General features: G+C 70.2%; 51 protein-coding genes (2 of these 51 running past the window's edge). 11 read left to right on the forward strand and 40 right to left on the reverse strand.

Going from position 1 to position 57671, the window contains the following annotated elements:
• Positions 1 to 106: the 3' portion of a fumarylacetoacetate hydrolase family protein gene (locus AC1DCT_RS04290; RefSeq protein ID WP_440732159.1), read on the forward strand. The gene continues 764 nt to the left of window position 1, outside the view; the window shows 106 of its 870 coding nt (coding positions 765-870); its start codon lies beyond the left edge, outside the window; its stop codon occupies positions 104 to 106.
• 93 nt (positions 107 to 199) lie between these two features.
• On the opposite strand, the gene AC1DCT_RS04295 is transcribed toward AC1DCT_RS04290, so the two are convergent.
• From AC1DCT_RS04295 to AC1DCT_RS04310, 4 genes are all read right to left on the reverse strand, one after another.
• Complete coding sequence (locus AC1DCT_RS04295) at positions 200 to 1660, reverse strand: aspartate ammonia-lyase (protein WP_441976015.1); 1461 nt, start codon at positions 1658 to 1660, stop codon at positions 200 to 202.
• 64 nt (positions 1661 to 1724) lie between these two features.
• On the reverse strand, positions 1725 to 2627 hold the full coding sequence (locus AC1DCT_RS04300) for a metallophosphoesterase family protein (protein WP_477427668.1): 903 nt from the start codon (positions 2625 to 2627) through the stop codon (positions 1725 to 1727).
• A 56-nt stretch (positions 2628 to 2683) separates the two neighbouring features.
• A complete protein-coding gene (locus tag AC1DCT_RS04305; RefSeq protein WP_440732162.1) occupies positions 2684 to 3016 on the reverse strand; it encodes a peptidase in 333 nt (110 codons plus the stop codon).
• On the reverse strand, positions 3013 to 4251 hold the full coding sequence (locus AC1DCT_RS04310; protein ID WP_440732163.1) for an inorganic phosphate transporter: 1239 nt from the start codon (positions 4249 to 4251) through the stop codon (positions 3013 to 3015). Before AC1DCT_RS04310 ends, AC1DCT_RS04305 begins: the two co-directional genes overlap by 4 nt.
• Before the next feature lie 167 nt (positions 4252 to 4418).
• Here AC1DCT_RS04310 and AC1DCT_RS04315 point away from each other — a divergent pair, with 167 nt between their 5' ends.
• Together AC1DCT_RS04315 and AC1DCT_RS04320 are read left to right on the forward strand one after the other, a co-directional pair.
• On the forward strand, positions 4419 to 6551 hold the full coding sequence (locus AC1DCT_RS04315) for a S9 family peptidase (RefSeq protein ID WP_477427670.1): 2133 nt from the start codon (positions 4419 to 4421) through the stop codon (positions 6549 to 6551).
• A gap of 47 nt (positions 6552 to 6598) precedes the next feature.
• Positions 6599 to 7072: a DUF559 domain-containing protein gene (locus AC1DCT_RS04320; RefSeq protein WP_477427672.1), complete on the forward strand. Its 474-nt coding sequence runs from the start codon at positions 6599 to 6601 to the stop codon at positions 7070 to 7072.
• A gap of 182 nt (positions 7073 to 7254) precedes the next feature.
• Here AC1DCT_RS04320 and AC1DCT_RS04325 read toward each other — a convergent pair whose 3' ends face one another.
• The 6 genes from AC1DCT_RS04325 to truB all read right to left on the reverse strand — a co-directional run bounded on the left by AC1DCT_RS04325 (position 7255) and on the right by truB (position 13669).
• Positions 7255 to 8283, reverse strand: a complete 1029-nt coding sequence (locus tag AC1DCT_RS04325; RefSeq protein WP_440732166.1) for a 6-phosphofructokinase — start codon at positions 8281 to 8283, stop codon at positions 7255 to 7257.
• A 216-nt stretch (positions 8284 to 8499) separates the two neighbouring features.
• On the reverse strand, positions 8500 to 10644 hold the full coding sequence (locus AC1DCT_RS04330) for a DEAD/DEAH box helicase (RefSeq protein ID WP_477427674.1): 2145 nt from the start codon (positions 10642 to 10644) through the stop codon (positions 8500 to 8502).
• 215 nt (positions 10645 to 10859) lie between these two features.
• On the reverse strand, positions 10860 to 11837 hold the full coding sequence (locus AC1DCT_RS04335) for a bifunctional riboflavin kinase/FAD synthetase (protein ID WP_477427675.1): 978 nt from the start codon (positions 11835 to 11837) through the stop codon (positions 10860 to 10862).
• Complete coding sequence (locus AC1DCT_RS04340; protein ID WP_441976149.1) at positions 11834 to 12265, reverse strand: hypothetical protein; 432 nt, start codon at positions 12263 to 12265, stop codon at positions 11834 to 11836. Before AC1DCT_RS04340 ends, AC1DCT_RS04335 begins: the two co-directional genes overlap by 4 nt.
• A gap of 139 nt (positions 12266 to 12404) precedes the next feature.
• Complete coding sequence (locus AC1DCT_RS04345) at positions 12405 to 12776, reverse strand: hypothetical protein (RefSeq protein WP_441976008.1); 372 nt, start codon at positions 12774 to 12776, stop codon at positions 12405 to 12407.
• Positions 12773 to 13669 (reverse strand): tRNA pseudouridine(55) synthase TruB, encoded by an 897-nt coding sequence (gene truB / locus AC1DCT_RS04350; RefSeq protein ID WP_441976007.1) that lies wholly within the window; start codon positions 13667 to 13669, stop codon positions 12773 to 12775. The genes AC1DCT_RS04345 and truB overlap by 4 nt, the downstream gene beginning before the upstream one ends.
• Before the next feature lie 89 nt (positions 13670 to 13758).
• Here truB and AC1DCT_RS04355 point away from each other — a divergent pair, with 89 nt between their 5' ends.
• Positions 13759 to 14655 carry an HhH-GPD family protein gene (locus AC1DCT_RS04355; RefSeq protein WP_441976006.1) on the forward strand — a complete coding sequence of 299 codons (897 nt, stop codon included), beginning with the start codon at positions 13759 to 13761 and terminating at the stop codon, positions 14653 to 14655.
• A gap of 32 nt (positions 14656 to 14687) precedes the next feature.
• Here AC1DCT_RS04355 and AC1DCT_RS04360 read toward each other — a convergent pair whose 3' ends face one another.
• The 5 genes from AC1DCT_RS04360 to nusA all read right to left on the reverse strand — a co-directional run bounded on the left by AC1DCT_RS04360 (position 14688) and on the right by nusA (position 21791).
• Positions 14688 to 16739 (reverse strand): LuxR C-terminal-related transcriptional regulator, encoded by a 2052-nt coding sequence (locus AC1DCT_RS04360; RefSeq protein WP_477427677.1) that lies wholly within the window; start codon positions 16737 to 16739, stop codon positions 14688 to 14690.
• Positions 16740 to 17070: 331 nt separating this feature from the next.
• Positions 17071 to 17502, reverse strand: a complete 432-nt coding sequence (gene rbfA, locus AC1DCT_RS04365; RefSeq protein ID WP_440732173.1) for a 30S ribosome-binding factor RbfA — start codon at positions 17500 to 17502, stop codon at positions 17071 to 17073.
• Positions 17503 to 17644: 142 nt separating this feature from the next.
• Positions 17645 to 20416 (reverse strand): translation initiation factor IF-2, encoded by a 2772-nt coding sequence (infB, locus tag AC1DCT_RS04370; protein ID WP_477427679.1) that lies wholly within the window; start codon positions 20414 to 20416, stop codon positions 17645 to 17647.
• Between the two features lie 59 nt (positions 20417 to 20475).
• Positions 20476 to 20766, reverse strand: coding sequence for a YlxR family protein (locus tag AC1DCT_RS04375; RefSeq protein ID WP_440732175.1), 291 nt, complete (start codon positions 20764 to 20766; stop codon positions 20476 to 20478).
• Between the two features lie 35 nt (positions 20767 to 20801).
• Positions 20802 to 21791 carry a transcription termination factor NusA gene (gene nusA, locus AC1DCT_RS04380; protein WP_440732176.1) on the reverse strand — a complete coding sequence of 330 codons (990 nt, stop codon included), beginning with the start codon at positions 21789 to 21791 and terminating at the stop codon, positions 20802 to 20804.
• 143 nt (positions 21792 to 21934) lie between these two features.
• Between nusA and AC1DCT_RS04385 the strand changes: the two genes are divergently transcribed.
• Positions 21935 to 23293: a flavin monoamine oxidase family protein gene (locus AC1DCT_RS04385; protein ID WP_477427681.1), complete on the forward strand. Its 1359-nt coding sequence runs from the start codon at positions 21935 to 21937 to the stop codon at positions 23291 to 23293.
• A gap of 13 nt (positions 23294 to 23306) precedes the next feature.
• Here the strand turns inward: AC1DCT_RS04385 and AC1DCT_RS04390 are convergent, their stop codons facing one another.
• The 5 genes from AC1DCT_RS04390 to AC1DCT_RS04410 form a co-directional block, all read right to left on the reverse strand.
• The gene (locus tag AC1DCT_RS04390) at positions 23307 to 24347 is read right to left on the reverse strand and encodes an LOG family protein (protein ID WP_440732178.1); all 1041 of its coding nucleotides are present in this window, start codon (positions 24345 to 24347) and stop codon (positions 23307 to 23309) included.
• Between the two features lie 72 nt (positions 24348 to 24419).
• Complete coding sequence (locus AC1DCT_RS04395; RefSeq protein WP_477427683.1) at positions 24420 to 24860, reverse strand: cupin domain-containing protein; 441 nt, start codon at positions 24858 to 24860, stop codon at positions 24420 to 24422.
• Positions 24857 to 25453, reverse strand: a complete 597-nt coding sequence (locus tag AC1DCT_RS04400) for a pyridoxamine 5'-phosphate oxidase family protein (RefSeq protein ID WP_477427684.1) — start codon at positions 25451 to 25453, stop codon at positions 24857 to 24859. Before AC1DCT_RS04400 ends, AC1DCT_RS04395 begins: the two co-directional genes overlap by 4 nt.
• A 130-nt stretch (positions 25454 to 25583) precedes the next feature.
• A complete protein-coding gene (locus tag AC1DCT_RS04405; protein WP_477427686.1) occupies positions 25584 to 27341 on the reverse strand; it encodes a proline--tRNA ligase in 1758 nt (585 codons plus the stop codon).
• A 91-nt stretch (positions 27342 to 27432) separates the two neighbouring features.
• Entirely contained in the window at positions 27433 to 28206 is a 774-nt protein-coding gene (locus AC1DCT_RS04410) for an isocitrate lyase/PEP mutase family protein (protein ID WP_477427688.1), read from the reverse strand.
• Positions 28207 to 28258: 52 nt separating this feature from the next.
• Between AC1DCT_RS04410 and AC1DCT_RS04415 the strand changes: the two genes are divergently transcribed.
• Positions 28259 to 29677: an RNB domain-containing ribonuclease gene (locus tag AC1DCT_RS04415; protein ID WP_477427690.1), complete on the forward strand. Its 1419-nt coding sequence runs from the start codon at positions 28259 to 28261 to the stop codon at positions 29675 to 29677.
• On the forward strand, positions 29664 to 31016 hold the full coding sequence (locus AC1DCT_RS04420; protein WP_477427692.1) for an erythromycin esterase family protein: 1353 nt from the start codon (positions 29664 to 29666) through the stop codon (positions 31014 to 31016). Before AC1DCT_RS04415 ends, AC1DCT_RS04420 begins: the two co-directional genes overlap by 14 nt.
• Here AC1DCT_RS04420 and AC1DCT_RS04425 read toward each other — a convergent pair.
• Complete coding sequence (locus AC1DCT_RS04425; protein WP_477427694.1) at positions 31013 to 31879, reverse strand: alanyl-tRNA editing protein; 867 nt, start codon at positions 31877 to 31879, stop codon at positions 31013 to 31015. The genes AC1DCT_RS04420 and AC1DCT_RS04425 overlap by 4 nt on opposite strands.
• Entirely contained in the window at positions 31876 to 33027 is a 1152-nt protein-coding gene (gene ispG / locus AC1DCT_RS04430; RefSeq protein ID WP_441975994.1) for a flavodoxin-dependent (E)-4-hydroxy-3-methylbut-2-enyl-diphosphate synthase, read from the reverse strand. The genes AC1DCT_RS04425 and ispG overlap by 4 nt, the downstream gene beginning before the upstream one ends.
• Before the next feature lie 236 nt (positions 33028 to 33263).
• Here ispG and AC1DCT_RS04435 point away from each other — a divergent pair, with 236 nt between their 5' ends.
• Entirely contained in the window at positions 33264 to 35168 is a 1905-nt protein-coding gene (locus AC1DCT_RS04435) for an anthranilate synthase family protein (protein WP_477427696.1), read from the forward strand.
• A gap of 68 nt (positions 35169 to 35236) precedes the next feature.
• Here the strand turns inward: AC1DCT_RS04435 and AC1DCT_RS04440 are convergent, their stop codons facing one another.
• The 4 genes from AC1DCT_RS04440 to AC1DCT_RS04455 all read right to left on the reverse strand — a co-directional run bounded on the left by AC1DCT_RS04440 (position 35237) and on the right by AC1DCT_RS04455 (position 40968).
• On the reverse strand, positions 35237 to 37300 hold the full coding sequence (locus AC1DCT_RS04440) for a PKD domain-containing protein (protein WP_477427698.1): 2064 nt from the start codon (positions 37298 to 37300) through the stop codon (positions 35237 to 35239).
• 115 nt (positions 37301 to 37415) lie between these two features.
• Complete coding sequence (locus AC1DCT_RS04445; RefSeq protein ID WP_440732189.1) at positions 37416 to 38747, reverse strand: M50 family metallopeptidase; 1332 nt, start codon at positions 38745 to 38747, stop codon at positions 37416 to 37418.
• Positions 38748 to 38827: 80 nt separating this feature from the next.
• Positions 38828 to 39913 carry a 1-deoxy-D-xylulose-5-phosphate reductoisomerase gene (gene dxr, locus AC1DCT_RS04450; protein WP_441975991.1) on the reverse strand — a complete coding sequence of 362 codons (1086 nt, stop codon included), beginning with the start codon at positions 39911 to 39913 and terminating at the stop codon, positions 38828 to 38830.
• 86 nt (positions 39914 to 39999) lie between these two features.
• The gene (locus AC1DCT_RS04455) at positions 40000 to 40968 is read right to left on the reverse strand and encodes an FKBP-type peptidyl-prolyl cis-trans isomerase (protein ID WP_477230690.1); all 969 of its coding nucleotides are present in this window, start codon (positions 40966 to 40968) and stop codon (positions 40000 to 40002) included.
• Positions 40969 to 41225: 257 nt separating this feature from the next.
• Between AC1DCT_RS04455 and AC1DCT_RS04460 the strand changes: the two genes are divergently transcribed.
• The gene (locus AC1DCT_RS04460; protein WP_440732444.1) at positions 41226 to 41915 is read left to right on the forward strand and encodes a lysophospholipid acyltransferase family protein; all 690 of its coding nucleotides are present in this window, start codon (positions 41226 to 41228) and stop codon (positions 41913 to 41915) included.
• Positions 41916 to 41924: 9 nt separating this feature from the next.
• Here the strand turns inward: AC1DCT_RS04460 and AC1DCT_RS04465 are convergent, their stop codons facing one another.
• The gene (locus tag AC1DCT_RS04465; RefSeq protein ID WP_477427700.1) at positions 41925 to 42431 is read right to left on the reverse strand and encodes an OsmC family protein; all 507 of its coding nucleotides are present in this window, start codon (positions 42429 to 42431) and stop codon (positions 41925 to 41927) included.
• Positions 42432 to 42512: 81 nt separating this feature from the next.
• On the opposite strand from AC1DCT_RS04465, the gene AC1DCT_RS04470 reads away from it, so the two are divergent.
• Positions 42513 to 43508 carry an asparaginase gene (locus AC1DCT_RS04470; RefSeq protein ID WP_477427702.1) on the forward strand — a complete coding sequence of 332 codons (996 nt, stop codon included), beginning with the start codon at positions 42513 to 42515 and terminating at the stop codon, positions 43506 to 43508.
• 67 nt (positions 43509 to 43575) lie between these two features.
• Positions 43576 to 44691 (forward strand): alanine dehydrogenase, encoded by a 1116-nt coding sequence (ald, locus tag AC1DCT_RS04475; RefSeq protein ID WP_477427704.1) that lies wholly within the window; start codon positions 43576 to 43578, stop codon positions 44689 to 44691.
• On the opposite strand, the gene AC1DCT_RS04480 is transcribed toward ald, so the two are convergent.
• The 13 genes from AC1DCT_RS04480 to atpB all read right to left on the reverse strand — a co-directional run.
• Positions 44663 to 47605 carry an FtsK/SpoIIIE domain-containing protein gene (locus tag AC1DCT_RS04480; protein ID WP_477427705.1) on the reverse strand — a complete coding sequence of 981 codons (2943 nt, stop codon included), beginning with the start codon at positions 47603 to 47605 and terminating at the stop codon, positions 44663 to 44665. The two genes, ald and AC1DCT_RS04480, sit on opposite strands and share 29 nt — an antisense overlap.
• Positions 47606 to 47662: 57 nt before the next feature.
• On the reverse strand, positions 47663 to 48475 hold the full coding sequence (locus AC1DCT_RS04485; RefSeq protein ID WP_440732196.1) for a PP2C family protein-serine/threonine phosphatase: 813 nt from the start codon (positions 48473 to 48475) through the stop codon (positions 47663 to 47665).
• 83 nt (positions 48476 to 48558) lie between these two features.
• Positions 48559 to 49530, reverse strand: a complete 972-nt coding sequence (locus AC1DCT_RS04490) for an aldo/keto reductase (RefSeq protein ID WP_477427707.1) — start codon at positions 49528 to 49530, stop codon at positions 48559 to 48561.
• Positions 49531 to 49647: 117 nt separating this feature from the next.
• On the reverse strand, positions 49648 to 50436 hold the full coding sequence (locus AC1DCT_RS04495; protein ID WP_477427709.1) for a large exoprotein: 789 nt from the start codon (positions 50434 to 50436) through the stop codon (positions 49648 to 49650).
• Between the two features lie 114 nt (positions 50437 to 50550).
• Positions 50551 to 51315: a YaaA family protein gene (locus AC1DCT_RS04500; protein WP_477427711.1), complete on the reverse strand. Its 765-nt coding sequence runs from the start codon at positions 51313 to 51315 to the stop codon at positions 50551 to 50553.
• Positions 51316 to 51394: 79 nt separating this feature from the next.
• Positions 51395 to 51670, reverse strand: coding sequence for a F0F1 ATP synthase subunit epsilon (locus tag AC1DCT_RS04505; protein ID WP_440732200.1), 276 nt, complete (start codon positions 51668 to 51670; stop codon positions 51395 to 51397).
• A 2-nt stretch (positions 51671 to 51672) separates the two neighbouring features.
• The gene (atpD, locus tag AC1DCT_RS04510) at positions 51673 to 53109 is read right to left on the reverse strand and encodes a F0F1 ATP synthase subunit beta (protein ID WP_440732201.1); all 1437 of its coding nucleotides are present in this window, start codon (positions 53107 to 53109) and stop codon (positions 51673 to 51675) included.
• A gap of 24 nt (positions 53110 to 53133) precedes the next feature.
• On the reverse strand, positions 53134 to 54033 hold the full coding sequence (locus AC1DCT_RS04515; protein ID WP_440732202.1) for a F0F1 ATP synthase subunit gamma: 900 nt from the start codon (positions 54031 to 54033) through the stop codon (positions 53134 to 53136).
• 18 nt (positions 54034 to 54051) lie between these two features.
• Positions 54052 to 55692 carry a F0F1 ATP synthase subunit alpha gene (atpA, locus tag AC1DCT_RS04520; RefSeq protein WP_440732203.1) on the reverse strand — a complete coding sequence of 547 codons (1641 nt, stop codon included), beginning with the start codon at positions 55690 to 55692 and terminating at the stop codon, positions 54052 to 54054.
• 49 nt (positions 55693 to 55741) lie between these two features.
• Positions 55742 to 56530: a F0F1 ATP synthase subunit delta gene (locus AC1DCT_RS04525; RefSeq protein WP_440732204.1), complete on the reverse strand. Its 789-nt coding sequence runs from the start codon at positions 56528 to 56530 to the stop codon at positions 55742 to 55744.
• On the reverse strand, positions 56530 to 57081 hold the full coding sequence (locus AC1DCT_RS04530; RefSeq protein ID WP_441975979.1) for a F0F1 ATP synthase subunit B: 552 nt from the start codon (positions 57079 to 57081) through the stop codon (positions 56530 to 56532). Before AC1DCT_RS04530 ends, AC1DCT_RS04525 begins: the two co-directional genes overlap by 1 nt.
• A 28-nt stretch (positions 57082 to 57109) precedes the next feature.
• The gene (atpE, locus tag AC1DCT_RS04535) at positions 57110 to 57346 is read right to left on the reverse strand and encodes a F0F1 ATP synthase subunit C (protein WP_292716640.1); all 237 of its coding nucleotides are present in this window, start codon (positions 57344 to 57346) and stop codon (positions 57110 to 57112) included.
• 49 nt (positions 57347 to 57395) lie between these two features.
• Positions 57396 to 57671, reverse strand: partial view of a F0F1 ATP synthase subunit A gene (atpB, locus tag AC1DCT_RS04540; protein WP_477427713.1) — the final stretch only. 510 nt of this gene lie beyond the right edge of the window; only the last 276 of its 786 coding nucleotides appear in the window; its start codon lies beyond the right edge, outside the window; the stop codon is at positions 57396 to 57398.

The raw sequence follows: 57671 nt of genomic DNA on the forward strand, positions 1-57671 counted from the left end.
CGGCTACTCGCGCGACCCGCAGATCTTCCTCCGCGACCGTTCGACCGTGACGGTCGGCATCGACGGGATCGGCGAGCTCACCACGCATTGCCGGATCCTGGACTGATCCGTCTCCGTCGTCGTCCGCAAAGAACGCACGACAATGGCGAACGGCCCGCCACTCGGAGGAGTGGCGGGCCGTTTCCACGTGCGGCGGAGTTCAGACTCCGGCGTTGACGTCCTTCGACGGGATGACGGGGATCGCCGCGGTGATGGTCTCGAGACCCGACAGGCGGGCCGGCGACAGCTGCTTGGTGACGTCCTCACGCGACATCAGACCGGCCTCGACCACGAGGTCGGCGACGTTGCGGTTGGTCAGCAGGGCGGTCTTGGCGAGGGCTGCCGAGGCGGCGTAGCCGATGAACGGCGTGAGCGCCGTGATCACGCCGACCGAGGAACCGACCATGGCGCCCAGACGGTCGCGGTTGGCGGTGATGCCGTCGACGCAGTTCACGCGCAGGGTCCACATCGCCTGACGCATCCAAGTGATGGACTGGAAGATCGAGTGCGCGATGACGGGCTCGAACGCGTTCAGCTGCAGCTGACCGGCCTCGGACGCCATGGTCACCGTGACGTCGGATCCGGCGACGGCGAACGCCACCTGGTTCACGACCTCCGGGATGACCGGGTTGACCTTGCCCGGCATGATGCTGGAGCCGGCCTGCATCGCGGGCAGGTTGATCTCGCCGAGACCGGCCTGCGGACCCGAGGAGAGCAGACGCAGGTCGTTGCAGATCTTGGAGAGCTTCATCGCGTTGCGCTTGAGCGACGAGGAGAAGGACATGAAGGATCCGGTGTCACTGGTCGCCTCGACGAGGTCGCTCGCGGTGGCCAGATCCAGACCCGAGATCTCACGCAGGTGCTTCAGCACGGAGGCCGCGTAGGCGGGGTGCGTGGTGATTCCCGTGCCGATCGCGGTGGCGCCCATGTTGATCTCGTACATGAGCCAGGCGTTCTCGGTGAGGCGCGTGTGGTCGTAGCCGAGCGTCGACGCGAAGCCGTGGAACTCCTGGCCGAGGGTCATCGGGACGGCATCCTGCAGCTGGGTGCGACCGACCTTGAGCACGTCGTGGAACTCGCGCGCCTTGTTCAGGAACGACACGCGCAGCAGGTCGAGCTCGTCGAGCAGCGAGCGCAGGTTCAGCGACAGCCCGATCTTGACCGCCGTCGGGTAGACGTCGTTCGTCGACTGGCTGCGGTTGGTGTGATCGATCGGCGAGAGGAAGGCGTAGTCGCCCTTCTCGCGTCCGGCCAGCTCGAGCGCGATGTTGGTGATGACCTCGTTCGCGTTCATGTTCGTCGAGGTGCCGGCCCCGCCCTGGATGACGCCGACGATGAACTGATCGTGGAACTCGCCGTTGATCACCTTCTGCGCGGCGGCGTCGATGAGGTCCGCCTTCTCCGCGTCGAGCGTGCCGATCTCCTTGTTGGCGCGGGCGCTGGCCTGCTTGACCATCGCGAGCGCTTCGATCAGCTCCGGGTAGACGGAGATGGGGCGCTTCGTGATCGGGAAGTTCTCGGCGGCGCGGAGCGTATGGATCCCCCAATACGCGTCGGCAGGGATCTCCTTGCTTCCCAGGGAGTCGGTTTCGGTACGGGTGGCAGGCGCAACGGCGGCCATGGACACATCCTCGTGAGTGATGGCGAACAGGGAAGGGGGATGTATCCATCCTACCCGTCGCCGATCACCGCCCCGGCTTGCGCGAGAACGCCTCGAGCCTCTGCTCGGGCTCCAGCTGCGCCATCCGCTCGACCCACGCGGGGCTGAACGTGTCGACCGGCGTCGCCTCGACAACCGGGACCACGGTGTGCGTGATGGTCTCCGGGCGCACGTGCACGAGCTGGAAGGACTGCGCGGCGTCCATGCCGTTGACCCGGTCCCCCGGGCTGGCGACGTCCATGGTGTAGCAGGTGGCGGATGCCACGCTCACGGGGATGCCCGCGAACGTCGCATGCAGCGAATAGTGCAGGTGCCCCGCGAGGATCCCCCGGACGTCGGATCCGCGCAGCACCTCGGCGAGCTCGTCCTGATGGCGCAGCTCGAGGATGTCGAAGAACGGGATGTGGCTCGGCACCGGCGGATGATGCATCGCGAGCAGAGTGCCGTGCGGTGCGGGCGTGCGCAGCTGATCGGCCAGCCAGTCGCGCTGCTCCGCGTCGATGTCTCCATGGTGCCAACCGGGGATGGTGGAGTCCAGCGCGATCACGCGCAGACCGTTCAGATCCCACACGCCCGTGACCGCATCCTCGCTGGGCGCGACGTCGAGCAGATGCTCTCGCATCGCGGGGCGCTCGTCGTGGTTGCCGGCCACCCAGATCACGGGGGCGCCGAGGCGCTCGGACACGGGCTCGACGACGGCGCGCAGCCGACGGTAGGCGTCGGGTTCGCCGAGGTCGGCCAAGTCGCCGGTCACGACGATCGCGTCGGGCGCGTCCGTCGCGCTCTCGATCGCCGCGAGCGTGCGCGCCAGCGTGGTGTCCACGTCGAAGCGTCCGCCCAGCGCCGCCCCTCCGGCCAAGAGGTGCGGGTCGCTCACGTGCACCAGGGTGTGCGTGGGCGGGGCGTAACGGCCGAACTGCACAGTCATGGTCCTCAGGCTAGCCCCGCGACGACGGCCTTCTCGGGCGGCGCCGCGCGGGCCTGCTACTTCACGACGATGAGCACGATGCCGCCGAGCACCGCCGCCGCGCAGACGGCGAAGCACGCGTAGGCCGCGATCTGGGCGAGCGTCTTCTGCCCGTCGCTGAGCGGGCTCTTGCGGGCGGCCTTCGCGGCGGCCTTCGCCGCGCGCTTGGCCTCCTTCTCGCTGATCACCGTGATCGCGTCGGTGAATTCGGCGGGCGTCACCACCGGAACCCTGCCCGCCCGCACGAGCATCCGCAGGCCGAGCGCGTAGAAGCCCACGACGACGAGAGTGCCGACGAGTGCGGCGCCGAGCACCTGGAAGAACGCCTCCCAGTGGATGACCACGGTCATCGTCCCGTCCCCTTCTCCTTGGCCTTCGCACGTTCGCGGGCGCGCTGCGCCCTGGCCTGCCGCGGGGTGAGCGGCGGCTCCTCCGGCACCTCGATGGCGCGCCCGGAGTCGGCGACCTCACTGAACGCGTTGTTCGCCGTGACGGCGTTGCGACGCGAACGCAGGAACAGGGCGACGATCACGGCGAGCGCGAGGACCGCATCGATCAGAACGCCCCAGCCGCCACCGACGACCACGATGAATGCCGCCAGGGCCCCGACGAGCCCGGCCGCGGGAAGCGTGAGCACCCACCCGACCGCGATACGGCCGACGGTGCGCCAGCGCACGGCCGATCCGCGCCGGCCGAGGCCGGATCCGATCACGGATCCGGAGGCGACCTGCGTGGTGGACAGCGCGAACCCGAGCGCGCTGGAGGCGAGGATGGTGGCCGCGGTGGACGTCTCGGCGGCGAAGCCCTGCGCGGGCTTGACGTCGGTGAGACCCTTGCCGAGGGTGCGGATGATGCGCCAGCCGCCCAGGTATGTGCCCAGCGCGATCGTGAACGCGCAGGCCACGATCACGTAGATGTGCGGCTGGTGGTCACCCTGCGCCTGCCAGCCGACCGAGATCAGCGCCAGCGTGATCACGCCCATCGTCTTCTGCGCGTCGTTCGTGCCGTGGGCGAGCGCGACGAGCGACGACGTGAAGATCTGTCCCCAGCGGAAGCCGCTGCGGCCGTCGGGTTTGCCGTCGTAGCGGCGCGTGATCAGATACGCGAGCTTGGTGGCGAGGTAGGCGATCAGCCCGGCGGTGAGAGGTGCGATGAGCGCCGGGAGGACGACCTTGGACAGCACGACGCCGAAGTTGATGCCACTGAGCCCGACGCCGACCAGCGTGGCCCCGATGAGCCCGCCGAAGAGCGCATGCGACGAGCTGGACGGCAGTCCGAGCAGCCAGGTCAGCATGTTCCAGGTGATCGCGCCGATGAGGCCCGCGAAGATGAGCGACGGCATGAGGTGCGCGGTGCTCGAATCCTCCTGGATGATGCCGCCGGACACCGTCGCGGCGACCTCGGTGGACAGGAACGCTCCGACGAGGTTCAGTCCGGCGGCGAGCATGACCGCGGTCCGCGGTTTGAGCGCGCCGGTCGCGATGGGGGTGGCCATGGCGTTCGCCGTGTCATGGAACCCGTTGGTGAAGTCGAAGAAGAGTGCCAGCAGGATCACCAGCACGACGATGAGGGCTGCGGTTTCCACCGTTCGCTTTCGTGAAGTGGAGGGACGTGACGAACGAAGAGTTCACCGGGGGTTCAGCATCCGTTAACGGGCCGGTTGCATCCTCCCACCCCGGCCCAAGCCGGTCAACTCGACGACCCCGCTGCAGGCTCCGCCCGCGCCGTGGCGGCCTCGGCTAGCGTTGATGCGTGACCTCCGTCTCCGAGACCGCTCCTGCTCCTTCCCCCGTTCCGCCGCGCGCGGCCCGCCGTTCGCTGATCCGCACCCACCACGGCGACGTGTTCGACGACCCTTACGACTGGCTGCGCGCGAAGGACGATCCCGAGGTGATCGCGCACCTCGAGGCCGAGAACGCATACACCGATGCACGCCTCGGACATCTCGAGCCGCTCCGCGAGACGCTGTTCCAGGAGATCAAGGCGCGCGTGCAGGAGTCGGATCTGTCCGTGCCCACCCGTCGCGGCGACTGGTGGTACTACGGCCGCACGGTCGAGGGGCAGCAGTACGGCCTGCAGTGCCGCGCCGCGGTCTCCTCCCCCGACGACTGGACCCCGCCGGTCCTGGACGCCGCGGTGCCCGTACCGGGCGAGCAGATCCTGCTCGACGGCAACGCCGAGGCGGAGGGCCACGAGTTCTTCGCGATGGGCGCGTTCGATGTCTCCGACGACGCCACTCGCCTGCTGTGGTCGACGGATTTCGAGGGCGACGAACGCTACACGGTGCATGTCCGCGACCTGCTCTCGGGCGAGACGCTGCCCGATGAGATCCCCGGTACGTCCGGCGCGTTCTTCACGCCCGACGGCACCGCCGTCGTCTACACCACCGTCGACGACTCCTGGCGTCCGGACACCCTGTGGCTGCACCGCATCGGCACCCCCGTGGCCGACGACGTGCAGCTGTTCCACGAGCCGGACGAGCGGTTCTGGCTCGGCGCGGGGATCACCCGCAGCCGGAAGTACCTCGTGATCGGCGTCGGCTCCAGCATCACGAGCGAGGAGCACCTCGTCGACCTCGACGATCTCACCGCTCCGCCGCGCGTGGTGTGGCCGCGGCGCGAGGGCGTGGAGTACTCGGTCGAGCACGCCGTGGTCGACGGCCGCGATGAGCTGCTCATCCTGCACAACGACGGCGCGCTGGACTTCGAGCTGGTCGCGGTCTCCGCGTCGGACCCGCAGGGTGAGCGCCGCGCGATTCTGCCGCACACCCCGGGCCGCCGGTTGCTGGATGTGGACGCATTCCGCGACGTCACCGTCGTCGCCTACCGGTTCGAGGGCCTCGAGCGCATCGCGCTGATGGATCCGGCGACGGGGGCGCTGGACGAGCTCGGGTTCGACGAGCCGCTGTTCTCGGCGGGCTTCGGCGGCAACCCCGAGTGGGCCGCGCCGTTCCTGCGCCTCGGCTACGGTTCGTTCGTCACGCCCTCGACCGTCTATGACCTGGAACTGGCGACCCGCACGCTGCACCTGCGCAAGCGCCAGCCGGTGCTGGGCGGCTACGACCCGGCGGACTACGGTCAGCGCCGCGATTGGGCGGTCGCCGCGGACGGCGCCCGCATTCCTGTCTCACTGGTGTGGAAGCGCTCGTTCGGCGAGCCCGGAGCGGAGCCCCGCGCCGTGCACCTGTACGGCTACGGCTCCTACGAGCACTCCATCGACCCTGGTTTCTCGGTCATGCGCCTGTCGGAGCTGGATCGCGGCGTGGTCTTCGCGGTGGCGCACGTCCGCGGCGGCGGCGAGATGGGCCGGCAGTGGTACGAGGACGGCAAGCTCGGCCAGAAGGCGAACTCGTTCACCGACTTCGTCGCGTGCGCGCGCCATCTCATCGACGCCGGCATCACCGTCCCGGACCGGATGGTCGCCGAGGGCGGGAGCGCCGGCGGACTGCTCATGGGCGCGGTCGCGAACCTCGCCCCGGAGCTGTTCCACGGGATCCTCGCCTCGGTGCCCTTCGTGGACGCCCTGACGACGATCCTGGATCCGTCCCTCCCCCTGACCGTGATCGAGTGGGACGAGTGGGGCGACCCGCTGCATGACGCCGAGGTGTACGCCTACATGAAGTCGTACTCACCGTACGAGAACGTGCGCGACGGCGTCGCCTACCCGTCGATCCTCGCTGTCACCTCGCTCAACGACACGCGCGTGCTGTACGTGGAGCCCGCCAAGTGGGTGTCCCGCCTGCGCGACGCCGGGGCGGAAGACGTCCTGCTCAAGTGCGAGATGGTGGCCGGCCACGGCGGCGTCAGCGGCCGGTACAACTCCTGGCGCGAGCGGGCCTTCGAACTGGCCTGGATCCTGGACCGCCTGGGAGCGGCCGCCGCCTGAGCCCGACGAGGGTCCAGGGAGCGGCCGGCCGGCCGGCATCCGTTCCTTTGAGTGCAGCCGACGCGCTGGCCGTGTGGGAATCCGCGATCCGGAAGAAGAAGGTCAGCGTCGACGTGCTGCGCAGCGTGCGGTGGTGCTCCGAGAGTGCGCGGCGGCTCATGAAAGCGGCCGACATCCTGTCCGACTCCGGGCTCGAGACGCACTTCGTTGCACTCATGCGCGAGATCGGGGTCGTCGTGCGTCAGCAGATCATCATCGACGGGCACCCCGTCGATGCGCTCATCGGCGACCGCCTGATCGTGCAGCTCGACGGCTTCCAGTTCCACAGCACGGCCAAGGATCGCCGCCGCGATCTGCGGGCAGATGCCCGGCTGGCGCTACGGGGCTTCGTGGTGCTGCGCTTTCGACTACGCCCAGCTCATGTTCGAGCCGCGCTATGTTCAGGACATTGTCCGCGCGGCGATGGCACAGGGACGCCACCTCGGTACGCGCTGATCCGGCACCCGGGCTCCGGACCGTGACCTGGATCGACGTCCCTGATGTGCATCCGGACCCACGTCCCCGGAGCCCCATCCCGAGACCAGGACGAATGACCGAGATCAGGCGGATCCGAGGCAAATCGTCCTGATCTGGGTGAATGTTCCTGATCTCAGGACGTGGACCGGATTCGGCCGGCGACACGGCGCGGAACACCTCCCGGCACTCAGCCGAAGAGGGTCGCCGCTGCGTCGTAGCGGTTGCGCGGCACCGTGTTGAGCTCGCCGAGGGCGTCCTCGAACGGCACGCGGACGATCTCGGTGCCGTGCAGGGCCACCATCTGCCCCCATGCCCCATCGACGACCGCATCCGCGGCGTGCATGCCGAGCCGCGTCGCGAGGACGCGGTCGAAGGCGGACGGGGCGCCTCCGCGCTGGATGTGACCGAGGATCGTCGCACGGGTCTCGATGCCCGTGAGCCGCTCGATCTCCGGGGCGAGTAGATCGCCGATGCCGCCGAGCCGCGGGCGGTTGAACGCGTCCAGGCCCTTGTCGCTGTACGCCTCGTCCATGTCCTTGAGCTTGAAGCCCTCGGAGACCACGACGAGCGGTGCTCGCCCGCGATCGTTCGCGCTGGACACGAGGGCGGCGATCTCCTCGAGCGACATCGGCACCTCCGGGATGCAGATCACGTGCGCTCCGGCTGCCATGCCCGCGTGCAGGGCGATCCAGCCCACGTGACGGCCCATGACCTCGGCCACCATGCAGCGCCGGTGGGAGTCACCCGTGGTGCGAAGACGATCCATCGCCTCGGTGGCGATGTTGACGGCCGTGTCGAAGCCGAACGAGTAGTCGGTGGCGCGCAGATCGTTGTCGATGGTCTTCGGCACCCCGAGGACGTTGATCCCCTCCTTGAACAGACGATCCGCGGCCGCCAGCGTTCCCTCGCCGCCGATCGCGATGATGCCGTCGATCTTGTGCCCGTACAGCGTCTTGGCGATGTTCTCCGCGCCGCCGCGCGGGCCCTCGTACGGGTTGGTGCGGCTGGTGCCGAGAATGGTGCCGCCGACCTTCGAGAGTCCCTTGACCTCGTGCCGCGTCAGGGGGAAGAAGTCGCCGTCGACGACGCCGCGCCAGCCGTCGCGGATGCCGACGAATTCGAGGCCGTACGCCTCGGTGCCCTTGAGCACGACGCCGCGGATGACCGCGTTCAGGCCGGGGCAGTCGCCGCCGCTGGTCAGGATGCCGATCTTCATGGGTCGTCCTCGGGAGGGAAGGGGATGGAAGCGCGGCGCCGTTGCCTCGTTCGACCCTAGTGCCGATCAGCTCTCCGGCGCCATTCGACAGCACCGAAAAGCGGCGTTCTTACGCACCCCATCACGGACTTCTCGTCTTCTTGAAGAAAAACGGCGCTCCGCCTCCAGAAACCGGGAGAAGAAGCGCCGTTCTTGACGTTCGCCGTCGGGATGCGGTCAGTCGCCGCCGAGCGCCTGACGAAGCAGGTGCATGAGCGCCGCCAGCTGCACAGGCTCGCTCGCACCCTCCTCCACGGCCTCGCCGTCGAGCGCCCGAGCCGCGAGGCCCTGCTTCTGGTCGATGAGCTCGGCGATCTTCGTGTCGAGGGTGTGCGCCGCGATGATGCGCCATGCAGTGACCGGCTCGTCCTGGCCGATGCGGTGCACGCGGTCGATCGCCTGGGTCTGCTCCGCCGCGGTCCAGCTGAGCTCGGCGAGCACGACGTTCGACGCGGTCTGAAGGTTCACGCCGACGCCGGCCGCGGTGAGCGAGCACACCGCGATCCCGACCTCGGGGTCGCCGTTGAACGCGTCGACCGCCTGTTGCCGCGCGATCGCGGTCTGGTCTCCGCGGAGCGACACCGAACGGATCCCTGCGGCCGCGAAGTGCGCCTCCGCCTGATCCATCACGTCGACGTGCTTGGCGAAGAACACCACCTTGCCGACGGAGCGCTGCAGCTGCGCGGCATAGTCCGCAGCCAGCAGCGCCTTGGCCTGGCCGATCTTGCGCACCATGGTGAAGACGTTGTCCCCGCCGGTGCCGGCGGCCTTCGACTCCTCCAGCTCGCCGTGCGCGACGAGCCGGACGATGTCCTCGTCGATCTCGCCGTGGGCGAGGCCCCGGTCTCCGCGCGCCTCGATGATCCGGCGGTACTTCGCCGCCATCCGCGCGCCGAGTTCGGCCTCGGCCTGCCGGATCCCGCGCCCGAACTCGTCGTCCAGCTGCACCGGCAGATCCGCGATGAGCTTGTCGGGCAGGTCGGCCGCCACGTCCTTCTTCTTGCGGCGCACGATGCCCATCGAGATGACCGCGTCCCTGGCCTCGCCGTAGAACGACTTGTCCGCGGGTGTCAGCCCCGTGGCGTCGAGCTTGTCCGCGAGCTCCGCGGAGGGGCGCTCACCGTTCGTCCAGCCGAGGAAGCGCCAGATCGCGTCGAAGTCCTCGACGTCGTTGATCAGCGGAGTTCCCGTGAGGGCCATGAACAGGGGATGCGCACCGGCGGCCTGCTCCCGAATGCGGGAGGCCAGCGCCAGCACGTTCTGCGAGCGCTGCGAGGACAGGTTCTTGATGAAGTGCGCCTCGTCGACGACCATGCCGCGTAGGCCGATCTCGCCCAGCCAGGACAGATGCCGATCGAGGATCTCGTAGTTGACGATGAAGATGTCGGCGAACGCGTCCACGTCCTGGCCATCGCCCTGGATCACGGCGGCGCGGCGCTGCGGAGTCCACCGCTCGACTTCGCGCGCCCAGTTCATCTTCACCACGTTCGGGACGACGACCAGAAGCGGATACGCGTCGGCGATGGAAGCCGCGAGCACCGACTGCGCGGTCTTGCCGAGACCCGGCTCGTCGGCGAGCAGGAACGAACGATGCCCCGCACGCACCGACTCGAGGAAGCGCGACTGATGCACCATCACCTCGAGGCCCTTCGGCGAGAGGTGGTCGTACTCGGGCAGCGGCGGCAGTTCCATCGAGGCCATCCCCCCGCCCGCCCCTGACTCGAACGCCTTGTACAGCGGCCCCATGAGGTCCCAGCCGTCCAGGCGGCGTCGCGGGGTGGACGCGGGCCGCGGGGTGAGATCGGGCGCCAGGAACGGGTTCGCCAGCATCCGCGACTCCACGGACGGCGGGGTCACCTGGCGTTCGGCGAGCGCTGCCGGCACCACCGGCGCCTGCTGCACCCGGATGACATCGGCGATGACGAGCTCCTCCGGCGCGAGCTCGGCGCCGGACTCCAGCAGCCAGTCGCGGCGCATCCGCTTCGCGACGGGGCTCGTGGCCTGGTCCGCCTCGAGCAGCTGGATCAGCGACGTGTCACGCGCGGCGGTCTTCGCGAGGATGGTGGCCACACCGTCCAGACGCTTGAGCTGCTCCGCGCGGGCGGCGTCGCCGAGCGCCGCGTCGCCCTTGGCCCTGGCACGCTCCTCGCGCACCAGGAACGCGATCACCTGGAACTTGACGCGGTTGGTGGGGCCGAGCTTCCCGTGCTGGGCCTTGGCCTCGATCTCGCGCACCTTGCGCGCGAGAATCGGGATCAGCGGCGCGTCTTCGTCTCGACGCGACGTCTTCTTCCGCCGAGTGGCGGTCGCCGTGGTCGGCATGCTCCTCCTGAGCGTGGATGCCGTCTCCAGAGGACGGCGACTGATCCGAACAATGACCGTCGGGATGATGCTGCGTCCCGACGATGCGTATCCGCGGACGGGCGGCTGCCGAGAGGCATCGCAGACCGAGCGGACGAGAACCCCGCAGGCGTGCATCGCGCACGTCGATCACAACGGGTTCGCGGTCAGTTTACGCCACGCGAGCCCCCGTGCGGTCACTCAGCGGGCGAGTTCGCGCGATCCGGTTCGCTCACGCCCAGCAGGAGCCGCGCCTGCGCCACGTCCGAGGCGATGCCGTCGACGAGCGCATCCATGCTGTCGAAGGCCGTCATCCCCCGCAGCCGATGGGTGAATTCCACCGTCACGTCATGGCCGTAGAGGTCCAGCCCGGGACTGTCGATCGCATGCGCCTCGACCTGGCGCTGCAGCACGTCGTCGAACGTGGGGTTGGTTCCGACGGAGATCGCCGCGGGGTGCATGACGCCGGTGGTGTGGTCCACCAGCCTGCCTGCGTAGACGCCGTCGGCCGGCACCATCTCGTCGAGGAGGGCAGGAAGGTTCGCAGTCGGGAATCCGAGTTCGCGGCCGCGCTTCAGACCGTGCACGACCTCCCCGCGCACCGACACTGGGCGCCCCAGCACGGCTCCCGCGAGCGCGACGTCACCCGCGGAGAGCAGCTCGCGCACCCACGACGAGGAAACCCGTCGATCGGTGCCCTCGAGGAAGACGTCCTCGATCACGTCGACCGTGAAGTCTCTCCGCGCGCCCAGCTCGGCGAGCAACGCCGGGGTTCCCCTGCCGCCACTGCCGAAGCGGAAATCGCGGCCGACGAGGACGGTGGCGACATGCAGCGCGTCGACGAGAATCGCCTGGGCGAAGTCCTCCGCCGTGCGCGAGGCCAGCTGCTCGTCGAAGGTGAGCACGAGAACCGCATCCAGACCGCACGCCGAGAGCAGCTCGATCTTGCGCTCGACGGACACCAGATCGTCCGGGCACCGATCCGGACGCAGCACGCTCAGCGGGTTGCGGTCGAAGGTCACGGCCACCGTCTTCGCCCCGATGCGCGCCGCGTCCTGCTGCGCGCGGCGGAACACCGCGCGGTGGCCGGCGTGCACGCCGTCGAACTTGCCGATCGCGGCGACGGTGCGTCCGAAGTCCGCGGGGACCTCGGACGGATCGCGGAAGACGATCATGCGGCGGATCCCTCCGACGAGCCGACGCCGGAGACGGTGGCAACGGTGCGGGACGGACGATGCGTGATGAGCCACCACAGCCCGACCATCGGCAGGAACAGCGGGATCAGCACGTAGCCGAGGCCGAACTGCGACCACACGGTCTGGTGCTGGAAGAGCGCGGGGTGGGTGAGACTCAGCGTGCCCACGACCAGCACGCCGACGAGCTCGAACACGATCGCGACCCAGGCGACGCGGTACCAGCCCGGGCGGCCGGATCCGATCAGAGCGAGCGTCGCGACGATGTAGACGACCGCGGCGACCGCCGACAGCGAGTACGCCAGCGGAGCCTGGTCGAACGCGCGCACGATCTGCACGAAGGATCGGCCGGTGGCTCCCAGCGCCATCACGGCGTACACGATCACGAGCACGCGGCCCACGCCGCGCATCCGAGGGCGAGACGGCACGACCGAGGAGGTCCCCGATGGGGACGCAGGGGAATCGGACGGGGTCGAGGATCGCGCGGTGCTCATGGCAGGGTCCATTCTACGGAACCCGATGACACCGGGTCCGCACAGCCGGTGCTGCTCAGCCGCCGATCGGCGTCGTCCAGATCACCTGCATCCGCCAGATCATGACCGCGATCGACAGTGCGACCACGCCCATGATCACCGTGCTCCAACGGGAGCGCTCGAGCAGCGCCCAGACCGCTCCGCCGATCGGCAGCAGCACGGCGGAGACCAGATACACGCCGTACTCCAGCGGGTCGCCGAGAGCGGGATTCCCCGTGAACGGCAGCACGATGGCCAGGACGACCTGCACGATCAGCAGCAGCTCGATCAGGGCCAGCGATCCCACGGTCCAGTCACTCGGACGCTTGCCTGCGAAGCCCATGATCAGGCAGAACAGGCCCGCCGCGACCGCGACCGCGATCTGGATGACGGTGAACCACAGGATCATGACGCCCCCTCCGGCATGTTCATGGCGCTCTTCAGGTCATCACCGCGACGCTCCACGATCCCGATCAGCACACCGTCGGGATCGATCGCCGCGGCGCGCGGACCCTCGAGCCTGGCACGCTGGGCGACCAGGCGCTTGCCGTGACGCAGATCGGCCGCTTCCTGCGCGCTGACCGCGAGGACGGGAAGGATCCGGGCCGCCGCAGCGGCAGCGGTGAGCGGCCGCGCCTCTGCGAGAGTTTCCAGCATCGAGGCATCGGCCACGTCGAACGGCCCGACACGCGTGCGGCGCAGCGCCGTGAGGTGGGCGCCGACGCCCAGGGCCGCCCCGAGATCGCGAGCGAGGGCGCGAATGTAGGTTCCGGACGAGCAGTCCACGACGACGTCGAGGTCGCGCATGCCGTCGTCGGCGGGGCTGTCACCGAGCACGTCGAAGCGCGACACCACCACATCGCGGGCAGCGAGGACGACGTCCTCCCCCGCGCGCACGCGATCGTACGCCCTGCGTCCGTCGACCTTGATCGCGGAGACGGCGCTCGGCACCTGCGAGATGGCGCCGGTGAGCGCGGCGATGCCGGCGGCGATCTCATCCGCAGCGATCGCGGAAACACGCTCGGGGTCGGCCGAGGCGGTGATCTCGCCGTCCGCGTCGTCCGTGCTCGTGCTCTGACCGAGGCGGATGGTGGCGTGGTAGGTCTTGTCGGCACCCACCACGAAGGTGAGCAGACGCGTGGCCGCTTCGACGCCGATGACGAGAAGCCCGGTGGCCATCGGATCGAGCGTACCGGCGTGCCCGACCTTGCGGGTGCCGAACACCCGGCGGGTGCGGGCGACGACGTCGTGACTCGTCATCCCGCCCGGCTTGTCGACGAGCAGGATGCCGCTGGTTGCCATGCCCCCAGCCTAGAGGCCGCGACAGTTCGGATCCGACCGGTCCGCCGGCGATGCGACGCGGTTCCGCGGGAGCGGTAGCGTGGACTCCCGTGGCCGACTCCCCCGCCTCCGCGCCGATCGCGTCCGCGCTGATCGCCTGGTACCGCGAGCACGCGCGGGACCTGCCCTGGAGACGGGCGGAGTACCTCGCCGCGTACGGAGCGTGGGGCGTGCTGGTGAGCGAGTTCATGCTGCAGCAGACGCCGGTCAACCGCGTGATCCCGCATCTGGAGGCGTGGCTGGCACGCTGGCCCGATCCGATCTCGCTCGCCGCGGCGACTCCGGCCGAGGTGCTGCAGCAGTGGGCGAACCTCGGATATCCCCGACGCGCGCTGTGGCTGCACCGGGCCGCGATCGCCGTCCGCGATGAGCATGGCGGGGTGACGCCGCGCGACGTCCCCGCACTGCTGGCGCTCCCCGGCATCGGCGACTACACGGCTCGCGCCGTGTCGGTGTTCGCGTTCGGCGACCGCCATCCCGTCGTGGACACCAACACGCGACGGGTCATCGCCCGCGCCGTGCACGGGCGGGCCCAGCCGGATCCTCCTTCACGCCGCGATCTGGACGACATGCTCGCGCTGCTGCCCGACGAGGCGGGGGACGCCGCCGTCATGAACGCCGCGATCATGGAGCTCGGTGCGACCGTCTGCACCGCCCGCAGCGCGGACTGCGCACGGTGCCCGCTCGCCGAGCTCTGCGTCTGGCGCGCCGCGGGCTTCCCCGACGGCGAGGACCGGCGGCGACGGCAGGCGAAGTACGAGGGTTCGGACCGGCAGGCGCGCGGCGGCGTGCTCCGCGCGTTGCGGCACGCCGAGGGCCACCGTCTGCCCGCCGATGCCGTCCTCGCCGACTGGCCGGATCCGGTGCAGCGCGACCGTGCGATCGACTCGCTCGTCGCGGACGGGCTGCTCGAGGCCACCGATGGCGAGCTGATGCTGCCGCGCTGACCGGCCACGGACCGCCGCTGTCCGCGCGCCCCTCAGAGGTGCTGGTCGGTGCGGTGTGCGAGCACCGTCAGCTCGTGACGGGTGCGCACGTCGAGCTTCGCGAAGATCCGGCCGCCGTGCACCTCGACGGTCCGCACCGAGACGTGCAGCGCGAGCGCGATCTCGCGATTCGCGCGCCCCTCGGCCATGAGCAGAGCGACCTCGAGCTCACGGGCGGTGAGGACCGGCTCCCAGGCCGCGCGGCAGACCTCCAGCGATGACGGCACGGCGCCCGTCTCTCCGGCGGCTTCCGCCGCGCGCAGCCGACGCTCGGCCATCATCCGCAGTCGTCGATCGACCATGCCGCGCCATGCCCGCGCCCCGGACTCCTCGAACAGGCTCCGCGCGGCGCGCAGGTGCCGCACGCCTCGGCCGCGGTCGCCCCGTGCCGCGCATGTGGAGCCCAGCAGCGCCTCGACCCTTGCCCGCTCGAAAGGCGAACGGATCCCCCGGCTCTCCTCGGCCACCGCATCGAGGTCGGTACGCCAGGATGACTCGCGCGCGGCTCTGACGCGCTCGCGCAAGGTCCGTGCCGCCGTCGCCTCGGGAGGCTCCGGCGCCGTCGCCGCACCCAGCGGACCGATCTCGTCCAACCCGGGCAGACCGAGGGGCTCGGAGGGTCTGCCGCGGTCCGTCCACAGGCCCATGTGCACGGCGGCCTCATCGCTGCGTCCCTGCAGATAGGCGTCGATGGCGCGGTCCACGAAGCCATCGGGCTCCTGCGGCCACGGAACGGATGCGGCGAGCTCCCGCGACAACGCTCCGATGCGGCCGTCCACGGCGAGATCCAGTCGCCGGGACAACGCCACGGCGAGACCGGCGAACGGCAGCGCCACGGGGAGCTCCGCCGCGGACGCGGCGAGAAGCTCATGGGCGGTGCCGATGCGTCCCGCCCAGACATGCAGCAGCACTTCGGCGACGGCACGGCGGGCGCGCAGCAGCGGACCATGCTCCTGCAGACCGGTCACGGGAGCGTCGCCGCGGATCGCGACAGGCTCGGCCAGTGCGCGCACCCCGGCATCCGGGTCGCCGTCGAGGCCGGCGCAGAGCGCGTGCGCCACGCGCTGGACGGCGTCGCCGTCGTCGATCGCCCCTGCATCCGCGTGGCCCGCCAGCGCATCGCACCAGGCCAGCAGCGTCGCCCGCACCTCCGTGTCCTCACCGAGTCGTGCCGCGATGGCGAGCCACGCGGTGCTGCGTTCGCGGTCACCGCGCTCAGCGCCGAGGGACGCGCCCAGCACCGCGGCGAGCCGGTATCCCGGGCCGGACGCATCAAGCGGGACCAGCAGATCGGGCGCCGGCACCGCGCCCTGTCGCAGCGTGTGCGCGAGCACGAAGGCCGCCGTCGCCTCACCACGATGTGCGCCGTCGACGCGCATCGCCTGCTCGATGCGTTCCACGGCATCCGCTACCCAGCCTCCGGCCAGCGCCGCACGTCCGCTGCACAGCAGCGCGCTCGCGTGCGCGGACGATCCCGGTTCGGCATGCTCCACGGCCTCTGCCGCGCAGGACCAGGCACGCTCGGCAGCTCCGTCGCGCAGCGCCGCGTACGCCAGCTCGATGAGCGGTTCGACCAGGCCGGGATCGGCCGCCACGGCGCCACGGGCGCGGTGCCACAACGCCGCGTGCTCATCCCCTGCCTCGGCGAGCACCACGGCCAGCCGTTGGTGTGCACGCAACCGATCCTGCGATGTCGCCGTCGCCAGCAGATGCGCACGCAGTGTCGGATCGGCAAAATGGAACCTCCCGCCGCGCAGCTCGGCGAGACCGACGAGCTGCGACCGAGCAACGCCGTCCGGATCACACCCCACGATCGCGCCCAGCGCCTGCACCGATCCTGAGCCGCACAGCGCGAGCGCGAATGCGCGCTCCCGATCCGCGTCGCGCGGCAGCACGCGCTGAGCATGCGCCTCCAGCGCGGGGGCTGCCGGAAGGGCGTCGGGCAGCACCCGCCATCCCCGGCGATGTTCAGGATCCAGCGCGGCCAGCATCTCAGCGGCCGCGACGGCGTCACCACCGCAGATGCGATCGATCGCGGAGCGCACGTGCGGCGCGACATCGTGGGTGCCGCAGGCCAGACGGTCGGACTTATCCTCCGACGGCGCACCGGGCGCCCGGATCCTCGCCCGCTCTTCGGTCCTGCCTGTCGTCGCGCCGTTCATCGCTGCGCAGCCCCCCGCCGCCATCGTGCGCCACTTCGCGCACGTGGGTTGGATGCTAACAAGAGACGAGCGCGGATCCCAACTTCTTAGACCCGGTGGAATAATCGCCCAACGCAGGAGACATGCGCGCAAGCAACGACGAGAGGCCCTGGGACACAGTGTCCCGGGGCCTCTCGCAGCGATGTCACGGTGCCATGGCACCGCCCTGAATCGATCAGTCCTCGTCGCCCTCGCGGGGCTTCACATACGGATCTTCCTCGCCCGCGAACGCGGCGGACGCGGCGATGCCGGCGACCTGCTCGTCACGTTCGCGCGCCTGCCGGAGCAGATCACTGATGTGGTCGGCGTTCTCGGGCAGCGCGTCGGGGATGAACTCGAGCGTGGGCACGAGCCGGATGCCGAGCTGACGTCCGACCTCCTTGCGCAGGAGCCCGGTCGCTGACGTGAGCGCCGCACCCGAGGCCACGCGCTCCTCCTCCGTGCCGAGCACGGTGTAGAACGCGGACGCGTGCTGCAGATCACCGGTGACGCGCACGTCGGTGATCGTCACGAAGCCGAGGCGCGGATCCCGCAGCCCCTTCTCCAGCCGCTCAGCGAGGATGACGCGGATCCGATCCGCGAGTCGTGCCTGTCGTTCTCCGGCCATGTCCTTACCCTCTCACTCTTTCGCCCGCGTGGAACGCAAGCGCGGAGCAGGAAGGCACCCTGTGACGACCGTCGGGGCGTCCGCGAAGCGGACCGGGGCCCCGTAAGGTCGGCACAGGATGCCATCCTGCGCAACCACGTGCTTATGCGCGCGGCTTCTCCACCATCTCGGTCGTCTCGATCTCGTCGCCGACCTGGATGTCGTTGTACTTGCCCAGGCCGATACCCGCCTCGAAGTCCGTGCGGACCTCGGTGACGTCGTCCTTGAAGCGGCGCAGCGACTCGATGGCCAGGCCATCGGCGAGGACGATGCCGTCGCGGATGACGCGCGCCTTGGCGTTGCGCGTGATCGTTCCCGACCGCACGATGACACCGGCGATGTTGCCGAACTTCGAGGAGCGGAACACCTCGCGGATCTCGGCGACACCCGACTGGACCTCTTCGAACTCCGGCTTGAGCATGCCCTTCAGGGAGTTCTCGATCTCGTCGATCGCGTTGTAGATGACCGAGTAGAACCGCACGTCGACGCCCTCGCGGGACGCCGCCTCACGGGCCTTCGGGTCGGGGCGGACGTTGAAGCCCACGATGATCGCGTTGTCGATCGTCGCCAGGTTCACGTCCGACTCGGTGACCGCGCCGACACCGCGGTGGATGATGCGCAGCTGCACCGAGTCGTCGACCTCGATCTTGAGCAGCGACTCCTCCAGCGCCTCGACGGCACCGGACACGTCGCCCTTGATGATGAGGTTGAGCGTCTCGACCTTGCCCTCTTCGAGAGCACGGGTGAAGTCCTCGAGCGAGATGCGCTTGCGGGCCTTCGCCAGCTGCGCGTTGCGCTCGACGGCTTCACGCTTCTCGGCGATCTGACGGGCCATGCGGTCCTCGTCGGTCACGATGAAGACGTCACCGGCACGCGGGACCGAGTTCAGACCCTGCACCTGGACCGGGCGGGAGGGAGCTGCGGCCTCGACCGCGTCACCGTTCTCGTCGATCATGGCGCGGACGCGTCCGTATGCGGTGCCCGCGACGATCGCGTCACCGATCCGGAGGGTTCCGGACTGGATCAGCACCGTGGCGACCGAACCGCGGCCCTTGTCGAGCTTCGCCTCGATGGCGATGCCTCGCGCGGCCTTGTTCGGGTTCGCGGTGAGGTCCAGACCGGCGTCCGCGGTGAGCAGAACGGCGTCCAGGAGCTCCTGGATTCCGGTGTTGGCACGTGCGGAGACGTCCACGAAGATGACGTCGCCGCCGTACTCCTCTGCGACCAGGCCGTACTCGGTGAGCTGCTGACGGACCTTGGCCGGGTTGGCCTCGGGCTTGTCGACCTTGTTGACCGCGACCACGATCGGCACCCCGGCCGCCTGGGCGTGGTTGAGCGCCTCCACCGTCTGCGGCATGATGCCGTCGTCGGCCGCGACCACGAGGATCGCGATGTCGGTCACCTGCGCACCACGGGCACGCATGGCGGTGAACGCCTCGTGACCCGGAGTGTCGATGAAGGTGATCGCGCGCTCGATGCCCTCGTGCTCGGTCCACACCTGGTAGGCACCGATGTGCTGGGTGATGCCACCGGCCTCGCCCTCGATGACGTTGGTCTGCCGGATCGCGTCGAGCAGTCGGGTCTTACCGTGATCGACGTGACCCATGACGGTGACCACCGGGGGACGGATCTCGAGGTCCTCCTCGCTCTCCGCCTCCAGCTCGGCCTCGAGGTCGAGACCGAAGCCCTCGAGGAGCTCCTTGTCCTCGTCCTCGGGCGAGACCATCTGAATCGTGTAACCGAGCTCGGCGCCGAGCACCTCGAACGTCGCCTCGTCCAGCGACTCGGTGGCCGTGGCCATCTCGCCGAGGTTGAACAGGATCGTCACGAGCGTGCCGGGCTGCACGGTGTAGCCGCGCAATGCCTCGAGCTTGTCCGCGAAGTCGGCGATCGAAGCACCGCGACGCAGACGGATGATCTCGCCGTTGCCCTTCGAGACGTTGACGCCGCCGACGACCGGCGCCGACCGCATCTCGAATTCCTGCCGCTTCGCCCGCCGCGACTTGCGCTGCTTGCTCTTGCCGCCGCCCTTGCCGAACGCGCCGGCCGTACCGCCGCCGGGGCCGCGGCCGCGGCCGCCGCCACCGCCGGGACGACCGGCGAAACCGCCGGCCGGGGCACCAGGAGCGCCACCGGGGCGCTGGAACCCACCGGCACCGGCACCACCGGGACGGCCGGGGCCGCCGGTGCGCTGCTGGAACGGAGCGCCGGGACGACCGGCACCGCCGGGACGACCGGGACCACCGGCACGGCCGCCGGGGCCGGGACGGGGGCCGCCGACGCGCGGCGAGCCGGGGCGCGGAGCCTGCGGACGCGGGATGTTGCCCGGCGTCGGGCGCTGGCCCATGCCCTGCGCGGAGGCGAACGGGTTGTTACCCGGACGCGGACCCGCGGGACGCGAGCCCATACCCTGCTGCGAGGCGAACGGGTTGTTGCCGGGGCGAGGTGCGCCGGGGCGCGGGGCGCCGGATCCGCCGGGCTTGTCCGCAGACGGCTTCTCCGCAGCGGTCTGGGCCGGAGAGGGCGCAGCCGGAGCCGCGGGAGCCTCGGCCGCCGGTGCCGGGGTCGGCTCTGCGGGCTTGGCCGGTCCCGGCTTCGGGCCGGGAGTCGGCGCCTTCGGGCCGGGCTTGGGCGCGCCGGAAGACGCTGCTGCGGGGGTGGCCGCAGCAGGCTTGGCGGCCGGGGCGGTCGCGGAAGCGGCGCCGGCCGGCTTGTCGGCCTCGATGGCAGCACGCAGCTTGCGCGCGACCGGGGGCTCGATCGTGGATGAGGGGGACTTCACGAACTCGCCGAGCTCCTTGAGCTTCGCGAGTGCAAACTTGCTGTCGACGCCGAGTTCGGCGGCGATCTCGTGCACGCGTGGTTTACCAGCCACAATTCTCCTGTCAGGGTCGGTCCGCCCTGGCAGGGCAGACCACTAGTCGCGGACGGGTCTCATTTCGAGCCGTTCACTTTGTTTCCATAGCCGTTCAGCCGTTTCTCGAGGGTCTGCATGTTCTCTGCTTCCGGGAATTCCATCGCAGTGGACACACGGAGTGCACGGGCGAAGGCGCGTCGCCGCAGGGCGGTGTCCACGCACTCCGGAGTCGGATGCACCCACGCACCCCGCCCCGGCAGCACGGCCTGCTCGTCGAAGACGAGCTCACCATTCCGGATTGCCACCCTGAGCAGGGCGGTGCGAGATGCACGAGCGCGGCAACCGACACACGTTCGTACAGGATCCATCTTACACCTCGGGCGCGGCAGGCGAACGCGGCCGCTCAGGCCCCGTCGAGGATCGAGTCCGGCTGGATGTCGATCTTGGCGCCGGTGAGCTTCGCAGCGAGGCGGGCGTTCTGCCCCTCCTTGCCGATCGCGAGCGACAGCTGGTAGTCGGGCACCAGGGCCCGCACGGCCTTCGTGCCGGCGTCGAGCACGAACGCGCTGGTGACCTTGGCGGGCGACAGCGCATGCGCGACGAACGTCGCGAGATCCTGGTGATAGTCGACGATGTCGATCTTCTCCCCCGCGAGCTCCTCGGTGACCGCGCGGACACGGCGGCCCATCTCGCCGATGCACGCGCCCTTGGCGTTGATGGCGGGGTCGTTCGCCTTCACCGCGATCTTGCTGCGGTGCCCGGCCTCACGGGCCAGCGCGACGATCTCGACGAGGCCCGCGGCGATCTCCGGCACTTCGAGTGCGAAGAGCTTGCGCACGAGACCCGGGTGCGTGCGGGACACGGTGATCGCGGGACCCTTCATCCCCTTGGCGACCGACGTCACGTAGACCCGGATGCGGGTTCCGTGCGTGTACTCCTCACCTGGGACCTGCTCCTCGGGCGGGAGGATCGCCTCGACGGATCCGAGGTCGACGTGGATCATGCGCGGGTTCGGGCCCTGCTGGATGACACCGGCGACGATGTCGCCCTCCTTGCCGCGGAACTCGCCGAGAACGGCGTCGTCGGCGATGTCGCGCAGGCGCTGGCCGATGACCTGCTTCGCGGCGAAGGCGGCGATGCGGCCGAAGTCATCGGGAGTGGAGTCCTCCTCGCCGATGACCGCACCCTCCTCATCGCGCACGGGGATCAGCACGGCGACGTGGCCGGTCTTGCGGTCGAGCTCGACGCGGGCGCCTTCGGTCAGCACGCCCTCCGCCGAGTCATGCTTGGCGTAGGCGGTCAGGACGGCCTGTTCGATGATCGCGATCAGCTCGTCGAAGGGGATCTCCTTCTCCCGCTCGATCGTGCGCAGCAACCCGAGATCGATATCCATGACGGCCTCCCTGTTCAGCTCTCGTCGGCGCGCACCCGCACGCACGACATCCGTACAACGATACCCTGGCGAGACCCGTCTCGGCGAAGGCTGGTGGCCGCCGGGTCCGAGATCCCACCGACGAAGACCCCCGAGGAGAACGCGTGCCCGAGTTCGACACGATCGTGATCGGCGCCGGCATGTCCGGTACGACCGCAGCGCGGCTGCTCACCGCGGCCGGGCAGCGCGTGGCCGTGCTGGAGGCGCGGGACCGGGTCGGCGGGCGCATGCACACGGACCGCGGCGCGGGCTTCTCCGTGGATCTCGGCGCGTCCTGGATCCATGGCATCGAGGATTCCCCGCTGTGGGAGCTCGTGCGGGCCCTGAACGTGCCGACCATCGAGTTCACCGTGGGCAGCTTCCAGGCCGGCGGCCGCCCCATCGCCGACTTCGACGGCGAGGCGCGGCGCCTGTCCGCCGCAGAGAGTGCGCAGTGGGTCACCGACGTCGCCGCGGCCGACCTCGCGGTGGAGCAGGAGATCTCCCGGTCCTCCCCCGGCGACACCTACCTCGAGGTGACGGAGCGCGCCTTGGACGCCCTGGAGCGGCACCGGGATGCGATGGATCCGGAGCGCGTCGACGAGATCCGCGAGTTCTTCCGGCACCGCGTCGAGGAGCAGTGCGGCGCCTGGATCGGCGACCTCGACGCGCACGGGCTCGACGAGGACGCGATCGACGGCGACGAGGTCGTCTTCCCGCGCGGTTATGACGAGTTGCCCGCCCGCATCGCCGCCGGGCTCGATGTCCGGCTCGAGCACGTGGTGCGGCGCATCGTGCGCAGCACGGAGGGAGTGCGGGTCGAGACCGATCGCGGCGTCTTCACGGCCGCACGGGCGGTCGTCACCGTGCCCCTCGGCGTGCTGAAGGCCGGCGCGATCGCGTTCGAGCCCGCGCTGCCGGCAGAGATCGCGGATCCGATCGCGCGGCTCGGGATGGGCGTGTTCAACAAGATCTTCCTGCAGTTCCCCGAGCGCTTCTGGGAGGAGGGGGTGTACGCGATCCGCGCTCTCGGCGAGCCCGGCGAGCACTGGCACTCCTGGTACGACGTGTCCGCGATCAGCGGCCGGCCCACGCTGCTGACCTTCGCCGCCGGGCCGTTCGGGAAGCGTGTGCAGACGCTGACCGACGACGTGATCTCCGCCGATGCCATGGCGGCGCTGCGCCGGCTCTACGGCGAGGACATCCCCACGCCGGTCGCGCGCTGGATCACGCGCTGGGGACAGGATCCGTTCTCGCAGGGCTCCTACTCGCACCTCGCGACCGGATCCTCGCACGAGGACCACGACGCCCTCGCAGGCCCGGTCGACGGGATGCTGCACTTCGCTGGAGAGGCCACCTGGGGCGCAGAGCCGGCGACGGTCGGCGGCGCCTATGCCTCGGGGGTGCGCGCCGCAGAGCGCGTCCTCGGCCACGCCGTCGATCTCGACGCCTTCGCCGCGGGGATCCTGCGCTCCGAAGCCTGAGTCGCGGGCCGGGTCAACGGCGCGGCGCGGATCCGAATCGGTTGATCGCACCGATGATGCGGAACAGGCCGCCGACCGCGCGCTGATCCAGGTGCATCGACAGCCGCGGCAGCTCGACCCGGTCCTTGTCGGCCAGTTCGGCCGGGTGCGGGCCGGATGCTTCGATGCGGCCGGATGAGAGCAGGGATCCGAACTGCTCGTTCAGCTGGGCGATCTCGTCGGAGGTCGCAGCGGCGCGCAGCCGCAGCACCAGCAGATCGCCCACCCACCGCAGCGAGTCGTAGTTGCGCCAGAACCCGGTGATGACGGCCGTCGCCTCCGACACCGAGTCCGTGATCTGGACGCGGTCGAAGTCGCCGGGAGAGATCACCCCGGTCGGTGCGAGGTCCTCCTGCACGAAGCGCTCCAGGCCGCGCCAGAACGTCCCGCCGGGCTCGTCCAGCAGCACGATCGGCATGGGTTCGGCCTTGCCGGTCTGCTGCAGGGTGAGCAGCTCGAACATCTCGTCCAGGGTGCCGAAGCCGCCGGGGAGGCAGATGAAGCCGCGGGACTCCTTCATCAGCATGAGCTTGCGCGTGAAGAAGTACTTCATCGCCACGACGTGCTCCTGCTCGCCGACGATCGTGTTCGCCTTCTCCTCGAACGGGAGTCGGATGGACACCCCGAGAGAGCGCTCGGGGCCCGCGCCCTCAGCAGCGGCCTGCATGATCCCCGGGCCCGCGCCCGTGACCACCATCCAGCCCTCCGCGGCGAGCGCGGCCGCCACGTCGCGCGCCTGCCGGTACAGCGGGTCGTCCTGGGCGGTGCGGGCGGATCCGAAAACCGTTACCTTCGGAACCCCGTGGAACGGCGCGAACAGCCGGAACGCATCACGCATCTCGCTGAGCGCGGCGGAGGCGATCTTCAGGTCGAGACGGTCCGCGCCGTCCTCGCCGAGCAGCACTGCGGTCTGCAGCATACGCAGGATGAGACGCCGGTCGGCGCGCACTCCGGCGCCGTCGAGCACCGTGTTGATCTCGGCCCGGAGGGTCGGAGGCAGGATCTCGTCGGTCATGCCTCCAGCGTGTCACGCCGCGATGAAGGGCGGGTGCCGCCGCGCGGAGCGGACGATGCCCCGTGGGCTCTCTCAGCCCAGCGCAGTCCAGGGCATCGGCCGCTCCGGCAGCCGCGCACTGTCGTCGGGGAAGTACGGCAGCGCCTCGCCACCGGCGCGGATGCATAGCCAGCGCAGTTCGCCGGTGCTGTCCGGTCGCGCGCGCCATGTGCGCGGCACGCCCTGGCCGACGCGCACGACCGTGCCGGGCCCGACTTCCACGACATCGTCGCCGACACCCATCTGACCGTGCCCGGCGAGGAAGACGTAGAGCTCCTCGATCCGGGAGTGGGTGTGCCAGTAGCCCGCCTCCTCGCCGGGAATCAGGGCGTTGGCGGTCATGCCGATGTACTGCATGGTCAGCTCATGATCGACGACGCGTCGTCCGTCGCGGGAGCGAGACTCGTCGAACCCGCCGTGGAAGTCCCGCCATTCGTCCGGGCTGCCGATGCTCATGACCTCGTAGTCGCTCATGCACTCTCCTCCTCTGCGCTCTCGCGCGCTTCCTCACCATCACGCCGTGTCCGGAGCCATCCTGATCCGTCGCGCGTGTACACGATGCGGGTATGCCGACGATCGGTCGAGCCCTGCCAGAACTCGATCCGGCTCGGCACGATCCGCCAGAGCACCCAGTCCCCCTCGGCCACACCGGCCCGCGCCGCGGCCGATCGCGCCGCGAGGTCGGCCGCGCTCTCGTCGGACGCGGCTTCGCGCACGGGGCCGCGCACCCTCACGGCGCGCAGCACCGGCTGCCACCAGAAGTTCAGGGCGGCCGCGGGGTTCGCCGCGAGCTGCTGCCCCTTGGCGGATGAGCGCGGTCCGGCGAACGCCCAGCCGCGCTCGTCGACATCCTTGAGGATGAGCGTGCGCGAGTCCGGAACGCCATCGGCATCGACCGTCGCCAGGGTCGCCGCATGCGGTTCGGCGACTCCCGCCTCGGCCGCGGTGGTGATCCAGTTCAGAAAGAGGGCGAGCGGATCGTCCGGCACCGATCCGGGGTGCAGCGCCGGTGCGGATCCGGTGAGCGCGGGGCGTGCTCGCAGCCAGGCGGCAGGCGTGGTCTCCATGTCTCCATCCTGCAGGACGCGCGCCGGCGGCCGACCCAGCGCGCCGCGAACCGGGCTGCCCCGCACGGATCTCACGACGAAGCCCCGCGCATCCTCGTCGGATGCGCGGGGCTTCGCAAGGTGTCGTCGCTCAGCGCGCAGTGAGCGACTGCACTGCCTTCTCGATGGAGACGGTGTCACGTTCGCCGGTGCGGCGGTCCCACAGCTCGACCTGGCCGTCGGCGGCACCGCGGCCGACGACGAGCACACGCGGCACGCCGACCAGCTCGGCGTCGCCGAACTTCACACCGGGCGAGACCTTGGGGCGGTCGTCGTACAGCACGTCGAGCCCGGCTGCCTCGAGCTGCGCGGACACGTCAGCCGCGACATCGAAGGCGAGCTGATCGCGACCGGCCGCCACCACGTGAACGTCGAACGGCGCGACCGCGGCGGGCCAGATCAGTCCCTTCTCGTCGTTGTTGAGCTCGGCGATGATCGCGAGGATCCGGGTCACGCCGATGCCGTAGGAGCCCATCGTGACGGTCACCAGCTTGCCGTTCTCGTCGAGCACCTTCAGCCCGAGCGCCTCGGCGTACTTGCGGCCGAGTTGGAAGACGTGGCCGATCTCCATGCCGCGCGCGAGATGCACCGGGCCGGATCCGTCGGGCGCGGGGTCGCCCTCGCGCACGTTCGCGATCTCCACGACGCCGTCTGCGGCGAAGTCACGGCCGGCGATCACGGAGTGCGCGTGCTTCTGGTCGATGTTGGCGCCGGTGATCCAGCTCGTGCCTTCGACGATGCGGGGATCGAGGAGGTAACGGATCCCGGTCGCGGACTCCTCGCCGAGGATCGCCCCCGTGGGCGACCACGGGCCGATGTAGCCCTTGACGAGCAGCGGGTTGTTCTCGAAGTCGTCCGCCGTCGCGGCTTCGACTTCGGCGGGAGCGAAGGCGACCTCGGCGCGTTTCTCATCGACCTCGCGGTCGCCCGGGATCCCGACGACGACCAGTTCGCGGGTGCCGTCGAGGTGAGTGAGCGCGAGCACGACGTTCTTGAGCGTGTCGGCCGCGGTGAACTCCCCCTCGAGGTTCGCGTTCGCGTGCGCCACCAGCGTCTCGATCGTGGGCGTGTTCGGCGAGTCGAAGATCACGGGAGCGCCGTCGGCGTCGAACGGGACCACGTCGGGGACGGCCGTCGTGTACGCCTCGACGTTGGCCGCGTAGCCGCCACCGGAACGCACGAAGGTGTCCTCGCCGACGGGGGTCGGGTGCAGGAACTCCTCGCTGCGGGAGCCGCCCATCGCCCCGGCATCGGCCTGCACGATGACGTATTCCAGCCCGAGGCGCTGGAAGATCCGCTCGTAGGCGTCACGCTGTGCCTGATAGCTGGCGTCGAGGCCGGCGTCACTGGCGTCGAAGGAGTACGCGTCCTTCATCGTGAACTCACGGCCGCGCAGGAGTCCGGCCCGGGGCCGGGCCTCGTCCCGGTACTTGTCCTGGATCTGGTAGATCGTCAGCGGCAGGTCCTTGTACGAGGAGTACAGGTCCTTCACGAGCAGAGTGAACGCCTCCTCGTGCGTGGGCGCGAGGAGGTAGTCGCCACCCTTGCGATCGTTCAGGCGGAAGAGCAGGTCGCCGTATTCCTCCCAGCGCCCTGTCGCTTCGTATGCCTCGCGCGGCATGAGGGCGGGGAAATGCACCTCCTGAGCGCCCGCGGCAGCCATCTCCTCACGGACGACCTTCTCGATCCGCGCCTTGACGCGCAGACCCAGTGGGAGCCAGGCGAAGATGCCGGCAGCCTGCGGTCGGATGTATCCGGCGCGGATCAACAGCTTGTGGCTCGCAACCTCGGCGCCGGCCGGGTCTTCGCGGAGCGTACGGAGGAAGAAGTTCGAGAGACGAGTCACCACGGCACAAGTCTAGTGACGGCGATCGCCCCGCCTGTGCGGGTGCGCAGGCGGGGCGATCGGTCGGACGGATCGGCTCAGGGGCCGACGCTCGTCAGTTCAGCGCGCGGATGCTCGCCGGGATGATGCCCCCGGCGTAGATCTCGGCGGCGTTGTCCTGCAGCGCGGTGAGGGCGACCCGCTGCGGCAGCGGACCGAAGGAGATCCGGGCGGCGCCGAGCGCCTCGTACTCGGTCGAGGTGAGCGCGCCGGGCAGACCGATCACGCTGACCTTGCCGTGCCCGATCCCGTCGACGAGGGCGCGGGTGGTGTCGGCGTCGAGGATGCCCGGCACGAACACGCAGGTGGCTCCGGCGTCCAGGTAGGCGCGGCCGCGCTCGATCGCGTCGGCGAGCGACTCGGAGACCGGGCGTCCGCCACCACGGACGAAGGCGTCGGTGCGCGCGTTCAGCACGAACGGGACGCCCTCGGCCGAACCTGCGCGGATCATCGCCTCGACATTCGCCGCCGCCTCGGCGAGGGGGCGCAGCCGGTCCTCGATGTTGGCGCCGACCACGCCCGCGCCGATCGCGAGACGAACCGTCTCCCCCGCGTCGTCGTAGCCGTCGTCGAGATCAGCGGTCACGGGCAGCTCCACGGCGGCGGCGATGCGCCCGACCATGTCGAGCATGAGCTCGCGCGGGATCGCGCCGTCGGCGTAGCCGAAGGACGAGGCGATCGAATGGCCGGCCGTGGCGATGGCCGTGGTCTCCGGAAGGGCGGCGATCGCCTTTGCGGAGACGACGTCCCACACGTTGACGACGCGGAGGATCTCGGGGGCCGCGTAGAGCGCGGCGAGGGTGCGGGCCTTGTCGGCGGTGCTGGTCATGACACCACGCTAATGCCCGCCCTCGATAGGGGGCCCGGCTTAGGCTGAACCCATGCCTCAGCGCCGATCGCACGTCGCCCCGTCCGCCGCGCAGTCAGAGCTCGCCACCGCGCTCGCGGCCCTGCGCACCGAGATCGACGCGCCCACCGAGTTCTCGCCCGAGGCGCTCGCCGAGGCGGCGTCCGCCACGGCTCCGACGCCGGACCTGGACCTGCGCGACATCGCGTTCGCGACGCTGGACCCGGCCGGATCCATGGATCTCGACCAGGCCTTCCAGATCGAGCGGAGCGGATCCGGCTACACCGTGCGGTACGCGATCGCGGACGTCCCGTCGTTCGTGACACCGGGTGGCGCGCTCGACGAGGCGGCTCGCGCCCGCGGCGAGACGCTGTATGCCGCGGATGGCACGATCCCGCTGCATCCGCCGGTGCTCAGCGAGGACCGCGCCTCGCTGCTGCCGGATCAGGACCGTCCGGCTCTGGTCTGGACCTTCGCACTCGACGCTGCCGGATCCGTCACCGATACCCGTCTCGAGCGGGCGCTGATCCGGTCCCGCGCGAAGCTGGACTACGTCACGACCCAGGCCGACCTCGACGCCGGACGGGACACACCGGCCGCGCTCCTGCCCGAGGTCGGCCGGCTGCGCCTGGACCAGGAGGCGCAGCGCGGCGGCGCGAGCCTGAATCTGCCCGACGAAGAAGTGGTGCGCCGCGACGACGGCTCGTACGCGATCGACCGTCGCTCGCCACTGCCGATCGAGGATTGGAACGCGCAGCTGTCGCTCATGACGGGCATGGCGGCGGCGCAGCTGATGCTGCAGGCCAAAGTGGGGATCCTGCGCACCATGCCTCAGCCCGACGACGCCGCGTTCGAGACGTTCCGGCGGCAGACCGAGGCGCTCGGCGTGCCGTGGACCGGCGGACGGTACGGCGACTACCTGCGAGGACTCGGCAAGGACGACCCGCGCACCCTGCCGATCCTGGAGGCGGCGTCGGCGCTGTTCCGCGGTGCGGGGTACGTCGCGTTCGACGGCGAGGCGCCGGCGGAGACGACGCAGGCGGCGATCGCTGCGCCGTACGCCCATGCCACCGCTCCGCTGCGGCGCCTCGTCGACCGCTGGTCGCTCACGATCTCGCTGGCCGTGAGCCGCCGCGAGGTGATCCCGGCATGGGTGCACGAGAGCCTGGCGCAGGTTCCGGATCTCATGCGCGCGTCCGCTCAGCGCTCGTCGACGCTGAACTCGCGCACCCTCGACCTCGTGGAGGCGGCTCTGCTGGCACCGCGCGTCGGCGAGACCTTCGATGCGGTCGTGATCCGCCGGGGCGGTACGCGTGGAACGGTGCAGATCACGGATCCGCCCGTGACCGCATCGCTGGGGCTGCCGGATTCGGCAGTGGCAGGGTCGACGATCCGGGTGAGGCTGGACTCGGTCGACGTCGCGAAGGGGCAGGTCTCCTTTGCCGTCGTCTGACGACTCTGCGGAGGCGCTCTCGGCGGGGCTGCGCACCCACGCGCATCGTCTGCGCACGCTCAACCCCGACGAGGAGGACGACGCGGACCTCGAGCCGCTTCTGGACATCGTGGGCGATGCCCGTGTCGTCGCGATCGGCGAGTCGATGCACCGCGTGCACGAGTTCTTCGCACTGCGCCATCGCCTGTTCCGATTCCTCCATCGTCGCGCCGGGTTCACGGCGCTGGTAGCGGAGAGCGGCCTGCCTGAAGGTCGGCACGTCGACGGATGGATCCGCACCGGCAGTGACGGCCTGCGCAACGCCCTGCGCGACGGGGTCTCGTACCGGTTCGGCGCGTGCCAGGAGATGCTCGATCAGCTCACCTGGATGCGCGAGCGCACCGCGACCGGACGATCGGCTCCGGGGTGGTACGGGATGGACTTGCCCGACTCCTCGGCGAGCGCACTGCCGGGCATCGTGGCCGCGCTCGAGGTGCTCGACGAAGCGGATCCGCTCTACGCCGCACACGTGCGCGCCGCAGTGCTGCCCCGGTTCGCGTATCTTCCCGACGACCGCGCCGGCCTGGCACAGGCGGCGCCGTCGATCCAGGCGTATCTGACATTGCCCGACCCGGATCGCGCCGCGATCACGGTCGGCATCGCCGACCTCGCCGCACGGATCCGCGCCCGCCGACGCGAGGAGATCGCCGGGCTCGGCGGCGACGCGGACGCCGAGGCGCGCGTGGACTTCGCGATCCGTGCGGCGGAGGCCGCCCGCGCAGCCGACGCATTCCTGCAGGCGATGACCGCCGGCCCTACCCGGACCTGGCCTGCCGCGAACATCCGTGACGAATGGATGGCCGACACCGTCGAGTGGATCCTGCAGCGCGAGCCCCGCATCCTCGTCGCCGCGGCCAACGGGCACGTGCAGCGCACCCCGTTCTCCGCTCCCCCGTTCGTACTGGAGGAGATGACGACCATGGGCGGGCATCTCGCCGATCGGCTCGGCGACGACCTCGTGGTGATCGGCACCGCGTTCGGCGGCGGCGAGCAATGGCTGCACCGGCCGGACCCCGCGGATCCGCCCGGACACTCCCGTCCGTTCATCGCCCCGCTCGCACCACTCGAGGAGTCCAGCCTGGACGCGGTGCTGGCACGCTCGGGCATCGGTGACGCCGTGGTGGACCTGCGTACGCTCCCTCCGGACGCGGCCGCCGCCGTCGACGCGACCACCGGCTGGCACAACGGCGACGTGATCCAGCCCGGCCATGCACGGGACGCGTTCGATGCCGTGGCCTTCATCCGGACGGTGTCGCCGTGGCGGACCTGGATCGACGATCGGGGGTTGGAGCGGCGCTAAGCCTGTACGGGGACCGCCGACGTCGTCATCACCAGCAGCTGCGGATCGGAAAGATCCAGCGTCACCGTGATCGACACGAACTCCGCGAGGGACGAGGCATGCGTGCCTCCGCACAGGATCGACGCGGTGCCCTCGGGCAGCTCGCACACCCAGCGGCGGCGATCGACGATGGTCTCGCCCTCGACCTCGACCCGGCTCGGTGCCCCGGACGCGACCCACGCGGCGAGCTGCGCGTTGATGCGCTCCTCGCGTTCCCCCAGCGAGGCCGCGAAGCCCTCGGTGTCGAAGCCGGCCTTGCGCAGGCTCTTGCCGAGGCGGTACTCATCGACCGCGCCGTCCTCATGGATGAAACTGGTCTGATTCGCGCGCCCCTCGAAGTCGGGGTTCCCCAGCGCGTCGGATCCGGCGTCCTTGCGCCACAGGTCGGCGACCGCGAGGTCCAGGGCCAGCGAAGCGAGGTGACAGGCGGTGTGCCCGCGGCTCAGCCCCGCGCGGTACGCCGCATCGACGGTGGCCTCGGCCGCAGCCCCGGCGGCGAGCACCGACGGCACCGCCTCGATGCGGTGCCCCACGAGCCAGGTCCAGCCCTCCGCGCCGCGCTTGACCGGGATGTCCGCTCCGACCGCGACCTCGCCCTCGTCGCTCACCGCCGCCATGACCGCCTCGGTCACCGCGACCTCGACGTCGTCCACGCGTAGCGAACCCCGGTCCCCCGGCTGGTCCGGCCAGGTGTGGTCGACCGGGTGGAACGGGGTGCGGTCCAGGACGACGACGGCGCCGTCGTCCGCCGGATGCACACCCACGACACGCGCGGACTCGACGAGGGACCCCGAAGGGAAGGTGACGATCGTGGCGCTGGTCACGACGTGACGACCTGCGCGGTGCCGAGCGGCGCGCCCGGGCCCATCTCGTCGGCGATGCGGTTCGCCTCCTCGATGAGCGTGGCCACGATGTCCTCCTCGGGCACGGTCTTGATGACCTCGCCCTTGACGAAGATCTGCCCCTTGCCGTTGCCGGAGGCGACGCCGAGGTCGGCCTCGCGGGCCTCGCCCGGGCCGTTCACGACGCAGCCCATGACGGCCACGCGCAGCGGCACGGTCATGTCCTTGAGACCCTCGGTCACGTTCTCGGCGAGCGTGTAGACGTCGACCTGGGCGCGCCCGCAGGACGGGCAGGACACGATCTCGAGCTTGCGCTCGCGCAGGTTCAGGGACTGCAGGATCTGGTGCCCGACCTTGACTTCTTCGGCGGGGGGCGCCGACAGGGACACGCGGATCGTGTCGCCGATGCCCTCGCCGAGCAGGATCCCGAACGCGGTCGCCGACTTGATGGTGCCCTGGAACGCGGGGCCCGCCTCGGTGACGCCGAGGTGCAGCGGCCAGTCGCCCATCGCGGCGAGAAGGCGGTAGGCCTTCACCATCACGACCGGGTCGTTGTGCTTGACGGAGATCTTGAAGTCGTGGAAGTCGTGCTCCTCGAACAGCGACGCCTCCCAGCGCGCGCTCTCGGCGAGCGCCTCCGGGGTGGCCTTGCCGTACTTCTCGAGCAGGCGCGGGTCGAGAGAGCCGGCGTTCACGCCGATGCGCAGCGACACTCCCGCGGCCTTCGCCGCGGCGGCGATGGCGCCGACCTGATCGTCGAACTTGCGGATATTGCCCGGGTTGACACGCACGGCCGCGCAGCCGGCGTCGATCGCCTGGAACACGTACTTCGGCTGGAAGTGGATGTCGGCGATGACCGGGATCTGGCTCTTCTTCGCGATGATGTGCAGCACGTCCGCGTCGTCCTGCGACGGCACGGCGACGCGCACGATCTCGCAGCCGGAGGCCGTGAGCTCGGCGATCTGCTGCAGCGTCCCGTTGATATCGGTGGTCTTGGTGGTCGTCATCGACTGCACGCTGACAGGAGCACCGCCACCGACGAGCACCTTGCCCACCTTGATCTGGCGGCTCTTGCGTCGCGGGGCGAGGACGTCGGGGATCTTGGGCATCCCCAGGTTCACGGCTGGCACGTCTCCCAGGTTACCCGTGCGCGGCTGGACGGGATCCGCGCGCGAGCTGAGCGCGCGCCGCGAACGTCATGGCGTGCTGCCCCGCTGCACCGGTGTGGTAGTTTCGGCGCATGTCCGCGAACCGCTCTTGGTGGCCCGCCTCTTAGGCGGAGAGTTCGCGACCCACGATCCAGACCGCCTTCCGGGGCGGTCTTGTCATTTCTGCCGCGTCGGATCCCTCTCTCAGGAGCACCTTCATGACCACCGCCGACCGGATCCACGCTCTCGACTCGTCGTTCGTCCTGCTCGCCCGCGAAGGCTCGGACAGCGTCGAGCTGCTCACCGGCGAGATCGTCGATGTGACGAACCTCGCCGACATCCCCCTCGGCTCCGGTGACGAACGCCGGGAGGTGTTCTCACTCGTCCCCTATCGCCAGGTGCGCGAGCGTGGCTTCGAGGCGCAGGACGACGGCGCCCCGCTGCGCTGCCTGATCGTGGACGAGCACCAGTACCTGCCGGCCGACGAGGTGCGGGCGGCGCTGCCCGCCGATCCGATCCCGCTGCACGACGGTGGCTTCGACCTCAGCGACGAGGAGTATGCGGCCATCGTCGAGCGCGTGATCGCCGACGAGATCGGCCGCGGTGAGGGCGCCAACTTCGTGATCCGCCGCGACTACACGGCCCGCATCGACACGGCTATCCCCGACACGGAGCGCACGGCGGCGCTCACCTGGTTCCGGGCGCTGCTCGAGCACGAGCGCGGCGCATACTGGACGTTCGCGGTCGTCACCCCGGGCGTGGTCGCCGTCGGCGCGAGCCCCGAGGCGCACGTCGTCGCGCAGGGCGGCGTGGTGACCATGAATCCGATCTCCGGCACGTTCCGCCATCCTGCCGGCGGCTCGACGACGGCCGCGCTCGGCGAATTCCTCTCCTCCACGAAGGAGACGGAGGAGCTTTTCATGGTGGTCGATGAGGAGCTCAAGATGATGAGCGCCGTCTGCTCCGACGGCGGCCGGATCACCGGTCCGCACCTCAAGCAGATGTCGCGCCTCACCCACACCGAGTACATGCTGCGCGGCAGCAGCCGACTGGACCCGCGCGACATCCTGCGCGAGACGATGTTCGCGCCGACCGTGACCGGATCCCCGATGCAGAACGCGTGCACGGTGATCCGCCGGCACGAGCGCAAGCCCCGCGGCTACTACTCGGGCGTGGCAGCGCTCTTCACCCCGAACGATGCCGGCGGACACGACCTGGACGCGCCGATCCTCATCCGCACCGTCTATCTGAAGGATGGCGAGGTGAGCGTCCCGGTCGGCGCCACGCTCGTGCGCCACTCCGACCCCGCCGGCGAGGTCGGCGAGACCCACGGCAAGGCCGCCGGCGTGCTGGGCGCGATCGGCGCCGTGTCGCGGGACACCGCCGCCGAGGCGCGCGAGGACGCCGACGCCCCCGGATCCGGCTCGACCCCGGCCGAGGATCCCGGGATCCAGGCGCTGCTCGCCTCGCGCAACGCCCGCCTCGCGGAGTTCTGGATCAACCCGCAGGATGGCGGCACCGGGGCGACGGCCACCGCGCCCTTCGCCGGCCGCACGGCCGTGGTGGTCGACGCCGAGGACCGGTTCACGACGATGCTCGCGCACCAGCTGCGCCACCTCGGACTCGACGTGCGGATCCAGCCGTGGGCCGACGCCGACGACGCGGAGATCGACGCCGCGGATCTGCTCATCGCGGGCCCGGGCCCGGGCGATCCGCGAGACGACTCCTCGCCCCGCATCGCCCGGATGCGCGCGCTCGTCGCACGGCGCCGCGAGAACGGACGCCCGCTGCTCGCCGTGTGCCTCAGCCACCAGATCCTCGCGGACTCCCTCAGGATCGCGCTCGCACCGCTCGCCAGCCCGCACCAGGGGCTGCAGAAGTCGGTGCCGGTGTTCGGCCAGGACGCCTCGATCGGCTTCTACAACACGTTCACGGCACGCGTGGCGCCGGGCACGACGGCAGCCGGCGTGGCCGAGGTGTCGGCGGATCCGATCTCCGGCGATGTGTACGCGCTGCGCGGGCCGGGGTTCGCGTCGGTGCAGGGCCACCTGGAGTCGATCCTGTCCCGGGACGGGATGACGACGCTGCAGCGCCTCGTCGGGCACGCGCTCGACGGGCGCTGAGCCCGGCCTCCCCTTGGCGCACGAGGAGGCGCCGCCGATCCCGACGGCGCCTCCTCGGCAGGCATCGCCTATTTGGTGTTCAGCTTGAAACTTCCGCTCCAGCTCGCCCCGGCATACCGTCCGGCGATCCCGGCCCAGGACACGGAGACCGGGTAGGTGCCCGGCTTCAGCGTCAGCTTCAGTGCGGTGGAGGCCACCCCGTTCGCGCCCGTCTGGGCGGTCACGGTCTGGCTGCCGATCACGAACGTCACGGTCTGGTTCGCGATCGGACGGCCGAGCACGTCGGTCACGGTCGCGGACAGCGGGATCTTCGCGTTCGGCTTGCTGGACAGCGTGCCCGTGTAGGCGATCGCCGAGGCCATCGACGTCACCGTCTGCGAGACGGCCGCGGAGCTGCTCGCGACGTACCGGGCATCGCCCGCGAACGCCGCGGTGATCGGATAGGAGCCGCTCGAGAGCGTCTCCGTCACGGTCGCCGCAGCCGTCCCGGAGCCGTCCGCGGTCGCCGTGGCGAGCTGCGTCACACCGCCGGCCGTGGTGAAGGCCACCGCCGCGCCGTTGACGGGCCGCCCGAACTCGTCGATCACCGTGCCCCGGTAGGCGACAGGGGCCGAGTAGGTCGCCGTCAGATCGCCCGTGAACGACGTGCTCGTACTGCGGGCGCGCACCGTGACCGAGACGTCCTTGGCGGTGCAGGCGCCGTGGCGATCGCACACCGTCACGGTGACCTGCGCGGTTCCCGGATCCGCCCACTGGTGCGTCTCCGAGGGTCCGCCCGTCACGATCGCCGAGCCGTCGTGGAAGTCCCACGCGTACGTCAGCGTGGACTGCTCGGCGGCGCCCGGATCCGTTGCCTGCGCCTGCAGCGTCAGCGGACGCCCCCATGCGACGGTCGGGTCGGCCGGCGTCACGATCACGGCCGGCGGAAGGTTGTTCACCCCGACGCCGAACGTCGTCGTGCCGGACAGGCCCGTCACGTCGGTCGCGGCGACCATGCCCGAGAACGGACCGGACTCCGCGAACACGTGCGTCGTGGGGCTGCCGTATGCGGTGCCTCCGTCGGAGAAGCTCCACACGAACGTGGCTCCCGCGGCGCACGGTCCTGTCGCGACCGCGCTGAACGGGATCGCACTCCCCTCGTCTCCGGTGAACGTCGGAGCGGCCGTCACGGTGGGCGGCACGTTGTTCGCCATCGCGCTGCCGAGCGCGTAGGACACATCGGATGCCGTCTCCGCGAAAGCGCTGTCGTTCGTGGCGAGCGCGTCTGTCGCGTCGTACACCGTGATGTTCGGCGCGCCCGGAAGGGTGAACGGCGGGTACGGCACCACGACCGGAATGACCGCAGGCGCCGAGACCTCGACCGTCCAGACCAGCTCGGTCACCGTGTGCACGGTGCCCTGCAGCCCGAGGCCGGACAGTCCGTACGTCACCGGGGCGCCCACCGGCGTCGTACAGGGCACCGACACCTGATCCGTCACCGGCTGACCAGTGCCGAGGTCCAGAGGGCCGGTCTGACCGTTCAGCGACCTCGTCGCCGCAACCGCGGACACCGAGAACGTCGCGGTCGTGCGCAGCTTGGCCGAGACCTGCGGGTTGAGCGGACACGTGTTGGCGTCGGGGACCGATCCGGGGATGTCAGGGCACGGCGGCGGGACCACGGTCACGTCGCTGGACTCTGCGATGCACGTGGCGGTGTCGCCATCCGCACCGAGGCTGCACGGCGTGCTGGCGTTCATGACCGTGGGCGCGAACGCGATGGGGACGGAGCTGCCGCTGACGTCCACCGACCCGGAGAAGCCGACGGTGTGCTCCACGGTGAGCGTGCCGGCGCCGGGCTGCCGGGTGAGAACCGGATCGACCGCTCCGCCCTGGCGGACCGTGCTGTCGTCCCATCCGGCGGAGACGACGTCCGACTGCGCGAGCGCCAGGTGGGTGGTGAGGGTCGCGGTGCCGTTCAGGGCACCGGTGACGGTGTAGTCGGCGGCGGGCAGATCCATCGCCTGGCTGAAGGCGACGGTCTGGTTCTGGCCGACCGGACTCGCGAAGGCGGGAGCCGGTGTGAGGAGGGCGGTGGCGAGGGCGATCGCAAGACCTGTGATCACGGCACGCCGCGTCTTTGCGACGGTGTTCATCGGGGGCCTTTCCTAGAGGGACGGCTACGGGTGCCCGCAGCGTACGTCCCTAGAGAGTCGGCGCCTGTCCCCCTGATACACGGTCACGATCCGGATCTGCGTCGGCCCCGGTGATTCAGCCGATCGACACCGGGTGGAACAGGTCGGCCACGAGCAGCAGGCCGCCCATGCCGACCAGCAGCGCCGCCACGACGATCGTGAGCGGCACGAGCCGCGTGGCGTCCACGGGCTTGGGCTTCGGACGCTGGAAGAGCTTCGCCCACGCTCGCTTCAGCCCGTCCCACAGCGCGACCACGATGTGCCCGCCGTCCAGGGGCAGCAGCGGGATGAGATTGAACACGAACAGCGCGATGTTCAGCGACCCCATGAGGCTCAGCAGCACGGCGAACCGGTTCAGAAGCGGCGCATCCGCTGCCGCCACCTCGCCGGCGATGCGGCCGACCCCGATCACGCTGAGCGGACCGTTCGGATCGCGCGGCGTGCCGGTGACCAGGGAGACGCCCACATCCCACAGCCGCACCGGCAGGTTGCCGATGAGCTGCACGACGGATCCGGTGTTCGCCATCGCCTGCTCGAAGCCCGCGGACAGCGGCTGCTGCACGTAGGCGAGCTGGGCGCCGACTCCGGCATAGCCGACCGTGTGCATGACGGCGTTGCCCTTGTCGTCGACGACGGCGCGCCCGTTGGCGTCCGCCTCCTGGCGCTGCGCGGCGACCGGGGTCAGCTGCAGAGTGAGCCGTGATCCGGCGCGCTCGACGACGAGCGGGATTGCCTTTCCGGGTGATGCCTGGATGATCGCGCTGGCCTCGGCGAACGTGCGGACGTCCTTCCCGTCGACCGAGACGATCCTGTCCCCCGGCTTGACCCCGGCCTGCGCCGCAGGGGCCACCGGATCCGAGGCGGAGCACGAGGTCTGCGTGGATCCGGCCGGCAGCACGCATTCCGAGACCGAGGCGATGGTGGTCGTACCCTGCTGAAGACCGATCCCGCTCAGCAGCACGGTGAAGATCACGACCGCCAGCACGAGGTTCATGAACGGTCCGCCGAACATGACGATGACGCGCTTCCAGACCGGGAGCAGGTAGAAGACGCGGCTCGCGCGCTCGGGGTCGATGGTCTCGTCGTTGGCGGCCCTGGCGTCCTGGATGAGGGTGCGGAAGGCGCCGCGCGACCGGCTCCGCCCGCCCTCGTCGCCCTCGTCGCCGGGCGAGGGCGGGTACATGCCCGACATCGAGATGAAGCCGCCGATCGGCAGCGCCTTGACGCCGTACTCGGTCTCGCCGATCTTCTTCGAGAACAGCCGGGGACCGAAGCCGATCATGTACTGGCCGACGTGCACGCCGAACAGCTTGGCGGGCACGAGGTGCCCCAGCTCGTGCAGGGCGATCGACACCCCGAGTCCGACCAGCACGAACAGCAGGCCAGCGACGTACAGCAGGATCTCCACCCCGCCACGCTACCGGTGCCGGGCTAGGAAACGCCCGTGCCGAGGCTGTGCAGTCGCCAGGATCCGCGGGATCCGAAAGCTCACGCCTGAGCGGCGATCATCCGGTCGGCCGTCGCCCTCGCCCACTGCTCCGCGGCCGCGAGGCTCTCGACGGTGAGCTCGTCCGGCGGATCATGCGCGTCGACCACCCGCTCGATGGTGTCGACGATGGCGAGGAAGCCCAGCCGCCCCTCGTGGAAGGCGTTCACGGCCTGCTCGTTCGCGGCGTTGTACACGGCGGGGTAGGTGCGCCCCGCTCGTCCGACCTGCTTAGCCAGGACCACGGATGGGAAGGCCGCGTTGTCGAGCGGCTCGAACGTCCAGCTCGCCGCCTTCGTCCAATCGATCGGCCGCCCCGCACCGCCCACGCGGTTCGGCCAGTCGAGCCCCAGCGAGATCGGCAGGCGCATGTCGGGCGGAGAGGCCTGGGCGATCGTGGATCCGTCCACGAACTCCACCATCGAGTGCACGATCGACTGCGGGTGCACCACCACCTCGATCCGCTCGTAGTCCACGTCGAAGAGCAGATGCGCCTCGATGACCTCGAGCCCCTTGTTCACGAGCGTCGCCGAGTTGGTCGTGACCATGCGTCCCATGTCCCAGGTCGGGTGCGCCAGCGCCTCGACCGGTGTGACGGCGGCCATCTGCTCGCGGGTCCGGCCACGGAAGGGACCGCCGGAGGCCGTGACGACGAGGCGGCGCACCTCCTGCTTGGTGCCTGAGCGCAGCGCCTGCGCGATGGCGGAATGCTCGGAGTCGACGGGCACGATCTGACCCGGCTGCGCGAGTGCGGTGACGAGGGCGCCGCCGACGATGAGCGACTCCTTGTTCGCCAGAGCCAGCGTGCGGCCGGCCTTGAGGGCCGCGAGCGTCGAACCGAGGCCGATGGATCCGGTGATCGCGTTGAGCACGACATCGGCCTCGACGTCGCGGACCAGCTGCTCCGCCTCGGCGGCGCCGAGTGCCGTGTCGTCCACGCCGAACTCCTCGGCCTGCTGCTGCAGCAGGTCGGCCTGCGTACCCGCGGCGAGGCCGACCAGCTCGAACCGATCCGGATTCGCCTTGATGACGTCGAGAGCCTGAGTGCCGATGGAGCCGGTGGAGCCGAGGATGAGGACGCGACGCATGGCCTCAGCCTAGGCCGTGCTCCGCCGACGGATGAGGGCCCGTGGCATCGGCGATGCTCACGGGCCCTCGTTCGATCAGCGGCGGGTCACTGCGCGGGGGCCGCCGTGGGGACCGTGCCGAGGATGTCGATCACGAACACCAGCGTCGAGTTCGCGGGGATCGAGCCGCTGGCCTTGTCGCCATACCCTTCGGCCGGCGGGATGACGACCAGCACCTGCGAGCCGACCTTCTGGCCTTCGAGCGCCTTCTTGAAGCCGGTCACCACGCCCGTGGTCTGGAACTGCGCCGGAGCCTTCCGCTTCCAGCTGGAGTCGAACTCCTTGCCATCCGCCCAGGTCACGCCGCGGTACTGCACGATCACGTAGTCGCCGCTCTGCACCGTCGGGCCATCGCCCTGCTTGAGGTTCGCGATGGTGGTCGCCGCGGGCGGGTCGGCCTTCGGGATGGTGATCTCGGGAGCGCCGTCCTTGTCGAGCTTGACGGTCGGCATGCCCTCGACCGGAGCGACTTCCTTGCCCTTCGCAACGGTCGGGAGGGCCTTCGTGGACTGCGCGTAGACGACAACCGGCTTGCCGCCCTCACCGAACATCTTGCCCGGGACCGCCACCACGACCGCCGAGCCGAGCGGCTTGCATTCCAGCGCGGCGACGAACAGTGACTGCTGGTTCGGGTCGAGCAGCACGGGCAGCTGGTCGTCCACCCCACGGGCGCTGGAGTCGAGGACGGTGCCGTCCGTGGCGTTCACGATGCGGTACTGCACGGAGACCAGATCCCCGGCGACCACGTTCTTCCCGTCGCCCTTCTTCACCACTGTGCGCTCGACGGCGGTGGCCGCGTCGACATCGGTGCCGGAGGGCACCGTGACCTTCAGGTCCTTGCCCTCGCCCTCGACCTTGACGGCGTCGGAGGCCTTGCCCGGCTTCGCGTCGAGCAGGCACGACGACGACGCCGACGGAGACGGCGAGGCCGAGGGGTTCGCGGCACCGGCACAGCCGGACAGCAGGAGAGCCGTCGCTGCGACGGCGGACAGAGCAGCGGCAAGGCGGATGCGCACGGAAGACCTCGAGACGTAGAGACGAACCCGCCCATCCTGCCCTATCGGGCTTTGCCGCCGCTGGGAGGTGGTGTGAATCCGCTCCCGATCCGCCTCGCGCGCCCATTCCGATCGCGGAATGGATCCTGATCTAGCCTTGTCTGGTGACCCCGCAACACGAACCCGCAGCGTCTGCGGACCGCGACGAGGCCTTCGCAGAGCAGGAGCATCTCGAAGACGAGGTGCATCGCGCCGGTGCCACCTATCTGCTCGGCCGGATGATCCTCATCCCGCTCACCCGGCTCATCTACCGCCCTCGCATCGAGGGGCGCGCGAACGTGCCGAAAGACGGCCCGATCATCATCGCGTCGAATCACCTCTCCTTCATCGACTCGATCGCGATCCCGGTCGCAGCTCCCCGGCGCGTGCACTTCCTGGCGAAGTCGAGCTACTTCGAGGGCACGAGTCTGAAGGGTCGCTTCGTGGCGAACTTCATGCGCGCGGTCGGCGCGATCCCGGTGCGCCGCGGCGCGGGCCAGGCCGCGCTGGACGCCCTGGACGAACAGCGCAAGCTACTGGACGCGGGGCTCGCCGTCGCGCTGTACCCGGAAGGCACGCGTTCGACCGACGGGCGCCTGTACAAGGGACGCACGGGCGTCGCCTTCCTCGCGCTGCAGACGGGGGCAAGAGTGGTGCCGGTCGGAGTGATCGGCACCGACAAGGCCATGCCCGTCGGGGCGAGCATGCCCAAGATCGGCTCCAAGGTCACGATCCGCTTCGGCGAACCACTGGATCTCTCGCACCACGGCGCGGCGAACTCAGGCCGTGCCCGCCGCGGCGCGACCGACGAGATCATGGCCGCGATCCACGCGCTCAGCGAGCAGGAGCTCGCCGGCGTCTACAACGAGGTGCCGGCGCAGGGCGCGATCGAGAAGATCAAGCAGGCGCTGCCCCACGAGCGGCGCTGACCGGGCGGGTCACGCCGGATCGACGGACGGGGCTGTCGACGCATCCGCGACCAGGATCGTGGCCTCGTGATGCACCGGGAACGACACCGAGTTCGCGATGAAGCACCACGCGTTGGCCTGCGCATGCGCGGACTCCGCGGCTTCGCGCATGGACTCCTCGGCGATCGTGACCACGGGGTGCAGTGTCACCTCGGTGAACGCCCCGCCGCCGCGCCCGTCCTCCTGCATCGTGCCGGTGGCCTCGTCACGGTAGTCGACGACCACGACGCCTGCCGTCACGCAGGCGTGCAGATAGCTCAGCAGATGGCACTCGCTGAGCGCCGCGAGAAGCAGATCCTCGGGGTTCCAGCGGGTGGGATCGCCCCGGAACGGCTTGTCCGACGAGGCCAGCACGTCGGGCTTGCCCGCGACGCTCAGCGTGCTCGCGCGGTCGTAGTCGCGATAGCCCGAGGTGCCCGTCCCCCGGTTGCCGGTCCAGGTCGTCGTGAGGGCGTAGCGGTGCGTACCGAGGCTCATGCATCCATGGTGCCAGGATCCTGTCGGCGCCGGTTCGCATCACGCCTGTCGGCGGGGTCCGCGCCCACTAGGCTGGCTGTCGTGGTGCAGACTCTGACCGTCCAGGATGCCGTGGAACTCGCCGTCGTCGAACGGAACGGATTCATCGAATCCCGCCACATCGGAGCGGCGGTCGTGCTCTCCCCGGAAGGCGAGGTCCTCGCCCGCCACGGCAACGCCGACGCGCTGGTGCTGCCCCGCTCCAGCCTGAAGCCGCTGCAGGCGATCGGCTGCCTCACCGCCGGCGCTCCGCTGGAGGGCGAGCAGCTCGGCCTCGCCACGGCGAGCCACATCGGCACCGACCGGCACGTGGCCGTGGTGCGCGAGATCCTCACGGCGGGCGGGCTCACCGAGGACGACCTCGGCTGCCCCGCGGATTGGCCCGGCGACTCGGCGACCAGGGACGAGCTCGTGCGCGATCACGCCGGCAAGGCGCGCATCCGGATGAACTGCTCCGGCAAACACGCGACCATGCTGCGCGCCTGCGTCGCGAACGGCTGGCCCACCGCCGGGTACCTCGACGTGGACCACCCGCTGCAGGTGCACATCAAAGACGTCGTCGAGCGGCTCAGCGGCGAGCGCGTCGCCGCCACGGCGATCGACGGCTGCGGCGCCCCGGTGCACGCCATCACCCTCACCGGGCTCGCGCGGGCCGTGCATCGCATCGGCAGCGCCTCGGAGCGGTCGCCGTTCGCGCTGCACCGGGTGGCCGGCGCCCTGGTGCGCACGGTGCGGGAGAACCCGTGGACGATCGAAGGCCCAGGGCGCCCCGACACCATCGCGATCGAGAAACTGGGCGTGTTCGCCAAGCACGGCGCGGAGGGCGTGATGGTGATGGTCGCCCCGAACGGTGCCACCGTCGCCCTGAAGATGCTGGACGGATCCGGCCGTGCGGCCACGATCGTGGCCGCCACCCTGCTCGCCCGCGCGGGCGCGCTGACCGACGCGCAGGTGGACAGCCTCGCCTCGGCCCTTCCACTTGCCGTCCTCGGAGGCGGCAGCGGCGTGGGGGCCATCCGCCCCGGCGCCGGAATCTGAACGCCCCCAGAAAGGGCCAGAACCCGCGGGCGGGAAAAGCCCATCAGGGAAAAGGAAAGGAGCCACGATGAGGATCTCTGTCCCCAGCGAGGTGAAGAACAACGAATTCCGCGTCGCGCTCACGCCCGCCGGAGTGCACGACCTCGTGCAGGCCGGTCATGAGGTCATCGTGCAGTCCGGCGCCGGTGCCGGATCCTCGATGTCGGATGCCGACTACCTGGAGGCGGGAGCGACGCTGCTCGATGACGCCGACGAGGTGTGGGCTCGCGCCGAGCTGGTGCTGAAGGTGAAGGAGCCGATCGCCAGCGAGTACCACCGCTTCCGCAGCGACCTGGTGCTGTTCACGTATCTGCACCTCGCCGCCGATCGCCCGCTCACCGACAAGCTCGCAGAGTCGGGCATGACGGCGATCGCCTACGAGACGGTGCAGCTGGCCTCAGGTGCACTGCCGCTGCTCGCGCCGATGAGCGAGGTCGCGGGTCGCCTTGCCCCGTTGGTCGGTGCGAACACGCTGATGCGCTCGAACGGCGGCCTCGGTCTGCTGATGTCGGGCGTTCCCGGAACCCGCCCCGCCACCGTGACGGTGATCGGCGGCGGCGTCGCCGGCGCGAACGCGGCCGTGATCGCCGCAGGCATGGGCGCGGACGTGACGATCTTCGACACGAACATCGCGCGGCTGCGCTATCTGGACGACTTCTTCGGCGGCCGGGTGAAGACCGCGGCGTCGAACCCGTTGGATCTGCGTCGCGCCGTCGTGAACTCGGACCTCGTCATCGGATCGGTGCTGATCCCCGGGGCCAAGGCGCCGAAACTCGTCACGAACGACATGGTCGCCGAGATGCGCCCCGGCAGCGTGCTCGTGGACATCGCGGTGGACCAGGGCGGCTGCTTCGAGGACACCCACCCGACCACGCACGACGACCCCACGTTCCGCGTGCACGACACCGTGTTCTACTGCGTGGCGAACATGCCGGGCGCGGTGCCGAACACCTCGACCTCGGCCCTGACGAACGCGACGCTGCCCTATGTGCGGCAGATCGCGGGCCGCGGCTGGCAGGCGGCGCTGCGTGCCGATGCCGCTCTCGCCGGCGGTCTCAACGTGACCGGCGGGAAGATCGCCAACGCCGGCGTCGCGACCGCGCACGATCTGCCCCTCACGCCGCTGGACGAGCTGCTGGGCTGACATCGCCCCGCGGGGTGGGAAGGATCACCCGGGACGGACGCCCGTCCCGATCGATGGTCCATGCCCGCCCCGCGTGCGGCACGGCGTACGGCGGCAGCTCGCGCACGCCGGTGAGCATGCGCAGTTCCCTGGTTGCCTCGGCGAGCACGACGACCTCGCCACCGCGGACGATCCGCTGCCACAGCGCGTATTGCCGTTGCCATGCCTCCCCGTCGCCGACCAGCACGATGAGGCCCGCGGCCTCCCGCTCTGCGGAGGCCGCGCGTTCCGCCGAACGAGCGATCGCATCGTCCGCGCGAATCCGTGCCGGTGCGGCGGACTCATCGAACCGCCCTGCGCCATCCGGAAGGATCACGGGCACGCCATCCACGAGCACTTGCACCGCGGCGCGGCCGAAGCGCCCGCCGAGCCTCTCCGCCGTCCGCGCCGGTGCCGTGCTCACCACGCCGACGAGCATCGCCCGCGGCTCCCACTGCGGCGTCTCCGGGTGTACCGCCGTCCGCTCCAGGGGCGAGGAGCCCGGTGCTCCCGCCTCGGCCTCGGCCTCCGGCAGCACGAACTGCACCTCGGCGCCGCCCAGCCGCGCCCGGCCCGGGGGCCGGTCGGGGTCAAAGGTGCCGGGCTCACCGCCGGCGGTGAGGTGCTCCGTGCGGCTCACGGTGCGCAGCAGGGCGCGCTCCGGCAGCAGATCCGCAACCGCGGAGATCTGCCCGCTGCATCGTGACGCGCTGAGCAGCACGGTCCCTCCGTGCTCGGCGGCGAGGCGGACGACGCGCTGCAGCCGCTCCACCCACGCGGAAGCGTACTCGAGCGGGAACGCGGCGAGGTGCCGATCGACATCGTCGACGGCCAGCAGCGGCGGCACCGGGCGGCCGCCGTCCGCGATCTCGTCGATCAGAGACCACGCCTGCTCGGGATCCGGCCTCAGCAGCACGCCTCCCGGCACCTGCGCCACCGCGGCCCTCAGCACGCTGCTCTTGCCGGCCCCCGGGCCCCCGAACACCACGAGGCCGCGGTCCTCGCCGATGCGCAGCGTGCGCACCGTCTGCCGCTGCTGCTCCGGTTCGTCCGCGAGGCCGAGCGTGATCTCCCCGGGCGCAGCGGCGGGGAGATCGGCCCGCTGCAGTTGCGCGGGCAGTGCCGCCTGCCACGGGCTCCGCGCCCGCGGGACACCGCGCCAGTGGGCCGCGATCGTGGCGAGCTCATCGGCGCTGGTCCGCGCGACGCGGAACACGGCGGGCGCCGCGTCCTGAGGGCGGCGGACGTAGGCGAGACCACGTCCTGCGAGGTCTCCGGGCAGAGCCGCTGCCGCGTCGCTGCCGATCATGATCCTGCTGTCGGCGGGATCCGTGACGCGCAGGGCGATCCGCAGAGGGCAGTTCGCCGCCAGCGCGTCGCGGATGACCCCGGTGGCGCGCTGGGTGCCCAGGATGAGGTGCATGCCGAGAGCGCGACCGCGGGCGGCGATGTCGGTGAACACCGCCGCCAGATCAGGATGCTCCTGCAGCAGCGCCGCGAACTCGTCGACGACGATCACCAAGCGGCCCAGCGCTCCCCCGGTCTCCGCGACGCTGCGGGCGCCCGTCTCCGCGAGGACGCCCTCTCTGCGCCGCAGCTCGGCACGCAGGCTCCGCACCCCGCGCTCCGCACCATCGGCGTCGAGGTCCGTGATGACGGCGGCGACGTGCGGCAGGGCGCGCAGCGGCTCGAAGGCCGTGCCGCCTTTGAAGTCGGCGAGCACGAAGGTCACCTGGTCTGCCGAGTGCGTGGCGGCCAGCGCGGCGACCCAGCTCACCAGGAGCTCGCTCTTGCCCGCGCCGGTGACACCGGTCACGAGCGCGTGCGGCCCGTCCGCGACGAGGTCCGGCACCACCGCCCCTTCCGCATCCCGCCCGATCGCCGCCCTCAGGCCCTCGCGCGCCACGGACTCCGGCCCGACGTTCCCCATGTCCCACTGGCCCGGCGGAGGCGGCAGCACCTCCTGCAGCGTCACCGCCGCGGGAATCGCCGCCTCATCGTCCTGCTCCCGGATCAGAACCTGCACGATCGCCTCCGCCTGCTCGCGGGAGATCCCCTCCGCCGCACAGTCGTGCGTCCCCTGCGGCGTGCGCAGCCGGGCCGATGCGGGCTCCGTGACGTCGAGCACCGCGTGGTAGCCCACCGGCGGTGGCGTTCCCGGCTCGAGCAGACAGAGCCTGGGGCCGGACGGCGCGCTCCGCTGCACGCCGAGATGCACGACACCGGCGTCATGCCGGGCAAGGCGGGCCTGGGGCAGACCGTCAAGCCCGAGCGCGGCCACGGCGTCTCCCTCGAGACAGACAGCGCCGTTCGCGTGCCGAAGGCACAGCTGCAGCACCATCGCCCTGGCCACGGCGGCGGCGATCGGCGCGGGCCCTCGCACGCACACGCCATCGGACAGGCGCACCAGGACCGGCACCCCCGTCACGGCGCTGTGCTGGGCGCGGAACGCTTCGGCTCTTCCCCCGGTGCCGCTGAACCGCAGCGGCGAAGGCCCGTCTCCGCGGCCGGCTGCGATCTCGACCGTGTCCGCGAGAGCGATCGGACGCGTCGGCGGGTCCACGAGGCAGGCGGCGATATCGGGGACGGCCCGCAAACGGCGGGCTCTCTCCTCCGACTCCCGGTCATCCACGATCTGTTCGACTCGCGACCAGGCCTGCGTCTCCTCGGCCCGTGCGACACGTGCCGCGCGGCGACGCTGGCGAACGCCGTCCAGGAAGGAGCCGAGGATCATGACCGGCCCGAGGGCCGCGAAGCACAGGGACAGGGGCGAGCCCGTGACGGCGAAGAGCACGATCCCCGAGACCACGGGCACTGCCGCGGCGAGCAGTGGGAGCGAGCCGCGCTGCGGGGCGGCGGCGACAGCGGGGAGGATGATCGTCTCAGCGGGATCCATTCCGCCATCCCACCGTGAACCGCCCCGACGCGGGGCGCGCTCAGCGCAACCGGTGCACTACTCGACGGCGATCGGTGCTGTGGAGGAGGACCCCTCGTCGGCCGATGTGCGGTGCACGTCCACCACGATGACGGTCACGTTGTCCCGCCCGCCGTTCTCCAGGGCAGCGGCGAGCATCGCGTCGACCGCGGCGCCCGCCGTCGGATTGAGTCCGAGGAAGTGCTGGATCCCGTAGTCGGTGAGTTCCTTGGTGAGCCCGTCCGAGCAGATCACGAACCGATCGCCGTCCTGCACGCTGAACTCGCGGTAGTCGGGCGGCAGCGCCTCGCTGACTCCGACCGCGCGGGTGATCACGTTGCTGTATGGATGCCCCTCCGCCTCCTCGGGGCTGAGCCGCCCGGCCGTGATCAGCTCCTGGACGACGGAGTGGTCCGTCGTGACCTGGCTGAGGACTCCGTCGCGCAGCAGATACACCCGGGAATCGCCGATGTTCAGCGAGACCCAGCGCGCGTCGTCGCCGACGAGGGTGAAGAAGACGCCGGTGAGCGTCGTCCCCGTGCCCTCGTCCGTGGTGTCCGGGTGCGCGGTGATGTCGTGCACGGCGCTGACCAGGGCGGTCTCGATCGTCTCGGTCGTGATCTCACCCGCGGCGACCGCCTCCTCGAGGCGCACGATCGTGCGCTGACTCGCGATCTCACCTCCCGCGTGGCCGCCCATGCCGTCCGCCACCACGAACAACGGGAACTCGGCGAGGAGGGAGTCCTGGTTGTTCTCCCGGCGACGGCCGGTGTCCGTCGCGCCGGCCCACGTCAGGACCACCGTGTCACCGGACGCCAGCGCGACCTCGCGCTCGTGCGAAACCTGGCTCATCGCGGTCCTCCGCATCCTCGTGCGATCGGAACGACCGCTGAAATCTCACACATCGTAATGGATCCCTGGCCTCGACACACGGCTCAGACGGCCGGATCCGCCGGGAGCGGAAACAGGGCGTCGATCGCGGCGATGTCCTCCGAGGTCGGGCTCCACGCCGCGCCCGCGCGCGCGTTCGCCTCGATCTGCTCGGCGGAGGTCGCGCCGGCGATCACGGAGGCCACGCCGGGTTGCGCCAGCAGCCAGCCGAACGTCGCCTCGAGCATGGTGATGCCACGCTCGTCGCAGAACGCGCGATAGGCGTCCAGCGCGTCCCAGGGCGCGTTCTCCCAGAGATGGGCCCTGGTGCGCATGATCCGGCTCTGGGAGGGTCCGCCGTCGCGGGTGAACTTGCCTGTGAGCAGGCCGTTGTGCAGCGGGAAGAACGGGAAGAAGCCGAGGCCGAACCGGTTGACCGCCGGCAGCACCTCCCGCTCGGCCGCCCGGGACAGCAGCGAGTACTGGTTCTGCGAGGAGATGAAGCGCGCGCTCCTCGTCGCGCTCAGCTCCGCCTCGGCGATCTGCCAGCCGCTGAAGTTGGAGTGGCCGAAGTAGCGGATCTTTCCTTCGCGGACGAGTTCGTCCAGGGCGTCCAGCGTCTCATCGATCGGGGTGAGCGGATCCGGCCAGTGCAACTGGTACAGGTCGATCCAGTCGGTGCGCAGACGACGCAGCGACTCCTCGACGGCCTTGCGCACGTAACGGCGGGATCCGAGACCCGCGGGGAAGTCGTAACCCATGTCGGCGGACGCGTAGCCGAACTTGGTGGCGAGCACCACGCGGTCACGGCGGCCGTCGAGCGCCTCGCCCATCAGGCTCTCGCTGAGGCCGGGATCCTTGCCGTACATGTCCGCGGTGTCGAGGAACGTCACGCCGTGGTCGATCGCCGCGTCCAGCACCTGGATGGTGCCCTGCAGCGTCTCGGTCGCCGTGCCCGCCCGTCCGAAGTTGTTGCATCCGAGTCCCACCGCGGAGACCAGGAGCCCGGACGATCCGACACGACGTTCAGTGCTCATGCCTCCAAACTACAGGCCGACCCAGGATGCGGTCGGCGGGCATGCGGGAAGCCCCGGTCGAAAGACCGAGGCTTCCCACGTCGTCCGCGGTCCGAGGACCGGGGCATTATCGGAGCGTCACGCCGGGGGCTGCTCGCCGTTCTCCGGAGCGGCTGCCGGCGGAGCCGGAGGCGCGGGCGGAGCCGGAGGAGTGACCGGCACGTCCGGGGCGGAAGCCGGCGGAGCTGCCGGCGGCTGGAACGTCGGCGGCGTGGCCTGCGGTGCCGGCGGCTGGAAGCCCTGCTGCGGAGCCTGGGGCGCGGCGGGCTGGCCGTAGCCGGGCTGCTGCGGCGGCGCGTAGCCCTGGGCGGCCGGCGGCTGGTAGCCCTGCGGCGCTCCGTAGCCCGGGGCCGCAGCCTGCGCGGACGGCTGCACCGGGATGCCCTGCCAGACCGTGCGGTCGGCGAAGAAGCCATTGCCGGCCCACGAGGCGGGAGCGATGTTCGGGTTCCAGCGCGACTTGTCGAAGGCGTTGATACCGAGCCAGACCAGGCTGAGGAAGACGTAGAGCACCACCCAGCCCGCACCCTTCTGCAGCTTCAGACCGACGCGCCAGGCTGCGAGGCATGTCAGCGCAAAGGCGGCGAGGCCGATGATCTGCCCGATGACGGGGATCCAGCCCAGCACGATCGCTCCACCGAACGCGTAGAGGACCAGCCAGGGGCTGAGGTCACCCAGCTTCAGGAATACCATCGAGGAGTAGACCGGAACCCAGGCGCGCCACTTGCCCTGAACGCCTGCCTTGTCGAAGATCTTCATCAGGAAGAGCGAGCCGAGTACGTAGAAGACGATGGCGAAGATAAACCACGTCAACGCGGCGATCAGGTACACAGCCGCGTAAGCGCCGCTGTCTCCGTAAGAGTCCATGTTTCCCTCCGGGAATCGGTTCATGATGCATTCGCATCGAGCAGCCTCAGCTGAGAATCAGCTGGGTGCCTCGACGCGAAACACCCTACCGCGTCCTGGCGTCGCACTCACGAACTATTTGCGGGTCGTCGGCTGATCCGTCACGAGCTCGAGGACGCCGTGCTCCCCCGTGTCCCTCAGCCGCACGCCCGAACGCTCCGCCCAGTTCAGGAGGGTACGGCGGGATCCGATCTTCGGACGCTCCTGCGCCAGACGACGCACGAAGTCGCCCTTGGCGTGCTTGTTGAAGTGGTTCAGCGCCTTGCCCTGCTCTGTCACCACACGCACGTACGCCGACGGCAGACCCTCGGGAACGGGTCCCAGATCCACGTACGCCTCGGAGCGCAGGTCCAGTACGAAGGACGGCGCCGCGGCGGCGAGCTCGGCCGACACGGTGCCCGCCCACAGTCGCCGCAGCGGAGGCAGTCCCGGCACCGATGCCCCGGCGCCGAGCCGATACGACGGGATCGCGTCGAGGGCGCCGACCGGACCGAAGGGCGCGCTGTGCACGAGCACATGAGCCCCCAGCCAGCGCCGCGCGTAGCCGTCGAGCGTCGGTGCATCGAGCGCGTCGTAGAGCACGCCCGTATAGCGGTCCACGGCGGGCATGACCTCGGCCGTCCGCAGCCGGGCGTTGTCGTACAGGGCTTCGGCGAGCTGCTTGTCGCTGAGCTTGAGCACCCGGCGTGTCGCGTCCGCGTCGGCGGCCAGCGCCATGAGGGCGTCGCGCAGCTGCTCGCGCTGCGGCAGCAACCCTGGCAACGCCCATGCTGAAGGCTCGGGCACCCCCGACGTCCCGCCCGGGCGCTTGGTCTCCGACGGCGGCAGCAGGATCTTCATGTCACTCCCCCGGACAGACGTCCGCCCCGGTTCCCCGCAAGAGGCGGGGAACCGGGGCGGACGTGCAGGATGCTGTGGATCAGGCGACGAGCGCCGCGTTGCCCGCGACGATCGTCAGGGCGTTGCCCTCCATCGAGACGAAGCCGTCACGCGCGCTGGCGAGCACCTTGGTGCCATCCAGCTGAGTGATACGGACCTGGCCCTCGGCGAGGATGGCCAGCACGGGCTCGTGACCGGCCATGAAGCCCAGCTCGCCCTCGACGGTCTTCGCGACGACGAGGCTGGCCTCGCCGGTCCAGACCTCCGCGTCGGCGGAGACGAGGCTGACGTGCAGTGATGCAGCACCGGGCGCCATGATCAGGCGTTCTCCTTCTGGATGCGAGCCCAGTTCTCCTCGACGTCCGAGATCGGGCCGACGTTGAAGAAGGCCTGCTCCGCGACGTGGTCGAAGTCACCGCGGCAGATCGCGTCGAACGACTCGATCGTGTCCTTGAGCGGAACCGTGGAGCCCTCGACACCGGTGAACTTCTTCGCCATGTAGGTGTTCTGGGACAGGAACTGCTGGATGCGACGGGCGCGCGCCACGACGATCTTGTCCTCTTCGGAGAGCTCGTCGACACCGAGGATCGCGATGATCTCCTGCAGCTCCTTGTTCTTCTGCAGGATCTGCTTGACCGTGGTGGCCACGCGGTAGTGGTCCTCGCCCAGGTAGCGGGGGTCCATGATCCGCGAGGTCGACGTCAGCGGGTCGATCGCCGGGTACAGACCCTTCGAGGCGATCTCACGCGAGAGCTCGGTGGTCGCGTCGAGGTGCGCGAACGTCGTGGCGGGAGCCGGGTCGGTGTAGTCATCGGCCGGCACGTAGATCGCCTGCAGCGAGGTGATCGAGTGGCCGCGCGTCGAGGTGATGCGCTCCTGGAGCACGCCCATCTCGTCGGCGAGGTTCGGCTGGTAGCCCACCGCGGACGGCATGCGGCCGAGCAGCGTGGAGACCTCGGATCCGGCCTGCGTGAAGCGGAAGATGTTGTCGATGAAGAGCAGCACGTCCTGCTTCTGCACATCGCGGAAGTACTCCGCCATGGTCAGCGCCGACAGGGCGACGCGCAGGCGCGTCCCCGGCGGCTCGTCCATCTGACCGAAGACGAGGGCGGTCTTGTCGAAGACGCCCGCCTCCTCCATCTCGGCGATGAGGTCGTTGCCCTCACGGGTGCGCTCGCCGACACCGGCGAACACCGACACACCACCGTGGTCCTGCGCGACGCGCTGGATCATCTCCTGGATGAGGACCGTCTTGCCGACGCCCGCACCGCCGAACAGGCCGATCTTTCCACCCTGCACGTACGGGGTGAGCAGGTCGATCGACTTGATGCCGGTCTCGAACATCGTGGTCTTCGACTCGAGCTGGTCGAAGTTCGGGGCCTTGCGGTGGATCGGCCAGCGCTCGGTGATCTCGATCTGCTCGCCGGGCTCGGCGTTCAGGACCTCGCCGATCACGTTGAAGACCTTGCCCTTGGTGACGTCGCCGACGGGCACCGAGATGGCCTCGCCGGTGTCGCGCACCTCCTGGCCGCGGACCATGCCGTCGGTGGGCTTGAGCGAGATGGCACGGACGAGGTCATCGCCGAGGTGCTGGGCGACCTCGAGGGTGATCTCCGTCGACTCCTCGCCGATGGTGATCGTCGTCTTCAGTGCGTTGTAGATGTCGGGGATCGAGTCGTGCGGGAACTCGATGTCGACGACCGGGCCGGTGACGCGAGCAACGCGGCCGACGACCGTCGTAGCGGTGGCAGTCATAATTCGTCTCTCTCCTGAGGGGTCTTACTTGCTCGACGACAATGCGTCGGCGCCGCCGACGATCTCGGCGATCTGCTGCGTGATCTCCGCCTGACGCGCGTTGTTGCGCAGGCGGGTGTAGTCGGTGATGAGCTTGTCGGCGTTGTCGCTGGCCGACTTCATCGCCTTCTGCGTCGCGGCCTGCTTGGCGGCGGACGACTGCAGGAGGGCGTTGAAGACCCGGCTCTGGATGTACACCGGCAGGATCGCGTCGAGCACCGTCGCCGCATCCGGCTCGAACTCGTACAACGGGTACACGGCACTCGAGGTGTCGGCCGCGTCGGCCTCCGCGATCTCCAGCGGAAGCAGGCGCACCGTCTCGGGCGACTGGGTCATCATGCTGACGAAGCGGTTGTACACGAGGTGGATCTCGTCCACGCCGCCCTGCTGGCCACCGCGCTCGAACGCCTCCAGCAGCGAGGCCGCGATGGCCTCTGCCGTGTGGAAGGACGGCGTGTCGGTGTCACCCGTCCACTCCGCGGCGGCCTCGAGGCGCCGGAACTGGAAGTACCCGACGGCCTTGCGACCGACCAGGTAGAACACCGGCTCGCGACCCTCCGAGCGCAGGAGCTCGGCGAGCTCCATGGCCTCGCGCAGGATCTGCGAGTTGAACGCGCCGGCCAGGCCCCGATCGCTCGAGAAGATCACGACCGCGGAGCGGCGGATCGTCTCGGGCTCACGGGTGAGCGGGTGGTCGACGTTGGAATGCGTCGCGACGGCGGACACGGCCCTCGTCACGGCCCGCGCGAAGGGCGAGGACGCGTTGACACGCGCCATCGCCTTCTGGATGCGCGAAGCCGCGATGAGTTCCATCGCCTTCGTGATCTTCTTGGTCGTCTGAGCAGAAGAGATCTTCTGCTTGTAGACCCGGAGTTGTGCGCCCATAGCTGAGAATCCCCGCGATTACGCGCGGCGGCCCTTGACGATCTTCTCCTGGTTCACGTCGTCGACGTCCGCGGCGCTGTGCTCCTCGTGTCCGGGAGCGCCGATGCCGTGGCCCTTACCGCCCTGGAACTCGAGGAGGAAGGCGTCGGTGGCCTTCTCCAGCTCCGCGACCGTGTCGTCGTCGAGGACGTTGGTCTCGCGGAGGGTGTCGAGCACGGTGGTGTTGCGACGCAGGTGATCCAGCAGCTCGCGCTCGAAACGCAGCACGTCCTCGACCTCGATCGAGTCGAGCTTGCCCTTGGTACCGGCCCAGATCGAGACGACCTGCTCCTCGACGGGGTAGGGCGAGTACTGCGGCTGCTTGAGCAGCTCGGTGAGGCGCGCGCCGCGAGCCAGCTGACGGCGGGAAGCCTGGTCGAGGTCGGACGCGAACATCGCGAAGGCCTCGAGCGAGCGGTACTGCGCCAGTTCGAGCTTCAGCGTGCCGGAGACCTTCTTGATCGACTTGACCTGGGCGTCACCACCGACGCGGGACACCGAGATGCCCACGTCGACAGCCGGACGCTGGTTGGCGTTGAACAGGTCGGACTGCAGGAAGATCTGGCCGTCGGTGATCGAGATCACGTTGGTCGGGATGTACGCCGAGACATCGTTCGCCTTGGTCTCGATGATGGGCAGACCCGTCATCGAACCGGCGCCGAGCTCGTCGGACAGCTTCGCGCAGCGCTCCAGCAGACGGGAGTGCAGGTAGAAGACGTCGCCCGGGTAGGCCTCGCGGCCCGGCGGACGGCGCAGCAGCAGCGACACGGCACGGTAGGCCTCGGCCTGCTTCGACAGGTCGTCGAAGATGATCAGGACGTGCTTGCCGCCGTACATCCAGTGCTGGCCGATGGCCGAGCCGGTGTAGGGGGCGAGGTACTTGAAGCCGGCCGGGTCGGACGCCGGGGCGGCGACGATGGTCGTGTACTCCAGGGCGCCGGCCTCTTCCAGCGCGCCCTTGACGGAGGCGATGGTCGAGCCCTTCTGGCCGATGGCGACGTAGATGCAGCGGACCTGCTTGTTGACGTCGCCGGAGTCCCAGTTGGCCTTCTGGTTGATGATCGTGTCGATCGCGATCGCGGTCTTGCCAGTCTGGCGGTCACCGATGATGAGCTGGCGCTGGCCGCGGCCGACCGGGATCATCGCGTCGATGGCCTTGATGCCGGTCTGCATCGGCTCGTGCACGCTCTTGCGCTGCATGACGCCAGGCGCCTGCAGCTCGAGAGCACGGACACCCTCCGTCGCGATCTCACCGAGGCCGTCGATCGGGTTGCCGAGCGGGTCGACCACCCGGCCGAGGTAGCCGTCGCCGACCGGGACGGAGAGCACCTCACCGGTGCGCGTGACCTCCTGGCCGGCCTCGACACCGGAGAACTCGCCGAGGACGACGACACCGATCTCGTGCTCATCCAGGTTCAGTGCGAGTCCCTTGGTGCCGTCGGCGAAGGTCACGAGCTCGTTCGCCATGACGCCGGGCAGGCCCTCGACGTGCGCGATGCCATCCGCTGCGTCGATGACGGTGCCGACCTCGGTCGCCACGCCGCCCGTGGGCTCGTACGCGGCGACGAAGTCCTTCAGCGCGTCACGGATGACGTCGGGGCTGATCGAAAGTTCTGCCATTGTCTTCCCTTTGTGTATGGGTGCGCGGCTTCCCGCGCGAAGTCGTGTTTCAGCCCGCGAGCTTGTGCCGGAGATCGGCGAGGCGGGCGGAGATGCTGCCGTCGATGACATCGTCCGCGACCTGCACGCGCAGGCCTCCGACGACGGAGGAGTCGAGCACCTCGTTCAGCGCGATCTGGCGGCCGTAGCGACCGGCCAGAACCGCGCGGAGACGGTCGCGCTGCGGCGCGCTCAGCGGAGCGGCGGTGTGCACCGTCGCGACGATCCGGTCGCGCTGCGTGGACACGATGCGCATCGCCCTGCTCAGCAGCCGGCGCACGCGGCGCCCACGCTGCTGGCGCACCAGCGAGGTGAGGATCAGCGACGTGGCCGGGTGCAGGCTCGCACCGACCAGCTTCTGCACGAGCGCGGCCTTGCCTTCACCGCCGCCCAGGCGGCTGCCCAGGGCGAGTTCGAGATCGGCGTTGTCGGCCACCAGGCGCGACACCGAGAACAGCTCGCCCTCGATGTCGGCGTCGGGCGCGGCGATCGCCGCAGCGCGCACGGCCAGCTCCTCCACACCGTCGACCAGGTCGGCGGCGGAGGACCAGCGCTGCGAGACCGCGACGGTCAGCACCTGCTGCGCAGGCGCCGACGCGCCGGCGAAGACGCGCGACACGAGTGCCGCGCGGGCCTCGACCGGAGCAGACGGATCGGCGAGCGCGCCGCTCAGCGCGGAGGACTCACCGATCAGGCGCGTAGCGGAGAACAGGTCTCCGGCGACGTCGAGGGTGATGCCCTGCGCGGCGGTCAGAGCGCTGCTCGACGCCTCAAGGGCCTGAGCGGTCGCGCTGCCCATTACTTCGCCGCCTCGGAGGCCTCGAGGTCCGCCAGGAAGCGGTCCACGACGGCCGTCGCGCGTGCGTCGTCGGAGAGGGTCTCGCCGACCACGCCACCGGCGAGGTCGAGGGCGAGGCCGCCGACCTCGTTGCGCAGCGAGACGAACGCCGTCTGGCGCTCGGCCTCGATCTGCGCGTGTGCGGCTGCGGTCGTGCGAGCGGCCTCTGCGGCAGCGGTCTCCTTGGCCTCGGCGACGATCTTCTTGCCGTCCTCACGGGCGGTCTCGCGGATCGCGCCGGCCTCGGTGCGGGCCTCGGCGAGCTGGCGGGTGTACTCCTCCAGCGCGGCCTCGGCCTGCTTCTGCGCCTCATCGGCCTTGGCGATGTTGCCCTCGATGGCCGCGGAGCGCTCGTCGAGCATCTTCGTGAACCGGGGAAGAGCGACCTTCCACACCACGAACAAGATGATCAGGAAGAACAGACCCGACCAGACGAGATCGTAGGTCTCGGGAAGAATCGGGTTCTTCGTCTCACCCTCGGCCGCGAGGTGCGTGACAAGAGCGTTCAGCATCCTGTCTCCTTCGGGATTCGAGTGCGGGTTACGGGAAGGGGATGAAGCCGACGGCGATGCCGATGAATGCGAGCGCCTCGGTGAAGGCGATGCCGATCCACATCAGGACCTGCAGGCGACCGGCCAGCTCGGGCTGGCGGGCGACACCCTCGATCGTCTTGCCGACGACGATGCCCACGCCGATGGCCGGGCCGATGGCGGCGAGGCCGTAGCCGATTGCCGCGAGGTTGCCGTTGACTGCTGCGAGAACCGTAGTAGCGTCCACGGATTTTTCCTTTCGTTGTGGGCGGCAGGTTCGCCGCCCGCAGGGGTTGTCAGTGCTCTTCTGCGACCGCGAGCTGGATGTAGACCGCGGTGAGGACGGTGAAGACGTAGGCCTGGAGGACAGCGACCAGGATCTCGAGGGCCGTGAAGGCGCCTCCGAAGGCGAGGGTCGGGATGCCGAGGACGGCCCAGCCGCCACCCGCCGTGAAGAAGAAGAACCAGGTGGCCGAGAAGCACAGCACGAGCAGCATGTGCCCGACAACCATGTTCATCAGCAGTCGCAGCATGAGGGTGACCGGGCGGATCACGAAGGTCGAGATGATCTC

The sequence above is a fragment of the Microbacterium sp. 10L49 genome (assembly GCF_056395125.1).

Bases quoted from the DNA above. Each gene is read 5' to 3' on its own strand.
- AC1DCT_RS04295 (WP_441976015.1), bottom strand. From the start codon at position 1,660: ATGGCCGCCGTTGCGCCTGCCACCCGTACCGAAACCGACTCCCTGGGA.
- AC1DCT_RS04300 (WP_477427668.1), bottom strand. From the start codon at position 2,627: ATGACTGTGCAGTTCGGCCGTTACGCCCCGCCCACGCACACCCTGGTG.
- AC1DCT_RS04305 (WP_440732162.1), bottom strand. From the start codon at position 3,016: ATGACCGTGGTCATCCACTGGGAGGCGTTCTTCCAGGTGCTCGGCGCC.
- AC1DCT_RS04325 (WP_440732166.1), bottom strand. From the start codon at position 8,283: ATGAAGATCGGCATCCTGACCAGCGGCGGCGACTGCCCCGGCCTGAAC.
- AC1DCT_RS04330 (WP_477427674.1), bottom strand. From the start codon at position 10,644: ATGCCGACCACGGCGACCGCCACTCGGCGGAAGAAGACGTCGCGTCGA.
- AC1DCT_RS04335 (WP_477427675.1), bottom strand. From the start codon at position 11,837: ATGATCGTCTTCCGCGATCCGTCCGAGGTCCCCGCGGACTTCGGACGC.
- AC1DCT_RS04340 (WP_441976149.1), bottom strand. From the start codon at position 12,265: ATGCGCGGCGTGGGCCGCGTGCTCGTGATCGTGTACGCCGTGATGGCG.
- AC1DCT_RS04345 (WP_441976008.1), bottom strand. From the start codon at position 12,776: ATGATCCTGTGGTTCACCGTCATCCAGATCGCGGTCGCGGTCGCGGCG.
- truB (WP_441976007.1), bottom strand. From the start codon at position 13,669: ATGGCAACCAGCGGCATCCTGCTCGTCGACAAGCCGGGCGGGATGACG.
- rbfA (WP_440732173.1), bottom strand. From the start codon at position 17,502: ATGGCCGGAGAACGACAGGCACGACTCGCGGATCGGATCCGCGTCATC.
- AC1DCT_RS04375 (WP_440732175.1), bottom strand. From the start codon at position 20,766: ATGGATCCTGTACGAACGTGTGTCGGTTGCCGCGCTCGTGCATCTCGC.
- nusA (WP_440732176.1), bottom strand. From the start codon at position 21,791: ATGGATATCGATCTCGGGTTGCTGCGCACGATCGAGCGGGAGAAGGAG.
- AC1DCT_RS04390 (WP_440732178.1), bottom strand. From the start codon at position 24,347: ATGACCGACGAGATCCTGCCTCCGACCCTCCGGGCCGAGATCAACACG.
- AC1DCT_RS04395 (WP_477427683.1), bottom strand. From the start codon at position 24,860: ATGAGCGACTACGAGGTCATGAGCATCGGCAGCCCGGACGAATGGCGG.
- AC1DCT_RS04400 (WP_477427684.1), bottom strand. From the start codon at position 25,453: ATGGAGACCACGCCTGCCGCCTGGCTGCGAGCACGCCCCGCGCTCACC.
- AC1DCT_RS04410 (WP_477427688.1), bottom strand. From the start codon at position 28,206: ATGACCAGCACCGCCGACAAGGCCCGCACCCTCGCCGCGCTCTACGCG.
- AC1DCT_RS04415 (WP_477427690.1), top strand. From the start codon at position 28,259: ATGCCTCAGCGCCGATCGCACGTCGCCCCGTCCGCCGCGCAGTCAGAG.
- AC1DCT_RS04435 (WP_477427696.1), top strand. From the start codon at position 33,264: ATGACCACCGCCGACCGGATCCACGCTCTCGACTCGTCGTTCGTCCTG.
- AC1DCT_RS04440 (WP_477427698.1), bottom strand. From the start codon at position 37,300: ATGAACACCGTCGCAAAGACGCGGCGTGCCGTGATCACAGGTCTTGCG.
- dxr (WP_441975991.1), bottom strand. From the start codon at position 39,913: ATGCGTCGCGTCCTCATCCTCGGCTCCACCGGCTCCATCGGCACTCAG.
- AC1DCT_RS04460 (WP_440732444.1), top strand. From the start codon at position 41,226: ATGATCCTCATCCCGCTCACCCGGCTCATCTACCGCCCTCGCATCGAG.
- AC1DCT_RS04465 (WP_477427700.1), bottom strand. From the start codon at position 42,431: ATGAGCCTCGGTACGCACCGCTACGCCCTCACGACGACCTGGACCGGC.
- ald (WP_477427704.1), top strand. From the start codon at position 43,576: ATGAGGATCTCTGTCCCCAGCGAGGTGAAGAACAACGAATTCCGCGTC.
- AC1DCT_RS04480 (WP_477427705.1), bottom strand. From the start codon at position 47,605: ATGGATCCCGCTGAGACGATCATCCTCCCCGCTGTCGCCGCCGCCCCG.
- AC1DCT_RS04485 (WP_440732196.1), bottom strand. From the start codon at position 48,475: ATGAGCCAGGTTTCGCACGAGCGCGAGGTCGCGCTGGCGTCCGGTGAC.
- AC1DCT_RS04490 (WP_477427707.1), bottom strand. From the start codon at position 49,530: ATGAGCACTGAACGTCGTGTCGGATCGTCCGGGCTCCTGGTCTCCGCG.
- AC1DCT_RS04495 (WP_477427709.1), bottom strand. From the start codon at position 50,436: ATGGACTCTTACGGAGACAGCGGCGCTTACGCGGCTGTGTACCTGATC.
- AC1DCT_RS04500 (WP_477427711.1), bottom strand. From the start codon at position 51,315: ATGAAGATCCTGCTGCCGCCGTCGGAGACCAAGCGCCCGGGCGGGACG.
- AC1DCT_RS04505 (WP_440732200.1), bottom strand. From the start codon at position 51,670: ATGGCGCCCGGTGCTGCATCACTGCACGTCAGCCTCGTCTCCGCCGAC.
- atpD (WP_440732201.1), bottom strand. From the start codon at position 53,109: ATGACTGCCACCGCTACGACGGTCGTCGGCCGCGTTGCTCGCGTCACC.
- AC1DCT_RS04515 (WP_440732202.1), bottom strand. From the start codon at position 54,033: ATGGGCGCACAACTCCGGGTCTACAAGCAGAAGATCTCTTCTGCTCAG.
- atpA (WP_440732203.1), bottom strand. From the start codon at position 55,692: ATGGCAGAACTTTCGATCAGCCCCGACGTCATCCGTGACGCGCTGAAG.
- AC1DCT_RS04525 (WP_440732204.1), bottom strand. From the start codon at position 56,530: ATGGGCAGCGCGACCGCTCAGGCCCTTGAGGCGTCGAGCAGCGCTCTG.
- AC1DCT_RS04530 (WP_441975979.1), bottom strand. From the start codon at position 57,081: ATGCTGAACGCTCTTGTCACGCACCTCGCGGCCGAGGGTGAGACGAAG.